The organism is Paenibacillus urinalis, assembly GCF_028747985.1.
Taxonomy (GTDB): Bacteria; Bacillota; Bacilli; order Paenibacillales; family Paenibacillaceae; genus Paenibacillus; species Paenibacillus urinalis.
In genome coordinates this window covers 918,187-975,857 of sequence record NZ_CP118108.1, presented here as the reverse complement: position 1 = coordinate 975,857, position 57,671 = coordinate 918,187, and the positions used below count along the sequence as shown (strand labels likewise).

45 protein-coding genes (2 of these 45 only partly in view) are annotated in these 57,671 nt (G+C 47.3%); 7 read left to right on the top strand and 38 right to left on the bottom strand.

Annotated features, from left to right (window positions below; all coding sequences use genetic code 11):
* The 6 genes from PUW25_RS04310 to PUW25_RS04285 form a co-directional block, all read right to left on the bottom strand.
* Positions 1-771, bottom strand: partial view of a nicotinate phosphoribosyltransferase gene (locus PUW25_RS04310; protein WP_274338149.1) — the 5' portion only. The gene continues 714 nt to the left of window position 1, outside the view; the window shows 771 of its 1,485 coding nt (coding positions 1-771); it begins with the start codon at positions 769-771; the stop codon falls past the left edge of the window.
* Positions 768-1,346, bottom strand: coding sequence for a cysteine hydrolase family protein (locus PUW25_RS04305; RefSeq protein WP_377783096.1), 579 nt, complete (start codon positions 1,344-1,346; stop codon positions 768-770). The genes PUW25_RS04310 and PUW25_RS04305 overlap by 4 nt, the downstream gene beginning before the upstream one ends.
* A gap of 171 nt (positions 1,347-1,517) precedes the next feature.
* The gene (locus PUW25_RS04300; RefSeq protein WP_205054055.1) at positions 1,518-2,294 is read right to left on the bottom strand and encodes an NUDIX hydrolase; all 777 of its coding nucleotides are present in this window, start codon (positions 2,292-2,294) and stop codon (positions 1,518-1,520) included.
* Between the two features lie 170 nt (positions 2,295-2,464).
* The gene (locus PUW25_RS04295; RefSeq protein WP_274338148.1) at positions 2,465-9,094 is read right to left on the bottom strand and encodes a phosphodiester glycosidase family protein; all 6,630 of its coding nucleotides are present in this window, start codon (positions 9,092-9,094) and stop codon (positions 2,465-2,467) included.
* Positions 9,095-9,254: 160 nt separating this feature from the next.
* On the bottom strand, positions 9,255-10,523 hold the full coding sequence (locus tag PUW25_RS04290) for an MFS transporter (RefSeq protein WP_274338147.1): 1,269 nt from the start codon (positions 10,521-10,523) through the stop codon (positions 9,255-9,257).
* Positions 10,520-11,044: an ArsR/SmtB family transcription factor gene (locus tag PUW25_RS04285; protein WP_076312268.1), complete on the bottom strand. Its 525-nt coding sequence runs from the start codon at positions 11,042-11,044 to the stop codon at positions 10,520-10,522. The genes PUW25_RS04290 and PUW25_RS04285 overlap by 4 nt, the downstream gene beginning before the upstream one ends.
* 237 nt (positions 11,045-11,281) lie before the next feature.
* Here PUW25_RS04285 and PUW25_RS04280 point away from each other — a divergent pair, with 237 nt between their 5' ends.
* Complete coding sequence (locus tag PUW25_RS04280) at positions 11,282-12,499, top strand: sensor histidine kinase (RefSeq protein ID WP_274338146.1); 1,218 nt, start codon at positions 11,282-11,284, stop codon at positions 12,497-12,499.
* Between the two features lie 61 nt (positions 12,500-12,560).
* On the opposite strand, the gene PUW25_RS04275 is transcribed toward PUW25_RS04280, so the two are convergent.
* From PUW25_RS04275 to PUW25_RS04255, 5 genes are all read right to left on the bottom strand, one after another.
* Positions 12,561-12,950, bottom strand: a complete 390-nt coding sequence (locus PUW25_RS04275; protein ID WP_274338145.1) for a MerR family transcriptional regulator — start codon at positions 12,948-12,950, stop codon at positions 12,561-12,563.
* 38 nt (positions 12,951-12,988) lie between these two features.
* Positions 12,989-13,975, bottom strand: a complete 987-nt coding sequence (locus PUW25_RS04270) for an aldo/keto reductase (protein ID WP_274338267.1) — start codon at positions 13,973-13,975, stop codon at positions 12,989-12,991.
* Between the two features lie 159 nt (positions 13,976-14,134).
* Entirely contained in the window at positions 14,135-15,016 is an 882-nt protein-coding gene (locus PUW25_RS04265) for a radical SAM/SPASM domain-containing protein (protein ID WP_274338144.1), read from the bottom strand.
* Between the two features lie 41 nt (positions 15,017-15,057).
* Positions 15,058-15,723, bottom strand: a complete 666-nt coding sequence (locus PUW25_RS04260; RefSeq protein WP_274338143.1) for a YkyA family protein — start codon at positions 15,721-15,723, stop codon at positions 15,058-15,060.
* 21 nt (positions 15,724-15,744) lie between these two features.
* Positions 15,745-16,614 (bottom strand): polysaccharide deacetylase family protein, encoded by an 870-nt coding sequence (locus PUW25_RS04255; RefSeq protein WP_274338142.1) that lies wholly within the window; start codon positions 16,612-16,614, stop codon positions 15,745-15,747.
* 163 nt (positions 16,615-16,777) lie between these two features.
* Between PUW25_RS04255 and PUW25_RS04250 the strand changes: the two genes are divergently transcribed.
* A complete protein-coding gene (locus tag PUW25_RS04250) occupies positions 16,778-17,803 on the top strand; it encodes a serine hydrolase domain-containing protein (RefSeq protein WP_274338141.1) in 1,026 nt (341 codons plus the stop codon).
* A gap of 151 nt (positions 17,804-17,954) precedes the next feature.
* Here PUW25_RS04250 and PUW25_RS04245 read toward each other — a convergent pair whose 3' ends face one another.
* The 8 genes from PUW25_RS04245 to PUW25_RS04210 form a co-directional block, all read right to left on the bottom strand.
* Positions 17,955-22,319, bottom strand: coding sequence for an S-layer homology domain-containing protein (locus PUW25_RS04245; protein ID WP_274338140.1), 4,365 nt, complete (start codon positions 22,317-22,319; stop codon positions 17,955-17,957).
* Positions 22,316-22,714 (bottom strand): lamin tail domain-containing protein, encoded by a 399-nt coding sequence (locus PUW25_RS04240; RefSeq protein ID WP_274338139.1) that lies wholly within the window; start codon positions 22,712-22,714, stop codon positions 22,316-22,318. The genes PUW25_RS04245 and PUW25_RS04240 overlap by 4 nt, the downstream gene beginning before the upstream one ends.
* Positions 22,715-22,909: 195 nt before the next feature.
* Positions 22,910-23,428 carry a hypothetical protein gene (locus tag PUW25_RS04235; RefSeq protein WP_274338138.1) on the bottom strand — a complete coding sequence of 173 codons (519 nt, stop codon included), beginning with the start codon at positions 23,426-23,428 and terminating at the stop codon, positions 22,910-22,912.
* Positions 23,429-23,443: 15 nt separating this feature from the next.
* Entirely contained in the window at positions 23,444-24,520 is a 1,077-nt protein-coding gene (locus PUW25_RS04230) for a hypothetical protein (RefSeq protein WP_274338527.1), read from the bottom strand.
* Positions 24,521-24,797: 277 nt separating this feature from the next.
* Positions 24,798-26,150, bottom strand: a complete 1,353-nt coding sequence (locus tag PUW25_RS04225) for a sodium-dependent transporter (RefSeq protein ID WP_274338136.1) — start codon at positions 26,148-26,150, stop codon at positions 24,798-24,800.
* A 276-nt stretch (positions 26,151-26,426) separates the two neighbouring features.
* Positions 26,427-27,083, bottom strand: a complete 657-nt coding sequence (locus tag PUW25_RS04220) for a deoxynucleoside kinase (RefSeq protein ID WP_274338135.1) — start codon at positions 27,081-27,083, stop codon at positions 26,427-26,429.
* Positions 27,080-27,703 (bottom strand): deoxynucleoside kinase, encoded by a 624-nt coding sequence (locus tag PUW25_RS04215; protein WP_047914393.1) that lies wholly within the window; start codon positions 27,701-27,703, stop codon positions 27,080-27,082. Before PUW25_RS04215 ends, PUW25_RS04220 begins: the two co-directional genes overlap by 4 nt.
* 935 nt (positions 27,704-28,638) lie before the next feature.
* The gene (locus PUW25_RS04210) at positions 28,639-29,403 is read right to left on the bottom strand and encodes a MerR family transcriptional regulator (protein ID WP_274338134.1); all 765 of its coding nucleotides are present in this window, start codon (positions 29,401-29,403) and stop codon (positions 28,639-28,641) included.
* Positions 29,404-30,126: 723 nt separating this feature from the next.
* Here PUW25_RS04210 and PUW25_RS04205 point away from each other — a divergent pair.
* A complete protein-coding gene (locus PUW25_RS04205) occupies positions 30,127-32,523 on the top strand; it encodes a glycoside hydrolase family 16 protein (protein WP_047912937.1) in 2,397 nt (798 codons plus the stop codon).
* A gap of 113 nt (positions 32,524-32,636) precedes the next feature.
* On the opposite strand, the gene PUW25_RS04200 is transcribed toward PUW25_RS04205, so the two are convergent.
* The 9 genes from PUW25_RS04200 to PUW25_RS04160 all read right to left on the bottom strand — a co-directional run bounded on the left by PUW25_RS04200 (position 32,637) and on the right by PUW25_RS04160 (position 41,729).
* Positions 32,637-33,170 (bottom strand): GNAT family N-acetyltransferase, encoded by a 534-nt coding sequence (locus PUW25_RS04200; protein WP_081872637.1) that lies wholly within the window; start codon positions 33,168-33,170, stop codon positions 32,637-32,639.
* A gap of 227 nt (positions 33,171-33,397) precedes the next feature.
* Positions 33,398-33,565 carry a hypothetical protein gene (locus PUW25_RS04195; protein ID WP_177178814.1) on the bottom strand — a complete coding sequence of 56 codons (168 nt, stop codon included), beginning with the start codon at positions 33,563-33,565 and terminating at the stop codon, positions 33,398-33,400.
* Between the two features lie 115 nt (positions 33,566-33,680).
* Entirely contained in the window at positions 33,681-34,175 is a 495-nt protein-coding gene (locus tag PUW25_RS04190) for a hypothetical protein (protein WP_047912936.1), read from the bottom strand.
* Between the two features lie 120 nt (positions 34,176-34,295).
* On the bottom strand, positions 34,296-34,529 hold the full coding sequence (locus tag PUW25_RS04185; protein WP_047912935.1) for a YvrJ family protein: 234 nt from the start codon (positions 34,527-34,529) through the stop codon (positions 34,296-34,298).
* 172 nt (positions 34,530-34,701) lie between these two features.
* A complete protein-coding gene (locus tag PUW25_RS04180; protein WP_076312289.1) occupies positions 34,702-34,857 on the bottom strand; it encodes a DUF3934 family protein in 156 nt (51 codons plus the stop codon).
* Positions 34,858-35,074: 217 nt separating this feature from the next.
* On the bottom strand, positions 35,075-36,466 hold the full coding sequence (gene hemG / locus PUW25_RS04175; protein WP_047912934.1) for a protoporphyrinogen oxidase: 1,392 nt from the start codon (positions 36,464-36,466) through the stop codon (positions 35,075-35,077).
* 14 nt (positions 36,467-36,480) lie between these two features.
* On the bottom strand, positions 36,481-37,350 hold the full coding sequence (locus PUW25_RS04170) for a putative RNA methyltransferase (RefSeq protein WP_337999942.1): 870 nt from the start codon (positions 37,348-37,350) through the stop codon (positions 36,481-36,483).
* 243 nt (positions 37,351-37,593) lie between these two features.
* Positions 37,594-39,480 (bottom strand): molecular chaperone HtpG, encoded by a 1,887-nt coding sequence (gene htpG / locus PUW25_RS04165; protein ID WP_047912932.1) that lies wholly within the window; start codon positions 39,478-39,480, stop codon positions 37,594-37,596.
* A 245-nt stretch (positions 39,481-39,725) separates the two neighbouring features.
* Complete coding sequence (locus tag PUW25_RS04160; protein ID WP_238546443.1) at positions 39,726-41,729, bottom strand: helix-turn-helix domain-containing protein; 2,004 nt, start codon at positions 41,727-41,729, stop codon at positions 39,726-39,728.
* Positions 41,730-41,939: 210 nt separating this feature from the next.
* On the opposite strand from PUW25_RS04160, the gene PUW25_RS04155 reads away from it, so the two are divergent.
* From PUW25_RS04155 to sdaAA, 4 genes are all read left to right on the top strand, one after another.
* The gene (locus PUW25_RS04155; protein ID WP_047912930.1) at positions 41,940-43,178 is read left to right on the top strand and encodes an MFS transporter; all 1,239 of its coding nucleotides are present in this window, start codon (positions 41,940-41,942) and stop codon (positions 43,176-43,178) included.
* An 85-nt stretch (positions 43,179-43,263) separates the two neighbouring features.
* Positions 43,264-44,694: an amidohydrolase gene (locus PUW25_RS04150; RefSeq protein ID WP_047912972.1), complete on the top strand. Its 1,431-nt coding sequence runs from the start codon at positions 43,264-43,266 to the stop codon at positions 44,692-44,694.
* A gap of 5 nt (positions 44,695-44,699) precedes the next feature.
* The gene (gene sdaAB / locus PUW25_RS04145; protein ID WP_047912929.1) at positions 44,700-45,368 is read left to right on the top strand and encodes an L-serine ammonia-lyase, iron-sulfur-dependent subunit beta; all 669 of its coding nucleotides are present in this window, start codon (positions 44,700-44,702) and stop codon (positions 45,366-45,368) included.
* A 47-nt stretch (positions 45,369-45,415) separates the two neighbouring features.
* A complete protein-coding gene (gene sdaAA / locus PUW25_RS04140; protein ID WP_047912928.1) occupies positions 45,416-46,297 on the top strand; it encodes an L-serine ammonia-lyase, iron-sulfur-dependent, subunit alpha in 882 nt (293 codons plus the stop codon).
* 148 nt (positions 46,298-46,445) lie between these two features.
* Here the strand turns inward: sdaAA and PUW25_RS04135 are convergent, their stop codons facing one another.
* The 10 genes from PUW25_RS04135 to PUW25_RS04090 form a co-directional block, all read right to left on the bottom strand.
* On the bottom strand, positions 46,446-48,047 hold the full coding sequence (locus PUW25_RS04135; RefSeq protein WP_238546442.1) for an ROK family protein: 1,602 nt from the start codon (positions 48,045-48,047) through the stop codon (positions 46,446-46,448).
* Positions 48,044-49,171 carry an S-methyl thiohydantoin desulfurase family protein gene (locus PUW25_RS04130; protein WP_193746076.1) on the bottom strand — a complete coding sequence of 376 codons (1,128 nt, stop codon included), beginning with the start codon at positions 49,169-49,171 and terminating at the stop codon, positions 48,044-48,046. Before PUW25_RS04130 ends, PUW25_RS04135 begins: the two co-directional genes overlap by 4 nt.
* Before the next feature lie 4 nt (positions 49,172-49,175).
* Positions 49,176-50,495, bottom strand: coding sequence for a cytosine permease (locus PUW25_RS04125; protein WP_047912927.1), 1,320 nt, complete (start codon positions 50,493-50,495; stop codon positions 49,176-49,178).
* A 29-nt stretch (positions 50,496-50,524) separates the two neighbouring features.
* Positions 50,525-51,121 (bottom strand): TetR/AcrR family transcriptional regulator, encoded by a 597-nt coding sequence (locus tag PUW25_RS04120; RefSeq protein ID WP_047912926.1) that lies wholly within the window; start codon positions 51,119-51,121, stop codon positions 50,525-50,527.
* A 143-nt stretch (positions 51,122-51,264) separates the two neighbouring features.
* A complete protein-coding gene (locus PUW25_RS04115) occupies positions 51,265-52,842 on the bottom strand; it encodes a response regulator transcription factor (protein WP_047912925.1) in 1,578 nt (525 codons plus the stop codon).
* Entirely contained in the window at positions 52,820-54,343 is a 1,524-nt protein-coding gene (locus PUW25_RS04110) for a sensor histidine kinase (protein WP_274338133.1), read from the bottom strand. Before PUW25_RS04110 ends, PUW25_RS04115 begins: the two co-directional genes overlap by 23 nt.
* Complete coding sequence (locus PUW25_RS04105; RefSeq protein ID WP_238546440.1) at positions 54,340-55,359, bottom strand: sugar-binding protein; 1,020 nt, start codon at positions 55,357-55,359, stop codon at positions 54,340-54,342. The genes PUW25_RS04110 and PUW25_RS04105 overlap by 4 nt, the downstream gene beginning before the upstream one ends.
* Before the next feature lie 142 nt (positions 55,360-55,501).
* A complete protein-coding gene (locus PUW25_RS04100; protein WP_047912924.1) occupies positions 55,502-56,323 on the bottom strand; it encodes a carbohydrate ABC transporter permease in 822 nt (273 codons plus the stop codon).
* A 3-nt stretch (positions 56,324-56,326) separates the two neighbouring features.
* Positions 56,327-57,262, bottom strand: coding sequence for a carbohydrate ABC transporter permease (locus tag PUW25_RS04095; protein ID WP_047912923.1), 936 nt, complete (start codon positions 57,260-57,262; stop codon positions 56,327-56,329).
* 182 nt (positions 57,263-57,444) lie between these two features.
* On the bottom strand, positions 57,445-57,671 hold the 3' portion of the coding sequence (locus PUW25_RS04090) for an ABC transporter substrate-binding protein (RefSeq protein WP_047912922.1). It continues 1,090 nt past the right edge of the window; the window shows 227 of its 1,317 coding nt (coding positions 1,091-1,317); its start codon lies beyond the right edge, outside the window; its stop codon occupies positions 57,445-57,447.

Below are 57,671 nucleotides of genomic sequence, written 5' to 3'. Positions count from 1 at the left end.
CAGTTCCTTTGCAACCTGAATCGCCGTAGGCACACCTGACCTCAGTGTGTCATAAGTATCAACCAAAAATACACAGTCTTGATGAGTCTCTCCATATTTTCGGAAGGCCATGTATTCGTCCCGGTACGCTTGAACCATCGAATGGGCATGTGTTCCTGCGACAGGAATGCCGAACAGCTTCCCTGCTCTCACATTGGAGGTGGCATCGAATCCTGCAAGATACGCGGCCCGGGTTCCCCATATGGCTGCATCCATCTCCTGTGCTCTTCGTGTCCCGAATTCAACACATGAATCGGTGCCAGCGGCCTGCTTGATGCGAGATGCCTTCGTTGCAATCAGGGTTTGGAAGTTAACAATGTTCAGAATGGCCGTCTCCACGAGCTGCGCTTCTGCCAGTGGTGCCTCAATGCGCATTAACGGTTCATTAGCAAATACGAGCTCCCCTTCCTGCATCGAATATACTGTCCCCGTGAATCTCAGCCCTTGCAAATATTGAAGATATGCCTCTTCGTATCCTTCCTCACGCAGATATGCCAGATCGCTCTCTGTAAAGGAAAAACCCTTCAAATAACGTATTACCCGTTCTAAGCCGGCAAAAACAGCATATCCGTTCTGAAAAGGCAGCTTGCGAAAATATACCTCAAAGACGGCTTTACGCTCATGCATGTTATCCCGCCAATAAGCCTCTGCCATGTTGATCTGATATTTATCCGTATGCAGTGCCATACTGTCATCCTGATGCTGCAACTGCGTAAGCTCGATTTTGTTCATCGTATAGTTCCTCCATTTCTATAGATCGCTGCGCCGAGAGTTCCTGCAAAATGTCCGATGGCCCAGTGATGCCCCTCTGTGTTGAAGCTGGCAACTGCATCCTCATGAACAACGATTTGATAACCTTTATTGTAAGCATCTACTGCCGTATGCAGAACGCATATATCGGTACAGACGCCTACAAGATGCAGCTCCTCTACTCTGCGTTCCCGGAGCCTCAGTTCCAGATCTGTTCCTTGAAATGCACTATATCTTGTCTTGTCGATCCAAAATACATTCTCGCTCTTCTTATTATGCTGATAGATCTTCTCCAGTTCACCATAGAGCATACGACCGCTTGTGCCCTTGATGTTGTGTTGCGGATAGAGCTTTGTTTCAGGATGATAAGGGTCAATTGCTTGATGCACATCTACTGTAAAAAAGACAGGCTCTCCTCGCTGAATGAACTCTTCGGTTAGCTCTGCAATTCTGCGTTCAATTCGCTGTCCGGGTTCACCACAGGTCAATGCACCATCACTAGCTACAAAGTCTTGCGTATAGTCGATATGGATCAATGCTTTCTTATTGTTCATCATTAACCAATAACAGCTCCTTTAATATTTAATTTAACTATTACATAATTGTTAATTAATAAGATAAATAAAAATGATACTTGTGTGAATCCTGCTGAGCACTGAGGTATCTTATTAGAGTTTTATTCTGACAGCATTTCACAATGTTATTGCAAAGTGCTGTCAGATTAAGGGTTACAGCTTCGCATGATAGATCGACTTATTCAAGGACACATCAACAAATCGGTATAGCTGCGTCGGCCTTTTTGACGTTCTCGTCGTCTTCTGCCCCGCTACTTCCTGAATAAAAGGCAGTGTCTTGATCTTTCTTGCGAAGGCAGCCTCTAACGTTATTGCTGAATCATCTGTGACGGTAAGCAGAACGGCCTGTAGCTCAGAGTACGTAAATTCTGCCGGTAGGAATTGTTTGGCAACGGTTGTTTCGAGCAGCTTCTGCTTAATGACCTGTATAGCGTCCTTGATAATGACTGCATGGTCAAACGCCAGATCAAGCTCAAGCACCTCGCTGACCGAGAACAGCTGCACATCCGCTGCATCGTCATTGGCTTCTCTTGCGGATAGCTCATGCTCTGGAACGATAGCAAAATGGGCATTCGTGATAATCCAGCCTCTCGGATCACGCCCCGGCTTATCATAAACGCCAAAGTGCTCCAAATGAATATTCTGTATCCCTGTTTCCTCATGCAGCTCGCGCTCCGCGCTCTGGAATGCTGTTTCCTTCGGATCTACAAACCCACCAGGAAGCGCCCATTTACCCGCCTCAATATTTGGCTTACCTTCACTATTCACCATGCTTCTCTGGATCAGCATAATTCTCAAATCCATCACGGGAGGTCTGAACTCCTCATTTCGAACAGGAACAATAGTGAACACAGCAATGTCTGAGGTATAACCATCCGGTGTTCTATATTTCTTGATATCGTAATGTTCCATTGCTTCTATGTTAGACATTACCATGATCTCCTCAAGTAACTTATTAACAATTATCAATTTGTTAATTGTATTATATGCAAGACAGCATTCTTTGTCAACCAAATATTTGAAATAAATATCAATCCCCCGGCTGGGATCCTAACAGCCGGGGGATTGACTAACACAACTTCCTTGTCACTGAGAACAACTTATGGATTCAAGACATTGGCCAGGTTGAACATTATTTGTGCGCTTTCGGCACGAGTACCGACGCCAAATGGTCTGAACTCATCTGCCGAGAATCCATTAACCACACCTAACTTATGGGCCGCCTTGATTGCTTGTACAGCCCATTGAGGGGAATCCTTCAGATCCGTATAGCCAGCATCCCCTGCTTCTGGCTTCTCACCTGTTTTGAACGTATACGCACGAACGATCATAGCAGCCATCTCCTGACGAGTGATTCTCTGTGCAGGAGCAAATGAACCATCTGTGTAGCCCTGTACGATTCCTGCATCTGCTGCTAAGCCCACTTCGTTTGCAAACCATTGATCTGAGGTGATGTCTGTAAATTCTGCTTGTGCTTCTCCTTCAAGTTCTAGCAGTCTTGCCAGCATGGTCGCGAATTCCGATCTCGTAACGGTACGATTCGGCTCGAAGCGTTCCATGGTCGTGCCTTCAACAATCTGCCTTGCCGCAAGCTGTTTCACAGCCGATTCTGCCCAATGACCCACAGACAAGTCAGCAAACGATTTATCATACTCCATCGCTGCATAGAAGCTAAAATGATTCAGCTCTGCTGTAACCCAGCCATTCCGAACCGTTCCGCCCATATAGGTTACAGAGCCATCACTTTCGCCGTAGTATATTCCAGTTAAAGCGGGATTAGCTCCTTCCGGAATAGGAAGTGAAATAACGATAGGTTCTTCAAATTCATTGAGTGTTATTACTTTACCGTTACTTGGCTCTAGAGACAGCGTGAGGTCATATGCTCCTCCCATTTGAAGATTTGCTCCGTACCGGTCTTCTGCCTGACTCAGCCAGGAGGAGACTTCCGCCTCATCAGCAGCCTTGGCTCTTAGTACAATCGTGCTGTCTGCCAGCTGCTCATCTGATGCCAGATCAGCAAACTTCCGCAATACTTCCGATGGAATTACAAGCCTAATATTATTGGCCTGAACCGTAATGCTCTTTCCTTTGGCAAGTTCGGCTGCCTTGCCTGGCATCACAAGCTCGGTGAATGAATTGCCCATCGAGAATTGAATCTGTTCCCCTGAGCCAAGTGCATTCAGGTCTTCCTCTGAAACAATCAGCTGACCCGGTGTATTACTTGCTTCTTCTTCACCATTGCTATTATTGCTTCCGTTATCTTCGTTGCTTCCATTGCCGCTCTCGCTGTTATCCTCATCAGGGTCTGTATTGTCGGAAGACGGTTCTACACGTAAAGCTTGAGACGCAGACTCTTCTCCATATACCGCTGTAATCACAGTCTCGCCCTTGCGATGTGTACGGATCAGACCATTCGCATCAATAGAAGCCACATTATCGTTGCTGCTGCTGAATCTCACACCTTCGGTGATCTCCGATACAGTAGCATCACTGTAATAACCATTGACGAGTGCCTTTGCTGTGTCATTCACTTCAAGCTTCGATGGAATGCCTGTGAGCCCAATTCGTTCTAATTCAACTGCAGGCTGTTCCTCGTCAAGCACCGTAAGGGTGAATGCATTGCTAAACTCCCCATACACAGCTGAAATAACGGTTACTCCTTCACGGAGTGCAGTAATGGTGCCTTCGGAATCGATGGCTGCCACCGTTTCCTCGCTGCTCGTATATTGCACGCCTTCAGTCAGAGGATGCAAGCTGTTATCCGTATACACTGCCTGCGTCACTGTCGCCGAAGCTTCGCCAACTTGGAGCTGTTCCGGTCCGGAGAACTGGATGTAGGCAAGCTCAGGCTCCAGATGCTCTTCTATGACCTGCAGATCATAATCATCAGTCAGCCCGCCATACTTAGCCGCAATCTTGACCTTGCCTTCGGCATGTGCTGTTACCACTCCGAGCTCGTCCACCTCCGCAATGGCTGGATCCGCACTTTCGTACTGAACGCCTTCCGTTATCGGCATGCGCTCACCCGAAGCGTAGACAGCTTCCACTACCGTCGTATCTGTTTCTCCGGGCTTCAGCCATAGTTTCCCTTTAAGATCGATAGCCACCGGCGCTTCCGGATCGGTAATATGAAGTTTAATATCACCGAATCGGTTCGGCGAGGACTTGCTTGTGGCACGAACGACAACATCCCCGCTCTTTATTGCTTTTACTACGCCGCTTTCGGAGACCTCGACTAATCCTTCCAAACCTTCTTCCGACTGTTCTTCAGATGGTTTTGTTACGGACCATTCCATATCTTCAGGCAGCATGCCACTGACACTGAGCTGTAATTCATCGCCTACTTGAATTTCGCTTGTTGGTGCTTCTACGGTATGCGTAGGATTCTCAAGTACGGCTACATCCACTAATTCGCCATCAACTGTTTTGGTCGTTACCGTCAGCGTATCTCCATCCACTTCGACGGAGGAGTACATTTGTATATCTTCATCTTCGACAACATCTTGGAAATACCGTTCGGTTCGCTCATAAAACTTCGGACCGGTAGAACCCGGAATAATATATGTCGTTCCCTCACGCTCTCCTACAATCTCATGGTTATAGAGCGGATAAGTACGCAAGTAAATATGATCATGGCCATTCATGACCAGGTCTACATTATATTCGTCAAACACCGGAGTCCATGCGGTACGCACATTCTCTGTATCGTAAATGCTCGCATACGGCCCGCGGTGGAAGAAGACCAGCTTCCATTGCTTATCCGTATTCTCCAGATCGGTCTCAAGCCATGCCTTCTGCTCTTCAATATCGTATTCACTGTTCAGAACAGAGATATGCATATTTTTATAGTCGAAGGAGTAGTTCGTTCCTTTCTGATTCTGGATACCATTCTGCGGATGGTTGAAATGTGCCAGGAAATACCCGTTCTCCTTCGTACCTTCCACCTCGTGATTACCTACCAACGTAACTGCGGTCAGATTCATCAGCTCTTCCTGGACTTCAGAGAACCACCAATTCCATTGCTGCTCCTTGAAGCCATTATCGACCATATCCCCTACATGAACCATAAATTCGGCATCCGGTTGCTCCGCAATTGCGGCATCCATCGTGCGTCCCCACAGCTCAAAGCCTGCAAGATCAGCAGCCTGGGAATCCCCGAATACAAGGAACTTTGTATAATCGCCTGTATCCGGCGCTGTTGTAAAGGAGCCTTGCTCGCTGTAATGCTCTGTACCATCGCCTACACGATATACGTAAGCCGTTCCCGGCTTAAGCACGTCCGCGCTTGCTTTATGAACACGAATGGTGCCAATGTCCAATGTATTGAACAGACTGCTATCACCGCTCAAGCGAATTACATCCGGTTGATTAAATCCTGCAAAACCCTCCTCTTCGGCAATTTCCACTACCGTTTCGTTTACACTTGGATGTGTGTGCCAGTTAAAGCTGCGCGAGATGGTCGGATCCTCACCCATCCCGACTGTAATATTGTATGGCGTTTCCGTACCTGCAAGCGAAGAGGTCGTAAATTCTGAAACCAGACTGTGCTGCCGATCTTTTATCGCCTGCACATCATAGCTCTTCATTGCTTCCGTGAGCTGACCTGTACGAAGCTGACCTGATGCATCCGTAACCAGCGTCCCGTCGCCAACTTCAGCTCCATCTGCAAACAGCTTAGCGCCTTCTACCGGTTCACCATTCTCATCGGTCACTGTAAAGGTGGTAACATAATTTTGAGCGATATTTTCGTCCCACTGAAGTAACAGCTCATGCTTGATCTCAGACTTCAGGGACGCTCCTCGATAAGACTTCGGTTCATTCGAACCTACCATATCAAGCTCCGATGAACGGAAAGAAATAGCATTCGATCCCGAAGCTATGCCATTCACTGTATACGAAATTTGAGCGATGATATCTTCATCAGTAAGAGACGCCGACTTCAAACCGCTGAACTGCATACGAGCAATGCCTGTCTCAGCGTCAACGGACCGCGTAATCTGTGATTCCGCCAGCTTATCGCCTTTTACTACAGAGATGTCTTTAACGAAGGCTGTATCGAATCCCAGCTCTAGATGACCGCCGGTAAGCAAATCCACCTGGTCAGCTGAAATGTCAACCGTATAAGTATGTCCCGCATATACATGCTCTGGCGTAGTATAACGGAACTTGGGAGCTCCTGTATCTACAGTGAAGTTCCATTCCTTGATCGTCTGATTGCCGGACAGATCGCGTACCGCAAGCTTCACCGTATGATATCCATCCTCCAGCGGAAGCCCAGGCGTGTAGCTGATACGACCTTCCGGCGGATACAGCGTATGCGCTACTTGCTCCCCGTCGATATACATCCGAATCTTGGAAGGATCAATAAGAGTCGTTCCTGGATGAACCTCTACGTCCCAGCCGGCGTCAGCCGCATGTGCGTGAATGACAGGTGTGCCTGTCGTTACTCCTGTATCTTCAGAAGGCGTCACATCCGTAATGACTGGAGGCTCGTGATCCTCGTCAAGAGGCCCGTAGACGGCCCTGATTTGGTCGATATAGATCGCACCTGCCGTCTTTTTGTTATTATTGGTTTCCATATAACGAACCGGCAAGTCCATGGTAAGCGGTGTTGTTTTCCCTGCCGGTATATTGGCCTCAACATACTTCCAGCCTGTCCAATCCACACCATAATCGGCACCTGTAAAATCGATCGCAAAGGCCGCATTGTTGCCGTCACGTACTTGTGCCCGAAGCCAGTGCTTTTGTCCGTCGCCGTATACCCACATTCCAATCTTCTGCGGATACCCAGGAATTCGAATATTTTCTGCTTTGCTATTTGCGGATACATAGGCTCCCGATGTACCTGTCATACCAACAAAATCATAGGAGAGCTTAATCGAACCGTCCCCCGAACGGACGTAATCCGGATCGGTATTCAAGTCAACCTTGACCGAATTGTATGCCGCTCCACTAGCTTTATAGCTATCGATGCTCTCAAACTCTTCCAGCACAACCGGCGGTACCCCTACATTAACCTCCATTGAGGTCTCGATGCCTTTGTAGCTGACAAAAATAGTACCCGATTGGCCGCCCTCATTCGTCGAATGAAACACACCATTATCATCAATTGTCCCGATATCACCCTCTACCCGCCATTCAAATACATCATTGCTCGATTGAATGACTTGACCGTCCCGCAATGCCTTCACCTTCAGGGTCACATTAATGCCGGTATTATAGGTCTTAATATCATCCGGGAACTCAAGCTCCGTAATTTGATCCACAACCTCAACTTCCGCCGTGCCTTCAAGACCTCCTGCAGATGCAGACACCTGACCGGCAGCGGCATTTTGTCCGGCGGTGAGTATCCCATCCTCTGAAATAGTTCCCAGGTCAGGAGATACCGACCAAGTCACAGCACCTTCGTGTTCAGCAGGATGACCTGCCTGATCCATCGCTGCTGCATGATATTGATAAGAAGAGCCTGCCAGGATACGCTCTTCGCCTGGTGTTACAGCAAGCCTGGATGCAGCCCCCTCCGGCGCCGTGTTCACAAGCAGCAGGCCGTTGCCCGTTGCGCGCTCACCACCGTCAGAACCCCGGTTCAGCATCTGCACATCCGATGTGCCCGGCATCCGGGCTACGAATGTGGAAGAACCGCCTCCGTCCAGATTCATGGCGTCCACAACGCCGATATCGGCCATAATTTTGGCAAGCTCCTCTGTTGTCACACCTTCGCTGAAGCCCGGTGCACGTCCGTCAATCTCAAACAGCACGATGGAGCCGTCAGCCTTTGTCCCAATGGCCGTACGCGGGTGCACGCCCTCTGGGCCCACACCAGTCTGTACTACACCGTCCTTCACGAGAGGCCCCTGTCCACTGATTACCATGCTTGCGTCCTGCCATTCACCATCCAGCTGGAAGCTGGCCGTCAGTTCATCCCCTGCTGCCAGGGAGCTGACAACCGGCAGCTTCGTTCCGGATGCAGACAAGACAACGGTGCCTTCGGCAAGCGGTGCGTCACCTTGATTCGCCCGAACCTCCAGCACCTTCAGCTTCATTGCTTCTCCGCTTTTCACATCACCTTCCAGCACTTGCAGCACAACCTCGGTGCCGGATGCGTTTGTCTTCGTGGATGCATAAAAGTCCGGCGTATATAACGTCAGATGATTGTTCTCTCTGTAACGATTTATGCTCGTCAGATTTGTCTGAGTGCCGTCAATGGTCACCGACATCGTCAGCTTGGGCTTACCATAAACCGACGTCCCGTCTTCCATGAGCCCAAAAGCAAAAGGGCTGGAACCGCTGTTCAAGATGCGGCCCTGATCAACAAATAGGCCATTCGGTACACCTGTTCCGTAGCCTGACAGGTCATAGAAGTCACCGTTAATGCCCGCGATTACGCGGTTTCCTGGAGCATCTGTATGCTCCGCCATTTCCGACACGCCTTCCATACCATATACGTATCCGCCTTTTGTGCCTGCACGCAGGTCCAAGTGAGGTGAATCCGGATTAAACTCGACGAAATGCATTTTTTCGAGCCCCCGCTCGATCTCCATGTCATACCAAGTATAATCTGCGCCTGGAGCGAGCTCTGTTTTTCTTACATCCAAAACACGGCCAAATGCCGTATCCGGTACTTCTGACATGGCCGCATAAACACTGCCCAGCGGCTGCAGCATGAAGAGTAATGCCAGCAGAAAGGCAAGGAAAGCTTGTCCTGATCTGCGATACCAACGAATCATCATTTCTTTCTCCTCTCCCGGGTGTTGTATATTATTTTTACGCTCTACCAAATTGTAGTAATGAATTGTTAACTTAACTAAAGGGTTTTGTAACCAAAGCCCCTTAGAAATATAAAAGGTATTCGGAAAGTCGCCTTAGACGACAATCAGAATACCTCTATCACTAAACAGATAACGAATGATTCTCGGCAATCAGTGAGCTCTCGTTGACATTCTTAGAATTGGGCAGCCCCCGGGTCGTTCTATCATAGAACCAATAGATCCCGACCAAGAGCACAATAATCCCGCTTAACATCATCACTTGTGCTGGACTGATGAATTGGCCCAGAATTCCTCCTGCCAATGACCCAAGCGGCATGGCTACTCCACTTAGACTATAAGAGGCAGAGAACACACGACCAAGCAGATGCTGCGGGATTCCTTTTTGAAGATACGTATTGATTAGAATATTCGTTATGCCCCCAGGAAACCATGCGAGTCCATAAATCGTGATGGCTATCCCTACATTAGAGGTCAGCATCGAAACCGACCACAGCACTCCACTTGTTACAAATGCAGCAGCATAAATTTTGCCCATACCGTATCGTTCAAGCTTCAGATAAGGAGCAAGAAGAGCACCAAGCATACTGCCGACAGCCTGCGCCATAAGCAGGAATCCATAAACCTCAGCTCCACCATGCATCCTGCCAAACTCCGGCAGTACAACGAACGTGGCTCCGCCGACACAATTGATCACGATCACGCCCATCAGCAGACGAGAAACGGATTTACTTAACAATATTCTGACACCTTCAACAAGCTCAACTTTGTAATTACTGAAGAACGTGCGCAGATGGAAAGTGTCTTCAGATTCCTTCTTAGGAATCTTCGGCAGGCGAATCATGGAGAAGATAATAGTTCCCATGACGAACATGACAGAATCCAGCAAGTAGATGGATACTGCACCGAAAGCGACAATGATAACACCAGAAACGGCGTTACATGCTGTATCAATACCTTGATTGGCAAAGGTGAATAAAGAGTTGGCTTTGGATAAGTCTTTGGATTCAACAAATTTGGGTAGTGCGGATACTTGTGCAGGATATACGAACATATTCAGGGAGGATAGAATTGGGAAGATAATCAAGACAAGGCCTACGGTCAGAAAGCCCATATAATCCGCCAATGGAATGAGCAGCAGGATCACTGCCTGTGAGAGCTGTGTCACTATTAATAATCTGCGAATCGATATCCGATCAATGATCGGTCCGGAGATGAATTGGATAAACCTTGGAAAGATAGATAGAAAGCCCGCGAGTCCGGTATACAAAGTAGATCCTCCGAGCTCCGATACAAGCCACATGGCTGCCACAGCGTACAGAGAGTCACCGATGTTCGTGATGACCCTTCCCAGAAACATAAACCAGAAGTTCCTATTCGTCCACAGACTCATTCCTTTGTCTCCTTCTCCACAGGCTGATCATCCTGTGACTCAACAGATTTGATCATCACACCGATACTGAACTCTTCATATTCGCCATTCTCTTGTTTACCCGATGTCTTCTGAACCCATTGCTCAAGAAAGACCTTGAATTCTTCTGTCAGCTCTGCTTCCTGCTCTTTAGTCAACATGAGCCGAAGATTGATCGTCGTTGATTTTTTGGATGAATAGCCTGCACTGATTACTGGATCGAGGGCCTCTGGAGATGATGAATTAAACCATTTTGATCTAGATTGGTAGTACTTCTCTGTAACACCGCCGATCTTCTTCTCCTCCACGAGGTCGAGTAATCCCCCTTCGTACAGCTTAGTGATGTGATAATGCACGTTCCCACCCGACTCACCCAACAGGTCTGCTACTTGCTTTGCCGTTCTGGGGGTCGTGGTCAATTGCCCTATAATCTTCACCCGAAGCGCATTGCCAAGCAGCTTGGATTGCTCAATAGAAACATTCAGCATGTTGTTATCACTCATTAGGTTTACCTCCTATTTATAACGATCTAATTATTTAGATCATCAATCTGTAAAGTTAGATTATCAGAACAGGAAAAGTTTGTAAATAGTCATTTTAGAAAAAATAGACTTATCCCCCATTAATCAGTTTATACCCCTCTTTTATTATAAGAGAATTCAAACTATTATAGAGGTTAGGGCTTAATAGAATATAGAGAATCTATGCAAAAGTACTCGATTAGGAGGAATCAGGCAGTCATGTTAAAAACAGAGTACATTGATGTTCTCTCAGTGATCTCACATAAGCTGTATGATTCTGCTGCGAATGTGATGAATACAGCCAGTAAGCTCATACCCGCTAACACGTTTTGTATAGCGAACCTGGATCACCTATCTACAAAAGTGCTCAAATCCTTTAATCGAGACAAGCTTATTCTTGAAGAAGGGCTGGTCGTCGATAATGCAGAGTCGTATTGTGCTCTCGTTACCGAGCATGCTCAGGGACCGCTCATCATTGATAATAATCTGACCCATCCTTTAACCAAGGATATGGATGCCACTCAATTCGTTGGGGGCTGCTCGTTCATCGGGGTGCCTATACGGAATGAGAAGGGGGAATTTTATGGGTCCCTCTGTTCCTTTGATCCTGGATTCTACCGCTATCAGCAGCGAGATGTTGATCTTCTCCTCTCCCTGTCTTCCTTCTATACCGATCTTCTTGAGCTTGAGACCACCCTTGACCGGTTACAGATCGCCGAGCAAGCTGCCGAGCAGGTTCTCGATAATAAAAAAAATCTGCTGGCCGTGCTCAGTCATGAAATCCGTACACCGATGAATGGGGTGCTGGGTATGGCCGACTTGCTCAAATCAACCGAATTGAATGAGGATCAAGCTCTATACGTCAATGTTATAGAAGAGAGCGGCAATCATCTGCTGAACATGATGGACCAGATATTGGAGTATTCTAAGATGGAAGCCGGCGCCATTTCAATCGAAAATCATCCTTTTCAACTAAGTGAAGTCATTGAGCATGTTATACAGCTGTTCACTCCCGAAGCACAGAAAAAGGGAATTCGATTATATGCTGAATACCATGTAAGTCAGGATTTAGTACTGCATGGAGACAGTCAGAAGACACGTCAAATCTTGATTAACCTACTTGGAAACGCCATCAAGTTCACCGAGCAGGGTGAAGTCGGTATCTCTGTCCGATTTGAGGATGGAGCAGAGAATGCCTCGAATATTTGTTTTGAAGTAAGAGATACAGGGGTTGGTATCCCTGCGGATCGAATCGATCTTCTCTTCAAATCCTTCTCCCAAATCCATACCAACCAAGGTAAATTCGGAGGAGCAGGACTTGGGCTGTCCATTTGCAAGCACCTGGCTGAATTAATGGGCGGATCGGTGTGGCTTGAAGAAACGAGCGAGCGCGGAAGCCGGTTTATATTTAAATTTTGCAGCTGCGCAGCCTCATAAGTTATTCAATAAATAAGGAGCAGACGTCTTAGCGAGCTGCTCCTTTAACATTCGTATGAAGTTAAATACCGCCGGATCGGTTCAACCCTTGTTCTTTCTTTAGAATGGTTTCCTCATATCTCAATATTTTAACATCCAAACGTTCCAGCAATCGTTTCATTTCTTCAAATTTCGTATGAAGCTGCATACGCTGTTCCATCAACAATCCTTTTCTGGATTCCAGTGTCTCATCTCCCTGCTGGAACAGACTTACATATTCAATCAGTGCTTCTACCGGTAGCCCTGAACCGCGCATACACTTAATAAACTCCACCCATTTACAGTCTTCTTCTGTATAATCTCTGATTCCGCTCTTGTTACGGTTGACGGGTGGAATAAGCCCGACTCTTTCATAGTAGCGAAGCGTATCTGGCGTTAATTTAAACTTCTCACTCACCTCTGCGATCAACACGCAGCCTCACCTCCCCTCATGCCAATCAAGCTCTAACCTTAGCGGGAGAGCGCACCGACCACCGGATGTGGAACATACGGCTCTTCCAGTGCAGTAATCTCTTCAGGAGTCAATTTAATCGACAATGCGGCAGCCGCATTCTCAAGGTGAGATATTTTCGTTGCACCAATGATAGGTGCGGTGACAGGCTCTTTTTGCAGCAGCCAGGCAAGTGCTATTTGCGCACGAGGAACCCCACGTTTCTCTGCGATCGCCGCAAGCTGGTCCACAATCAAGCGATCTTTATCTGCCATCGGATCATATTTGGACTTCGCAGTTTGATCCGTCTCGGAACGATGGGTTGTCTCCTCCCAATCTCGTGTCAATCTGCCACCGGCAAGCGGACTGTACGGGATTACACCGATCTTCTCTTCCCGGCACAGCGGCAGCATCTCACGCTCCTCTTCCCGATAGATCAGATTCAAATGATTCTGCATGGACACAAAGCGAGTCCAGCCATTACGCTCTGCTACATTCAGCGCTTTCAAGAACTGCCATGCATACATTGCGGAAGCACCAATGTACCTTGCTTTGCCGGCCTTCACCACATCATGCAGTGCCTCCATGGTTTCCTCGATTGGCGTTTCATAGTCCCAGCGGTGAATTTGGTACAGATCCACATAATCGGTCCCCAGCCTTTTTAAGCTTTTATCAATCTCACTCATAATCTCCTTGCGGGAAAGACCTGCGCCATTGGGACCCTGATGCATGCGAAAATGCACCTTCGTCGCTAGAACAATTTCGTCACGATGGGCATAATCCCTTAGCGCTCTGCCCACGATTTCCTCGCTTGTCCCATCCGAGTATACATTGGCTGTATCGAAGAAATTGATACCCAGCTCAAGCGCTTTTTTAATTACCGGACGGCTGTTCTCTTCATTAAGTACCCAGGGGTGAATCCAGCGGTCTGCTTCTCCAAAGCCCATGCAGCCAAGACAAAGCCGGGATACATCCAAACCCGTATTTCCAAGCTTTACGTATTCCATTTCCATTCTGTAAGCACCTCAGTTCCATTAATGTTATCAGCTCAGCTGATCCCCGTTATTATCACACCTGGAGTTAACTCCAAGTCAATACCTATTTAGAAGATTAGCTCATTAATGAAGTTACTCTTTGAGGGTACGTACTCTTATATAATCATGTGCTTATGCGCCTGTACCAAATCTTTTGCGATAACCGCATTTACGACACAGCTCCTCCACCGCTTCCCGCCGCGAGAAGCCATAGAACAGGTTATTAGCCCGCTCCCCCTCCACAATCTCGGAGAACGGAGTACTATTAATATTCCCCAGATTAATGACACCTTCTCCGTCCAGACAGCACGGAATGACAGTGCCATCCACCAATACCCCGGCTTGTGTTCTAAGCCCATGACAGAAGCCTTTGCCATCATCCTCCTGAGCTGCTAGAGACGGCCATTCAAACTCATGATCCTGATTCAAGTAAATGTTCTTCGCGATCTTAACTCCGCTGCCGGGTGTCACCTTCTCCTCAATCTTGAAGTCCAGTTGAAATTCTCTCTCCAGCACTTCAAGCGTTTCCCGATTACGCTGCTTCTCCAGATTGGTCATGTTGTCCTGCGTCAAATTCCATAATCGGAAGGATACAATAATATCTTGTTTGACCGCTTCACGGACAAACGAAATAATATTGGTAAGATATCCTTTCCGATTCGTCGAACCCTCATGGCCGTCAAAGCTGTGCAGCGAGAAATTCATCTGTCTTACTGCAGGCTTACCAAGAATCCGATGCTTCGCCTTCTCGATCAGCGTTCCGTTCGTCGTCATGTTCACTTTGAACCCCTTGGTATATGCAGCATCCAGCAGCTGATCCAGCTTCGGGTGCAGCAGCGGCTCGCCTTTGACATGCAAATAGATGTGGTTCGTATGCGGTTTGATCTGATCCAGAATATGGTCAAAAGTATCCAACTGCATAAATTTAGCCTGACGGCTGGTCTGCGGACAGAAGCTGCAGGCAAGATTACAGATGCTCGTAATTTCAACGTATACCTTCTTGAATGTCTTCAACTCGAACGTTCTCCATTCTTTGTAAGATCTGTTCTACCAGTTTACAACAATGCCTTGATCTCTGCTACAACAGCCTGGTGCTTATTATTGAATGCCTTCGTCGCCTCGTTAAATTCATTCTTTATCTCATTCACTTCCGCAAATATAAGATTACGTTCAGCCACCTTTGCTTTGAGCTCAGTGATCGAGAGAAGGCTGCCCTTCTCTTCCAGCAGAGCGTACAGCTCGGTTTCTATCTGAAGAGCCAATTCATATTGGGTATACAGCTGATCAAAAATACGCTGCCGCTCTTGATAGTCAGCCCACAGCTCCTCTGCCTGGTGGGATATTCCTTCGCTGACCTTGCTGTTTCTGAAGACAGACAGCTCTTCCTCCCAGCGCTCACTCTGGATTTCGGCAGCATCCATAATGGATTTCGAAGCATGGAGCAGCTCATTGCGCTCTTTTACATGAATCTGTGCTTGGTCCAATAGCTCTGCCTGCTCTTTATTCTCTTCTCTACCTTGATCCAAAATCGCTTCATAGAGGACCATATCCTCCTCTTCAAGCGCTGCAAGCTGATTCAGATTGGAATGCATCTGATTCTCGGTTTGTACTGTCGTCTCGATCGCATGCACCATACTCGTCGCTTCCCCCTTGCTGCAGGCGGTCAGCATGATGATACTCATGAAGAATAATGCGAGCTTTCTAAGTCTACCCCTTACCATACCGGTCTTCTTCCTCTCTATCTATAGCCTTGTATCGTGTGGAAAATTCATTACAAAGTGCTGCTCGGGATTGTAAGCCTCAACTTTATACCCCATTCTCTTCAAATATTGAATAATTGCTGGCAGTGCTGCGAGTGTTTGCTCCTTCTCATGAAACAGGATGACTTCTACATTCCGGTGCGCGTCCTTCTTGACGTTGCTTATAATCTGCTTCGGCTTGCCCGGCAAATCCCAGTCAAGTGAATCAATGGTCCAGTCCCACAGCTTGTAGCCTGAATCGGCAATATCCTCTCGAAACTCCTCGCCAATCTGTGGTGCGCTTCCAAAAGGCGCACGTACCAGCTCCGGCGCATAGCCTGTAATCTCCTGAATGATCGCTTGCTCTTCATTGACCTCATTCAGAAAATTTTGAGAACCGCCGCTCTTATATAAATGATGATAATTATGACTCATCGTGTGCATTGCCGGATAATGTCCTTCCTCCGTAAGTCGTTTCACCGCATCTGGATATTTATGTATTTCAGTACCGATCATAAAAAACGTCGCCTTTACATCGTGCTGCTGTAGAACATCGAGAATATCATCCGTATATTTACTCGGCCCATCATCAAATGTAATATAGGCTGTCTTCTCTACATTTCCTTTATAAATGACGGGCAGCTTCTTCTCCGTCTTCACTACGGCAAATCCGCCCAGCAGGCTCGGCTGTTCTATCTCCGTCTGGACTTCCTCATACTGCCCGAAGAGGCTTGTATCCATATTGCCAAAACTCCATATCAGTAAGATCACGCCGGCCACGACGAATGAAGCGATGAAGCTGCGATAAATTCTCTTTCTTATACGTTGGGCTCTGCGATTGGTGCGATGTGCTGTTCTTCGATCTCTTCTCAAACGGTGTCACTTCTTTCAAGATGTGGTTTATGAAATTGATTCGTCTTTCTATTATTTAGGTTAAAATAAATAGCCTCGACTTGAATGACAACCAGGTAACAATCGAATAAAATAATCTTAATAAAACAATATTCCTAATATATCCAAAGGAGCGATGCTCCACTTGAGTCCCTTTCTATCACTTACCATTCAGAATTTCATAGACTCTTGTCTGGAAAGCTACTATGCCAAGCACAAAGAGGCCGTGCTCGTGATCGGCACTGTCTATCGTAATGAAAGACGCGTATATGGAATCGGTGATTTAAGCCCCTATCCTACGTCCGAATATAGCAGACTGATCTACGAGATCGGCTCGATTACCAAGCTCTTCACAGTGTCTTTACTGGCCCAGTTGCATTATGACGGCTTCCTGACGATCGACGAATCACTTGGACAATATGTCCCCCTGCTCCCGCCCGACTCGCCGGTTACATTTAAGCATCTAGCGACCCACACCTCAGGACTGCCGTCACGAAGCATTTTGCGGGAAACCAGAAATTTATTCGATACCAGGAGCAGCCGTGATCCTTATTCTGCATTCAGCTTATCCGAAGCCGCGTTTTATTTGCGCAAAATTTCAGCTAAGGAGGCTGGGATTAAATATCAATATTCCAACGCAGGGATGGGACTGCTGGGACATGTTCTGGCAACAGAGCTGCAGACGACATATGAGCTGGCCGTACAGGATGGAATTGCAATTCCCCTGCAAATGCCGGACACCGCAATCCATCTCTCCTCCGAAGCACGTGAGAGACTTGTTCCCGGATATACCGGCCGACGGAGAGCTGCTGAGCTTGTACTTCAGGATTTTCCAGGCACCGGTGCGTTCCGGTCCAGCATCAGCGATCTGTTAACGTTTCTATCCGTACATATGGGCGTACACCCGGACAAGGAAATGACCAGCATCTATTCTATTACCCAGCAATTACACTTTCAAAAAAATGACACGTTTGGCGTCGGACTCGGCTGGTTTCACCAGCTTAAAGATAACCTCATTTGGCATAATGGCGGTACTCATGGCTATATGAGCTTTATGGGCTTCCTTCCTGAACAGGAGATCGGGGTTGTCGTGCTGTCTAACAAGCGCACCTCCTCCTTCGCAATGAATCCAACCCACATCGGAATGGAGCTGCTAAGGAGGGTAAAATAAACAAGCGGGATGCCTCTCTGCAAGAATGGAGAGAGGACACGTCTGAAACAATGATACACTACACATTTTTCCAGTATACTCTAATCCGTTCCATGATGAAGAGGACAGCACGAATCGCGCTGTCCTCTCATTTATTATATATGGATAGGTATTAATTTTGATTATAGATCAGAAGATCAAGCATCCGGTCAATTACAGCCGCACTTTCCGCTCTGGTTGCTGATCTGGATGGGTCCAAACGACCTGTTCGATCACCGTATAATACACCGAGTCTGCTCAGTTCATCAACGGCTTCCTTGGCCCAGTCACCAATTCTTGTGTCGTCCAAATAGGTTATTGTACGATTAGAGCTAGTCGGTTCATAGGCTGCGAGCTGCATTGCACGATAAGTCATTACGGCGATCTCTTCAGGGGTAATGTGCTTATTCGGCTGATAGCTGCCATCCGAGTAGCCAGTTATAAGCCCTGCACTCCCTGCTGCCTGTATGCTATGTGCATACCATGCACTGTTCGGTACATCCGTGTAGATCATCGCTTCCGGTGTAGCAGCTAACCCGAGTACCCGAACCAGCATTGCCGCGTATTCTGCTCGAGTAATGGCTGTATTCGGGTCGAAGATGCCTTCCGCTGTACCGGAAACAATCATCCTGCCGGCCAGCTCCTCCACATTCGAACGTGCCCAGTGACCGTTCATATCTCCGAAGGTCACCGGATGCTCCAGCAGCAGATAGGTACTATTCGAACGGCTGAATATTTCTACTTCATTGCCATTCAATTGGAACGGCACAGGCTGCAGCCGATCTGCATTGACTTCGTCCTCTGCACGTACAGCTGCCATATGCTGTAATCTATCAAGCTCATAAGGGGTTAGATTTATCGTTCTTTTTATATAGCGATCAAACTCGATCAATTCATAGACCTGCCCCTCTGCAGAGAATGCAGCTACCGAATAATTGACAGCAGCCAGTGGGGAATAGCCCTTCAAGCTTGCCAGCTGGATTGCAGCCCGATCCTTCGTTAAGGCGAACTTCAGCTCAAACTCACCGGCTCCGGCACCAAGCTCAGCTCTGATCTGTGACAGATCGGTCTCTTCCATCGGAAGCTCATAGCTTCCAAAGGAGACGCCGATCTGAATCGTCAGCTTCGCTTTGTGCTGCAGCAACAAGTCCATGGCTTCCGGTAATAACGAGATTTGTGCAGAATCATAGTCCATATCATCCATATCGAGCTTGATACGCAGCACTCCATCCTGCACACTGGATAGTGCTGCTGAAATTTGCTCTCCGGTAACTTCACTTTCAGCAATGTTCATCTCACTATTCGTATTCAGAACGCCTTCTACCGTTATCGTTCCTGTTTCTGTCTCAGGCGGATCGACGGGCTCAGGATTCCCAGCAGGCGGTTTCGTGCCAGTGCTAGGCGGAGTCACTGGATCCGTGTCTGGATTCGTACCCGGATTCGGATTTGGATTCTCCGGCGCTTCTTCACTTCCTGCTCCCACAATATCAATCTGAGCCAAGACAGGATCATGATCAGACACTCTTCCGCTTGCTTCTGTAAAATCAGCATTCAAATGAACCACATCGGTCTGTGTGTGCTCCGTTAAATTTTTGCTAACAAGTATATGATCAAGCACCTGTGAATTCCCATCATATGTGTAGGTGTAACGTTCTCCGGCGGGCAGGGTATCGATCAGATTATCCAGCTCATCTCCTCTAAGGATCTCTGCCGTCTCCGTGAACTGAAAATCATTTAAGTCCCCTAGCACAATGACGTTCGCTTCTTTATTTAATACTTCATTCCCCTGTATGATGTTCTTCACAAAACCGTTCACGACCGCTGCAATTTCGTGCCGCTGTGTTTCACTAGTCAGAACCGGGGGCTGAACATTACCGAAAGGACCGTTGTCACCTGATTTAGAATTGAAATGATTAGCAATCACGATGACCTTCTCCCCATGAAATTCAAACTGGGCCGCAAGCGGCTTCCGTGATTCCAGAAAAGCAGCATGCTGAGGCTCGATTCGGCCGGGATTTACACTAAGCTGATCCTGATTCGCATCATAAGTTACCGCCTCAGTGGAGCCTCCCTTGCGCTCTTCTATACTCTCTGCCAAGGTCACTCGCTCCGGATTATAGAGAAAGCCTACCCGAATATTTCCACCTGGAGCTCCACCGTCCTCATTGTTCACCGGGGCAATGTCGGTAAATGCATATTCCGGTCCACCATTTGCGATAATGGCGTCAATCAGTGCCCGATAGCTGTCGTCCGCTTCAACGATGCCGTTGTCTGTCTGACCGTTAGCATCCTGCACTTCTACCAGTCCAATAATATCTGGCTGCTTCATGTTCGAAGTGATGGATGCTGCAAGCTTCGTAATCTTGCTGCTGCCGACACCCGGATAGAAGTTCTCAATATTATAACTGGCTACGATCAGCTGCTCCTGATCAGGTTCAATATCCGTTATCTCTTGCTCATAAGTCGATGGCAGGAGCGCAGGTAATGCATCCTTCGCAGGAATCACCTTGAAGTTGCCTGCATTATATCCGATCACACCCGTTACATCTCCCGCAAACTGACTCCCCGTTCGGATATCTTGATTCGCAGCCATTGAAGCAATCAGAAGCCGCTGCGGATTCAGGTTACCCTCCTGCTTCAGAACAAGACCGCCAGCCGGCGTAAGCACTTCCTCTTCTCCATTATCAATACGAGTTGGAATGTTCATGATCTGGCTGCTTGTCCACGCTCGGCTGATAACCGTCGGGGACTCTAAGCGAACCCTCATGCCTTCCAGCGATTCGTAGAAGTCGATCGCATCCTCTTCTGGATCAAAGACAGTGAACCCGTCATTATCAATCACCTCGGAAGGTATGATCCGGCCATTCTTGCCGAGTAGGATTGGAGCTGGTAGTTCCTCAGCCTCTCCCATTTTTATAATGGAGGTCGGTACAATTTGTGTCGTTGTTAGATTACTACTGCTTCCTTCGTTGTACTCTGCGACTGTACCGCTGATCGTTACAATATCGTTAACCTCTGGCTTCAAGTCGAGATCAGTACTATAAACATAAATACTCTCAGAAGTATTCGGATCTTCATCCGGCTCCAAGTCCTGAATATAGAACCCTTGATAGCTTCCATCGCTGAATCGGTATCCTAATTGAGTGACAACGCCCTCAATATGACTTACCTGCTGATCAAGATAAGGAGAGATATGCCCTGCTCCCTGGATATCATGAATGCGCGGCTGTTCGGTAGCTTCATAGGAGAAGGTATACACTTCACTGGTGTCACTGTCTGATACAGCCATGGCTTTGATTACCGTATCGACATAGATCGTAATTGGCTCTTCATAGAGCGTGCTTAATGTCGTCGGATCACTGCCGTCAAGAGTGTAATATATATCTGCGCCCGCTGTAGGTGAAGACAGAGCAACCTGCTGACCTATCACAATCTTGCCCTCTGACGGACTGGCATTCACCGACAATAGCTCTTCAATCAAAGACTCATCATTCAGCGGAAGAAGCTGATAGACGTCTCTGTACTGCTCGATGACACCAATGATCTTATCAAAAGACTTGCCGGCAGCAATCCCTGGCAGATTCGAATAAATAGTGAATTCGTTTCCGCCCTGTTCAGCAATCCAGCTGCTGCCTGACTTCTCGCGTATATACACGTTATCCAAATATACAAGCTTCGCCTCATGCTGCTCACCTGAATCTGCAGCGAGATCTGCCCCTGTCACCTGAACCGGGGAAGGCACTCCTGCATTGGACTCTACCAAGGTATAAGGAAGTGCGTCTGAAGGTGCTATCTCCTGCAGATTGTTATAGATATCCATGACTCCGCTGACACGGACCCGATCTCCTGCTTGTGCAAAGCTAGGAAAGCCATACAAGACAATGGCAGCCGTCTCATCCTGCACGTACATCTTGCTGCCATTCACATGAGTAACCATTCCAGATACCATGACCTGCTCGCCTTGAGCAGCGAGTCTTGCCTCGGCAATGGTCATTTGGGGAAGCAGATCGTAAGTATAAATCGAAGTCTCACTACGCTCCAGTCCATCCTTCTCTGCGTAAGTATGGATCGTCAGAGGTTCATTGAGTACAATCGGACCATTGACCAGCTCGTAGCCGCCGCTGTCTCCACCCAGACCATATACATCGGCGTATACAGAAGCCCCTGCCGTCGGAGAGCTCAAGTGAATCTCCGTTCCCTGTGGATAAGCGCCCTGTTCGGGACTCAGGGTCACCGCTGCGGTCTTCGTTTCAGGCTGTCCATAGGAGGAGTTTCGTGGATCTGGGGATACAGCGGCAAAGTCCGTCGCATTGTTGTCCGTATCCAGTCCCCTGCTGCTAGAATCTGCTCCAGGTGCTGTTAGACGAACAGCTGCGGTTGAATTGCCCAAGCCTGGGGCAGCGGCACTTCCCTCATATTCATTGGCACTTCCATAACCGATGAGGTCTATGAGTTCTTCGCCATGAAACAGACCTGCCTTGCCATTTGTACCGCTCATGTTGATGCTTCCTGTCTGATCAGGTGTTGGAAGAGCAGCGTCCCGCCGCTTCCTTGGGCCTGCTGGATCAGATAATACGAGTTGGGAGGAATAGCTCCATTCAGCTCGGTCGTATTACTTGTCACAAAAACGCCTGTTGCACCGGCATACTTTACGGTATACCCTGTAAGATCTACAGCTTCTTCGGTCGGATTATAGAGTTCAATAAAGTCATGCATGTAGGTTGCACCAGAGTTCCCTCCCCCTCCATATACCTGACTGATGACGATCTGATCCCCTTCAGGGGATGCATACGCCGTACGGCTAGACATGGATGGAGTCCAAAGACCCGCTAAGATCGTTATAACGAGTACTAAGCTCCATCGTTGCAGTGGACGCCTTGTCCGTTTGCTCATTGGCAATCTCTCCTATCTTGTTAAAATATGTAGTATGTATGAATAGCTATGGATCAAGTGTCAGGAATCATTCTAAACGCAAAATGTGTGGAGAAATGCGGGGATATTGCGCAATCTTGTAAAATAGTGAAAAAAAAGGCAGGAACTCATACGTAACGTACGTTCCCACCTTGATGTGAATCGATCCTATTCGTTTTACTGCAGCTCCATGACCTCCCCAAGCCTCTTCGCTGCTTCCATCATATACCGCACCAATTCCGGAAGATCACGCATATGATTCTCATTAATTTTACGGTTGAAATTAATTTCGACGGTATTTGTCATCATTGCTTCCGAGCCATATACATAGCTGATCTGCTGCACGGTTTTTTGCTCAGGCCACATCTCTGCCATAATCCGTTCTACCTCACTGCACAAGACCGTATCCTTCATCTGCATAATATATCGAAGACACAGCACACAGCCAGGATTCTCACCGGACAACTCCAAAATTTCAGCAGCCAGCTCCTGCATAGATGCCGTAAGCTCAATCTCAGCAGATACCCGCTTCTCCCCTGTCAGCTCAAACCGAAGCATGAACACACGCGACATCGTCGACATCTCCAGCCGATCGATTCGATTCGTAATGTGAATGGCTTTATCCAGATTGTCCAGATCATACAGCTCATTCTCGAGCGCTACTTTTAAATTATCAAATATAGTGGGATCGAACATATCCTATTTACCCTTTCATTCGCCGGTCAGCGTTATATATCTTAGATTCTCTTCAGTAAAATACAAATTAAACTTAAGATCATCATTTATAGTATAACTCCACTTGTTACCCTGCGAAAGATGAGGGCTGCCCAGCATGCTGAGCACCTCCTTCTCACTCATCCCTATGCTGATGCCATCTGCGGACGAGACGTTATTCTTCGTAAAAAGAATCGTTGACGGGGTTGACAGGATACCATCTTCTTCATGAATACGAACGGTCTTCATTTGATTATCACCGACAGAATAGTACCGGTAAGCTTCTTTATAATCGGCGTTGCTGCTGATATAACGGCTCCATTCCGCGAAATTTTTCTCTTGGATCTTGAACCGTTCCGGGTCGTAGACCCGTGTCAAATCTTCCCGTGGCGCAGGCGCATCCTCTGCACTTACATCCATCCCCCTCATATCACCGAACATACCGAGCAGCGTACCCGGTCTGCAAAATAAATGAAGATAGCTCATCAGATTGCGAGAAGCATAGAAATGCTGACCATTCAGTTCTACTGTATTTGAATCCAGATTGTACTTAATAAAATACATCTCATTATCGAGATTGAAGCGAATATACACGTCAGAAGCGACAGCCGAGGAATCCATCTCTGTCTTCGCTGTCGATAAATTGAGGCTAGTCAGCCCCTGCACCAGAACGCGATAGCTCTGCGGCGAGACCGTGTATCCTCTAACCCCGTTATCCAAGCTGACCATAATACTGATTCTCTTCACTGACATCTTGTCCAGCGGGAATTGATCCCCGAGATAACCTTCTGTCTTCTCAATAGGAAAAGGCAGATCTTCAGGAAAATGAGGATTCATGGATTTAAGGTTACCTTCACTCTCAGAAGCATCAGCACTTTCCTCTTGCTTCGTCAATTCTTCTACTGGCTCCAAAACCATACCTGAGTCTTCTTCATTCTGTGCTGCAGGCAGGCTCTGATCTTCAGCAGCATTCTGCTGCTCCGAGCTCCATATATTAATCAGTATCATCATCAAGGCTATGATCAGCATCAGGATGATGGAGATGAACCATATTTCTTTTTTCTCCAAACGCATTAACGTTTGAGCCCCTCTCTTTTGAATCTTCTAGATACATATAGATATATACAAATGCACACAGATGCACATTTCTGCAAAAATTAACTTTCATACCAATATAACAGATGATTAGGCAAATGATTGTCGAAATTTGTTCTATCCTCCTGTATATTCACATTGTAATTTTTAACAGTTTAACCCTGTATCCTTATTCAAAATAAAAAAACCTCCTTCGCCATTACAGCGAAAGAGGTTCTACGTAAAGTATGATCTCCAGAATGTTGATACGTCCGTATTACAATTTAATAATCTGTGCTGAGTACAGGAAGACGAACAACACCAGAATAGGTGCGATATAGCGAAGCATGAACAGCCATATACGGAACCATTTCTGCGTAAGTCCTGCTTCTTCTGCAACGTTCTTCCAGAAGTATCCCGCGAACAGAGTTACAACAAGTCCACTCAGCGGCAGGAACCAGTTAGAGGCTACAAAATCAACAAAGTCAAACACTGGCATATTGTTTATCTTAAGATCTGGCATAAGGCCCATGGATAAAGCGGACGGAATACTTAACAGGAATACTAGACCAGCCATGATCCATACCGCTGTACTGCGGCGCAAGTTCCATTTCTCCATTGCATATGAAACGGGCACTTGAAGCAGAGATACGAGAGAAGTCAATGCTGCAATTCCGAGAAGGACGAAGAACAATCCCCCGAACAACCAGCCAAGCGGCATCGCGGAGAATGCCGCGGGTAGAGCAACAAAGACAAGACCTGGTCCTGAATCCGCAGGAATATTAAAGGCAAATGTCGTTGGGAAAATAATCAAACCGGCAATGAGTGCGTACAGCATATCCCCTGCCCCGACAGCCATAGTTGCTGATCCGAGCGACTGTTGACGGTTGACAAAGGCACCGTAGGTAATCATTGTTCCCATCCCGAGTGACAGGGAGAAGAAAGCATGCCCAAGCGCGACGAGCGCTGATTCCGGTGTCAGCTTCGAGAAATCCGGTGACAGGAAGAAGGACACTCCCTCCATACCGCCCGGCAGCGTAATGGATCGAATCATAAGGATGACGAGCAGTACCAGCATACCTGGAATGAGAACCTTGTTAAATTTCTCGATCCCGCCGGAGATTCCTTTGACGACAACGAAGCCCGTAATTACAGCCACGATAGCTCCCCATACGATCGGCATATAACCGCCCGTGAAGGAACTGAACTGTCCACCAAAATCGCTATTGTTAAACAGTTGTCCACTGAAGGACAGCACAGCATAGTGAAGCGTCCAGCCTGCGACGAGTGAATAGAATGTCATAATAACGAATGGCGCAATTACGGATAATAGCCCGAATACGCCCCAAATTTTTCCTCCGCCAGCTTTGACAAAGGAAGAAGATGCACTGCCGCGTCCTGCACGTCCAATCGCAAGCTCCGCGAGCAATACAGGCAAGCCTACAACGAGCAGACAAGCAATAAAGAGCAGGAAGAAGGCTCCACCGCCATACTGACCTGTAATATAAGGAAACTTCCACATATTACCCAGTCCTACTGCACTGCCGATTGCGGCCAAAATAAAGCCTGTTGAAGAAAATCGCTCTTTTGTACCCGGTGTATCCAACTGATTCGTCTGTTTTGGTACCATGATGTCCTCCATCTCTCTTGAAGAAAGCCTTACTATATTAAGACTCTTTTTTCTAAATTTTTTGATATTATACAAGATAGATGAACATCCGTATACATAAAAATGTTAGTAATAGCAAGTTATAAGTCCGTAGACCTATTTAAATATCTAGTGAAATTCACAAATATCCGTTAAAACCATGCTTTACTGACAAAGATACGACTAAATACGCCTTTTATTCATTTATATTTAATAGTGCACAAGTTCGCTTACCTATATTCAAGCATCCTAATCAATCTATTGCTGAACGCTCCTCGAAGTTTGAATAATCTGCTCTACTTCTTTCAGAATACTGTCCAAGGAAGCCGGATCATGCACATCGTACTCATCAATGTTCAGCCTAAGCACAGGGCAGGCGGTAAAGCCGCCAATCCATTTTGCATAGCGCTCATGCATCTCTTCCCAATATGCCGGATCAGTCTGAATTTCCATCTCCCGACCGCGCTCTTTAATTCGATTTAATATCGAAGGCAGACTGCCTTCCAGATAGATGAGAATGTCCGGATGAGGAAAATAGGGTGTCATGACCATTGCCTCAAACAGGCTGGAATACGTCTCAAAATCTGTCTCGCTCATTGTGCCTTTGTCTGCATGCATTTGTGCAAATATTCCGGTGTCCTCATATATGGAACGGTCCTGAACATATCCGCCACCAGCTTCAAATATACTTTTCTGCTCTTTAAAACGTTCAGCCAGAAAATAAATCTGAAGATGGAAGCTCCATCTTTCAAAGTCATGATAGAACTTCTCCAGATAAGGATTGTGATCGACCTTCTCCAAGGATGTCTTGAATCCGAGCCGCTCTGCAAGCGCAGCGGTAAGGGTCGATTTACCCACACCTACTGTTCCTGCAACCGTAATTAAGGCGTTAGCCGGAATTTGTATTTCACTCATTTAATATACTCCTTTACTTCGGACACAATCAGGTCAAATTGCTCGCGATGCGTTACAAAATCAATCTGATTCCCGTCGATCGTAATAATTTTGGTATCAGGCTCACTCTCAGCAAGGGATGCCATTGCATGATCATAGTCAATAATCAGCTGCTCTAAATAGGCGGTATCCATATTTTGCTCAAACGACCTTCCCCGCATTTGGATACGCTTCAAGAGTGTCTGAAGATCAGCCCTAATATATATAATCAAATCCGGTTTCGGAAGATCACCTGTAAGAATGTGATAAATTTGACGATACTTTTCCCATTTCACACCGGAGAGCGTACGCTGGGCAAAGATCAGATTTTTGTAGATATGGTAGTCGGATATGACCTGCTGACCATGCTGAATATATTTCGTTGTCGTATCTTCCAGCTGCTTATAACGATTGCATAAGAAGAACATTTCCAGCTGAAAGCTCCACTCTTCAATGTTGTCATAGAACTTGCCGAGAAACGGATTCTCCTCCACAATCTCCTTCAGCAGCGGAATATTCAGCTCCTGTGACAGCATTGTGGACAGCGTCGTTTTACCAGCCCCGATCGGGCCCTCAACAGCGATAAAGGAACCTGTGCTCATGTGAATCCTCCTGTAGTTATCATGCCGATTAATCATTTATAGACAGTTTATTGTATCACAAGTTGAGGTCCGCGTGAGAGCACTAAAATCAGGAACTATTAAACGTTCAATTTTTGGCTGTCTCTCTCCGGTTGCTCACGCAAAAGTCGTTCGTCATCCAAAAATTCCACTTGGGTGGTTTTGTGGGTATCTCGAGGGAGGATCAAAGCGGGCGTTCCATTTTTGGCTGTCTCTCTCCGGTTGCTCACGCAAAAGTCGTTCGTCATCCAAAAATTCCACTTGGGTGGTTTTGTGGGTATCTCGAGGATGCATCAAAGCGGGCGTTTCATTTTTGACTGCCTCTCTCCGGTTGCTCACGCAAAAGTCGTTCGTCATCCAAAAATTCCACTTGGGTGGTTTTGTGGGTATCTCGAGGGAGGATCAAAGCGGGCGTTCCATTTTTGGCTGTCTCTCTCCGGTTGCTCACGCAAAAGTCGTTCGTCATCCAAAAATTCCACTTAGATGGTTTTGTGGGTATCTCGAGGATGCATCAAAGCGGGCGTTTCATTTTTGGCTGTCTCTCTCCGGTTGCTCACGCAAAAGTCGTTCGTCATCCAAAAATTCCACTTAGGTGGTTTGGTAGGTATCTCGAGGATGCATCAAAGCGGGCGTTTCATTTTTGACTGCCTCTCTCCGGTTGCTCACGCAAAAGTCGTTCGTCATCCAAAAATTCCACTTAGGTGGTTTTGTGGGTATCTCGAGGATGCATCAAAGCGGGCGTTTCATTTTTGACTGCCTCTCTCCGGTTGCTCACGCAAAAGTCGTTCGTCATCCAAAAATTCCACTTAGGTGGTTTTGTAGGTATCTCGAGGATGCAAAAGAGCTGCTCTGATACCTACCAGAAGTATCAAAACAGCTCTTTAGTCATATTTTTTTAATTTCTTAGTTCTCTTCCCTTACTTTAAGCTATCACAGTAAATGATCATCGCTTCTCTAAGGAATGCAGCGTATCCTGGAGTTCTCCCTTTTTCAATATTTTTCGTAAATCTTGAATCCTCCACATACAGGTCGGCCAGGCCACGAAAAATCTCGGGTGTACAGTCGTAGTAGTTGTTTGTAATCTCCTGACGAAGCTCAGCAACCCCCTCCTGTACTTGAGCATTTGCCGGCCCCAGATCCATCGCGCCTTCAATCTTGTCGTTAATCTCTTTATTTCTGGCGTGAATTCTCGCCCAGTCCTGCTCCGTGTAGGCATCTGTTCTGCGCTCAGTCTGCGTGACCATCTCAGCTCCGTACTTCTCCTTCGCTTCCTGTGAATACTTCGCCTTGTGCTCTTCAATAGGTTTCATATCAAAGCCGTTAAACATCTCTTCCTTTGACATTGTCATTCCCCCATTCTCCTCTTCTAACGTTCGATCGACGGTATCGATCAATTCCTCAAGCCGTCTCTTTTGTTCCAAGAGCAGCTCTTTATGCGCGGCAAGCGCTCCCCTTCGGTCGAAATCCGGCCTATCCAGAATCGGTCCGATCTCCTGCAGCGAGAACCCGATCTCGCGAAAAAACAGCACCTGCTGCAGACGTTTCAAATTGTCGTCTGAATACAGCCGGTGACCGGACTCGGTGACTTCATCCGGCTTAACCAGTCCAATCTCGTCGTAGTGATGCAGCGTTCTTATCGTGACTCCCGTGAATTTTGCCACTTCTTTCACTTTGTACAGCATTTCTTCACCTCCCTGAACTGATCATAATCCATCACGTTGCGTTAGGTTCAAGCGTTTCAGTCGTTCCATTTTTGGCTGCCTCTCTCCGGTTGCTATCGCAAAAGTCATTCGTCATCCAAAAATTCCACTTGGGTGGTTTTGTAGGTATCTCGGAGATGCATCAAAGCGGACGTTCCATTTTTGGCTGCCTCTCTCCGGTTGCTATCGCAAAAGTCGTTCGTCTTCCAAAAATTCCACTTGGGTGGTTTTGTAGGTATCTCGGAGATGCATCAAAGCGGACGTTCCATTTTTGGCTGCCTCTCTCCGGTTGCTATCGCAAAAGTCATTCGTCATCCAAAAATTCCACTTGGGTGGTTTTGTAGGTATCTCGAAGATGCTTCAAAGCGCACGTTCCATTTTTGGCTGCCTCTCTCGGTTGCTATCGCAAAAGTCGTTCGTCTTCCAAAAATTCCACTTGGGTGGTTTTGTAGGTATCTCGAGGATGCATCAAAGCGCACGTTCCATTTTTGGCTGCCTCTCTCCGGTTACTATCACAAAAGTCGTTCGTCTTCCAAAAATTCCACTGATAGACTTGAAAAACCGAAATAATGTGACGAAATCCAAAAAATGCGACCTGTTCATCCCCAAATGTTATTGGATAAAATAAAGTCGCCCCCATTTGGAAGCGTTTACCAAACAGGTTTTTCCACTGGGGAGCATCTACTTTTTTGAGGGAGGTTATTTATGAAGCATCGTCGTCATGCTACGGAGAAAAGTATTTTGCACGCCGTATTCAGTTTATTCTTAACCACAATTCTAATCACTACCTTCACCCTGCTGCCCGCCTCGAATGTTCACGCGGCTGAAGAAGCAGATCCTGCAATTACCTCTATGACCTACTTCTCTGCGGCCGACGGGCCTGTCATTACTAACTCGGGCGTTGGGCAGGCCAGCTATGGTTTTGTCATGCCGGTATTTAACGGAGGCGCTGTTACATGGAATGAAGTTGCTCAAGATTTGGGAGTTAAGGTAAAGGTCAATGGCAGCTGGGTTGATATTGATAGTATCGACAGCTTTACTTACAACCAAAACTGGGGGCACTGGAGCGATGGCGGCTTCAATGGCTTTTGGTTTACCCTTTCCTCTACAACAGAGCTTCAGCTGTACTCCAAGACAACAGGAGCTACGCTGGAATATACGCTCGTGTTCAATAACATCAACAAAACAACTATCACTGCAATGACCCCGACTCAAGGACCGCAGATCACGGCAGGATATACTGGCGGTGCAGGCTTTACCTATCCTACTTTTAATAATGATCCCGCTGTAACCTATCAAGCCGTAGCAGACGATCTGAAGGTCTACGTCAAGCCTGTCAATGACACAGAGTGGATTGATATTGACAACAATGCAGCCAGCGGCTGGATCTACGATCAGAACTTTGGTCAATTTACCGATGGCGGCGGCGGATTCTGGTTCAATGTAACCGAGTCAATCCACGTCAAGCTAGAATCTAAAACGTCGGGTGCTAACGTTGTTTACACGATTACTTTTAATGAGCCGGTAAGAAACTCATATGTACTCACACCTTATGAAGGAACAACCTTTACAGCAGATGAGAGCGGCGCCATTGGTATTCCTCTTCCCAAAATCGATGGGGGCGCTGCTGTAGGAACCGAGCTCGGTAATTTTGTATACCAGATCAACGTTGGCGGAGTATGGATAAACCTGGATCAATCTAGTCAGAGCGGGTTTACTTACGCTTCGAGCGGATATAACAACATGTCAGACGCCAATCAGTGGGGCTATTGGGCAGATCACATCTACGGCCTATGGTTTCAGCCCATCCAGGAGGACATGCAGATTCGAATCGGCTACCCGCTGAACGGTCAGAAAGGCGGCAATATCGGCAATAATTACGTGGTTTATACCTTTATTGGCAATCCCGATGCACCGCGTCCAGATGTAACAGATCAAGAAGATATCGCAATTGGCTCGCCAAGCAATCCCGACATTCAAGGCATGAATCTCATCTGGCGAGATGAATTTAATGGATCCGCACTCGATACCAGCAAGTGGAGCTATGAAACAGGATATTATCTTAATGATGACCCGAACACCTGGGGCTGGGGTAACTCCGAGCTGCAGCATTACACGAATAGTACACAGAATGTCTTTGTTCAAGATGGAAATCTTAACATCAAAGCCTTGAACGAGCCAAAATCCTTCCCACAAGACCCAAGTCGGTATGCACAATACTCATCCGGTAAGATAAATACAAAGAATAAGTTCTCTCTCGAATATGGCAGAGTGGATTTCCGTGCGAAGCTGCCGACAGGCAACGGAATCTGGCCAGCCTTGTGGATGCTCCCAGAGAACAGTCCTTATGGGGTATGGGCATCATCCGGTGAGATCGATGTTATGGAAGCCAGAGGACGCTTGCCAGGCTCAACCAGCGGCGCTGTGCATTTTGGCGGACAATGGCCAGCCAACCGGCATCTCTCAGGAGAGTATCACTTCCCGGAAGGCCAGACCTTCGCAAATGATTATCACGTGTATTCTGTCGTATGGGAAGAAGACAACATTAAATGGTATGTGGACGGCAAGTTCTTCTTCAAAGTGACCAGAGAGCAGTGGTACTCCACTGCTGCACCGGACAATCCGAATGCACCATTCGATGAGCCTTTCTATCTCATTATGAATCTTGCGGTTGGCGGAAGCTTTGACGGTGGACAGACACCGAATCCCGGCGATATTCCTGCCTCCATGCAGGTAGATTATGTCCGAGTCTACAAGGAAGGCAGCTCGAATCCGGACCCTACGGACCCAACAGACCCTACTGAACCCGAACCGATCTCTGTCGTTGGAGATGAGGTTAAGGGGCTGAAAATCCTAGGAGATGATTTGCAGTTCTATGTGAATGGTGCAACATTTGCGGATTTACACTATAAGGTGAACAACGGTGGTCAATTGAACGTCGCTATGAGCTCCACAGGGAATGGGAATTACACCTACACCGTAAATAACCTCCAGCAAGGTGATACGGTTGAGTACTTCTTCACCTATAATCCCGGTGGAGGGGCGTTAGATACGCCTTGGCTCACTTACACCCATGGGGTTACCCAAGGTGTGCCTGAGTAATACATTGATTATAGGCAAGTTACAGTATCTCTATAGCTCAAGAGAAAGAAGCAGGTACAGCATCACCTGCTTCTTTCACTGTATTTTATCGGATTAACCAACTGTAGCTTCTGTTAACTAAATGAAGTCGGCTCATCTATTGTAACGCCGTATACTTCCTTGTACAGCTGTTCCTTATACGAATGAAACTCTGTTTCTGTCAGTCGCTGAGGATAGCTCATGATGTATAGCGGCAGTTCCGGCTGGTCTTCACGCAGCGGCGGCTGTACATAGTTGTAATCTCCTAGTTGAAAACCGAGCCGTTCATAGAAGCCAATTCTTCTTCGCTTCAGCTCATCTTCGGGAGGCTCGACTTCCAGAATGACGGGCAGAGATGATTCCTTCATGAACTGTTCCATTAACTGTCTGCCTCTGCCTCCTCCTCGAATAACCGGAGAAACCGCGATATGCTCGACAAACCGAAAGCTCTCGAATTCCCAGCTGGCGAGAAAAGCAATGGCCTCCCCCTGCTCATCCTCTTGTGTCAGCAGACGATAATACGGATTAGACAGCAGCTTCTTCTGCCCTTCATAACTGCGGAATTCGATAATCGGAAAAGAATCCTCCATAATGCGATATATCTGATCAAATGTTTCGATTTGTATCAATTCTCTCACTTCCTTATGTCACAATCTGCTAAAATGATGCTGCAAAAGCGATGCTGCTTTTTTCAGTCTAGCATTGAACCTCAAGCTAATTCAAACTGGACACAAAAAAGGAAAAGCCCGGGCCTGCTGGCCTGGACTTTTCCCTTCATGTGATGTGACGATCAAATGAAAACTGAGTGGCTGTCTAGCAGGCATCCCTGCTGATAAGTGACTGGGTATGCTCTAAACTATTTCAAGTCTACGCGCGGTACTTTTTTGCCTCCATGTGATGATCGCGAGCTTCTCATCATACTGGAGACGGATGTAAACAGCTTATCTCTCGCTTTTTTATTCCTCATCAAGTAAGTGACACCAGCGCCAATCGCGGTCATAATAATTCCTCTTTTTTTAGACATGTGTAACTTCCTCCTTATAGGATCAATTTCATCGTGTCTTGCTTGAAATTTACCCTCTGCGGGGAAAACGAAACGCTATATCTGACGATTAACGTGATTTGCATCATAAACAGTGTTAATATACGTCTGCCGAGGAAATCGAAGTTTGTGATTTTAAAATGATAAATTTCTGATCATCCTTGGACTGTTCCCAGGCCGTATCATACACCACTTCCACATCAGGATGCGCTGCGAAATAATCTTCTTTCACTTCGAATCTCACTTCATAAGTGCTTGTCTCTTCATTACTGCTGGCCAAGCTGACCTCAGGTTCAGTGAAGACCTCATCTGCCTCATTAGACATGACAAACTGAACTTGATAACTTGGCTTATTTGTAATCTCGGCAGTGATCTGAACCTCGCGTCCCACATCATTATAGTGAGAATATTCCATATGCATCTGATCTCTTTCTGGTATCTCTTCAGATATGGAAGAATCTGCGTCATCCAAGAGATAATAGACTTTGTTTAATTTCGGTGCAGCTTCTTTGACTACGGCTGGTTCTGAGCAGCCTGCAGTCAGCAAGCCTGCTAAAACGGTAAACAGCATAAGTTTAGTTAGACGATTCATAGTTGTAAATACTCCATTTCTTGAATGAAATTTGTTTGTTATGCGAAGGAATTCCATATCGATTCAGCAATAGTTACTGCTCTTAACTACCCGTATCAAGAGGAAAATAGTTGAGCGAAATTATCCACCCTCTTTGTCCCGATCTGACTTCATTGCTTGACTGGCCGTCGCTGCTCTGGCTTCGGCATCCAGATCCCGAACCGTCTTTGTCAGCCGGGTTATGGAATTGTCCAGCTTATCTAAACGCGTCCCAATCGTGCTCAGAATATACCGAAGCAAAATGACACAAACCGCCATAGGAAAGCCGATATTCGTCACCAGATAAATGATTTCTTCCAGATTGATTAACTCCATTGTAAATCCCTCCCTTATATATGGAAAGGTAATGGAATCAGCCATTTTACAACCACGATCCGTATTTTCGTAAAAAACCGTTCTTAGCTGAGCTCAACACAAAGAACCGCCCGGAATTTCTGCCGGACGGTCTGATTGGATCTCTCTATATCCTGTAATTCTTAAGCTTGCTTTATTTCTGACCTTCGGAAGCTGTATCCGAAGATTTCTTAGTACCTTTGCTCTTATAAGGCTTGGGTGCACTCTTGGCGCGTCGCTCACTGGCTTGCCAGCGATTCCAGCCTTTCTTGCCTGTCCCTCTGCCTGTTCCGCCTTTACCTTTTGCCATGCTGTCCTTCACCACTTTATATTCATTTCCATACTTATGGGTTAGCCTAACACTATACAGGAATGAGAGCTCGATGTACAGTATCCATAGAAATTGCAATCCGTGTAAATTGCCAGCGAATGACGAGCTGATCTCCTGTTCTTGCAACGGATATACCCAGCATAATGATCTCTCCTTAAATATAGTGGCACACACCGATATTAAATCAGTAACTTGCTTAAGAGAGCAACTGTTCCATGACTTGTGCAGCTGTCTTCTCGCCGTTCAGCATACAATCTGGAATCCCTACTCCATAGTAGGAACAGCCCGCAAGCCAAATTCCCGGGAAATAAAGTGCCATATTATGCTCCAGCGACTGAACCAGCTCATGATGCTTCATATGGTAATTCGGCATTTGCTCATGCCATTTGCGGACGTGATGTGTGATCGGCTTCGCCGAAATTCCCATTGCCTCGCGAATGTCCGTCAGCGCAACTTCGATGAGCTCCTCCTCGGATAACGGAAGAAGAGAGTCATATACCGGCTTCGTGCTTTTATAAAAAAGTCTGACCAGCAGACGGCTGTGATCCGAGGTATGCTTCCACTTTCGGCTTGTCCATGTACAAGCATTGCACTTCAGGTCACTCGCATCCGTCGTGATGAACCCCGTCCCGTTAGCCGGCAGCTCACTGTCCGGCACATCAAAGCCCAAATAGACGCTGATCAAGGAGCTGCTCTTCAGCTGGTCAAAATCCTCCGTAAGCTCAGGCTTAGCCAGCATGCTTCCCGCTGCGGTATGAGGAACGCTGAGCACGACATAATCGGCTTCTAATACATCATCGATCGACAGACTCAGCGTATACTTTCCATTCACAGGCTCAATGCGGGTAACGGATGTAGCTGTGCGAATATCCACCTCCGAGAGCTCCCTCTCAAACGCCTCAATGAGATCCGACATTCCTCCGGCAAAGGAGAGAAACTTCTTCTCTCCAGAGGACTTCAGCTTGCCTCGCTGCTCGGACAATCCACGAATTAGACTTCCATATTCGTTCTTGTAGTCCAGGAGATAGGACAGTGTCGAAGCCAGCGTAAGGTCATATATATTGCCCGAATATACCCCGGATATAACAGGTGCAATCTGCTTCTCTACAAATTCCTTGCCGAGAAAAGCTTCAAGAAATTCACCAAGGGAATCATTTTTCGTAAACCGGTCATTCGGCGTGTAAAAATCCTTGAGAGCTTCGACCTTTCCTTCGGCTGACACTAGCGTCGTGCTGGCCAGAGATTCGATACTCATCGGTATCCCGAACATGGAGTCATCCGGAATCTGCTTCAGCTCCCCATCACTGTGGACAAAAGAAGTCCCTGTCTCGTTATAAACGATTCGATCGGTCAGCCCAAGCTGCTCAACGTATTGGAACGTATTCTTCTTGCGCGTTACAATGGAATCGGCTCCCGTCTCCATCGTAAACTCTCCATCGTGCACGGTGCTGATCTTCCCGCCCAGCGCAGATTCTGCCTCTAACAAGACAATCCGCACCTCTTGACCGCTTGTTCTTATTTCTTTTTGCAAATGATAGGCACAGGACAGACCTGTAATGCCTCCGCCGACGATAGCCACCGTCTTCAATGGAATCACACCTTCTATATCTTTAAGTTGTTATTCTTCTTTGTTCCATACAAAATATGATACTCAAAAGTAATGCTCTGCTCCTTGAGAGCTTCCTTCAGCTTATGTTCTGCAATTCCCCAGGTCAGCGGTGTCATATGCACCAAGTGAGCCATTTCCTCTGTGTTAAGCTGAAGCGTATAGCTTACCTTCTCCTCATGAATCATGTGATAATGATAGGAAAAATGCTCGATTGTACGTATATTATCGTACGCCTGCTGCGCCGTATGCTCATAGAATCGGCTTCTCAGCTCCTGCAAATACCCGCTGCCCGGAATAACCTTAATGATGATGCCATCATCTGTAAGCAGTCTGTGAAACTCTTCATAGTTTGACGGTGACAGAATATTCAGAACACAAGGAAAGCTGCTGCTCCTAAACGGCATTCTGGCCAAATCAGCGACGCACCAGAGGTTATCCGCGTCTTCCTTGGCTGCGAGCAAGATTCCTTCCTTAGAAATATCGAGCCCAACGCCACACCATTCATGTCTCGTCAGGGAGACAAGCTGCTGCTGAAGCTGGATTAATAATGACCCTTCGCCACATCCGGCATCCAGCAGCATATTCGGTTCGGAAGCCTTATTGTACAGAAAGTGATCCGGTAAGTGATTTATCATGCCTACCGTGATCGCCTTAATGAGCGGTTCAAGCTTGCCAGCGGAGATCAGCTGCTTGCGTGCACGGAATAACGTGCGATCATATTTGGTTTTAACTGCACGCAGCAGCAGATTAATGTAACCAAATTTCGATATATCAAAAGTATGTCCTTGTGGACAAAACAAGCTTTTTCCAGACTTTAAATCCATTACTCCGTGACACACGGGACAACGAAGCAAATGAATCATATGAGAATTCAACACGTAGTACACCCCGTTCATTCATTTATCGTAGGAATGAAAAAGGCACAGAAAAATAAACCCCTGGCTTGTTATTTTTAAAAACGCCTGGGCTTACTTATAATCTGTACCTCTCATTAACGATAGCGAATGAATTGAATTAGCATACGTCGTTCTCCTTAAAATAGAAAAATGAGAACAGAAACCTCTGTTCTCATTTTATTTTAACGTGGCATGAAGCTGTAGTAAACCTTACGCCATGATTTTGCAAATATCATTCGTGAACGCGACGGGATCTTCTACCTGAAGACCTTCAATCAGCAGCGCCTGGTTGTACAGAACGCTGGTGTACACCGCGAATTTATCTTGATCATTCTCAAACGCCTGCTTCAATGCACTGAACACGTCATGATTCGCATTAATCTCCAGCACTTTGTCGGCTCTGACCTGCTGGCCGTCGGCATTCGGCATCGCATTCAGCACTTTCTCCATCTCGATGGTGATTTCACCGTCGGCGGATAGGCAGACCGGATGGGATTTGAGACGCTTGGAAGCCTTGACACTCTTCACTTTACCGCTCAAGAGCTCCTGCATTTTCTCAAACAATTCCTTGTTCTCGGATTCCTTCGCTTCTGCTTCCTCTTCGCTGCTATCTGCTTCAAATCCAAGATCGCCGCTTGATACGGAACGGAATTCTTTCTCCTGATAGTTCATCAGCATCTTAATGGCGAACTCATCCACATCGTCGGTGAAATAGAGAATTTCATAGCCTTTATCCGCCACGAGCTCGGTTTGCGGCAGACGTTCGATACGCTGTACGGACTCACCTGTTGCATAGTAAATATATTTCTGATCCTCCGGCATACGGGAGACGTATTCAGCCAGACTGACCAGCTTCTGCTCCTTGGATGAATAGAACAGCAGGAGATCCTGAAGATCGCCCTTGTTCATGCCATAATCGTTGTATACACCAAATTTAAGCTGTCTGCCAAACGATTCGTAGAATTTCTCATAATTCTCACGCTCATCCTTCATCATGGATTGCAGCGCAGATTTGATCTTGTTCTTGATGTTCTTCGCGATCAGCTTTAATTGACGATCATGTTGCAGCAGTTCGCGGGAAATGTTCAAGGACAGATCCTCGGAGTCGACCATCCCTTTGACAAAGCTGAAGTAATCCGGCAGCAAATCTCCGCATTTATCCATGATCAATACACCGTTGGAGTAGAGCTCAAGGCCTTTCTCATATTCCTTGGTGTAATAGTCGAACGGCGTTTTCTCTGGAATAAACAGAATGGCGTTGTACACAACAGCACCGTCAGCACTGATATGTACGTGCTTCAGCGGCTTGTCGAAGCCGTAGCGTTTCTCGAAATAGAAGTTCTCATAGTCTTCATCTGTCAGCTCACTCTTGTTCTTCCGCCAGATCGGAACCATGCTGTTTACGGTTTGCTCTTCGGTAACTTCCTCGAACTCGTTCTCCGCATCTTCCTTCGGCTTCTGCGTCTTCACGTCCATCTTGATCGGATAACGAATGAAGTCGGAATATTTCTTGATGATCGTTCTAAGACGATACTCCTCCAGGAATTCATCATAAGAATCCTCTTCCGTATTCTCTCTGATGTGAAGAATGATATCGGTGCCCACACTCTCCTTGTCAGCAGGATCGATCGTGTATCCATCTGCGCCCTGAGACTGCCATTTATAGGCCTGATCGCTGCCCCAAGCCTTCGTAATCACTGTAATCTCATCCGCAACCATGAACGCGGAATAGAAGCCGACCCCGAATTGACCGATAATGTTGTGGCCGTCCTTCAGTTCATTCTCGCTCTTGAACGCAAAAGATCCGCTGTTCGCGATGATCCCGAGGTTATTCTCCAGCTCCTCCTGCGTCATCCCGATTCCTGTATCAGAAATCGTAAGCGTGCGGTTTTCTTTATCTGCGATAATCTTAATGAAGTAATCCTCGTTATTGAATGTCAGCTGATCCTCGACCAATGCCTTATAGTACATCTTGTCGATCGCATCACTGGCGTTGGAGATAAGCTCTCTTAGAAAAATCTCTTTTTGCGTGTAAATAGAATTAACCATCATCTCCAGCAAGCGCTTGGATTCGGCCTTAAACTGCTTTGTTGCCATGATTAGTCTCCCTTCTATTCTATGAGCGTCCTTGCTCAAATTTTTAGCACTCTAAACCTTAGAGTGCTAACTCTTCTACTTATATATCATATTGGAAAAATTGATGTCAAGTTTGGATTTGAAATCAACCCAATCAGCTATAACTTCGATTAAAATAGGCTCGATCCTTCATGTAGGAGGTAAATTCATGTGAGCAATATTGAACTTGTCCTCATATATATTTTAGAAGGTGGAAACTTCATGACCTATAAACGAGTCGACTGCCGAAGGTAACAAGCCAGCTGCAAGTGAAGAAGATGCTCCTGATTATTAAAGGACATGCCTAATATCTCTTCAATCTTATGGATGCGCTGATACAGTGTGTTGATATGAATATGAAGCTCGCTCGCAGCTTGTGCCGCAGATCCACCACAGGCCATATAGGTAATCAGCGTTTCCTCAAGACCCCCGGCTTGCCCTTTGGCTGTTCTGAGCGGCTCAAACACCTCTGCTATAAAATCATTCAGATCCTCAGCAGGCTGCCGGATAAACAATCGATTTACTCCGATATCCATGTAACGTATCGTCCCCTGTGCACCACGAGTCTTCTGATAGGACAGCGCCTTATCCGCTTCCTGATAGCTCGTATTAATTGCATCCAATCCTGACCGCATTGAACCTAAGCCCCCGAACAGCTTTGTATTATTTTTGCTCTCCCATTTCGGCAAGGAGGTAATAAACTTCTCTTCAATTTCTCCAGGCCTATGGGCTTCCGATGGGACAAGCATGACGGTGATACGTCTTTCACTGCCAAATGCGATGGGCATGTTCCCCGAGGGCAGCTTCTCCCGCAAATAGGACACAAGCTGAAGTGAAAGAGTGCTGAGCATAACCGGACTTACCAGCTCCGTGAATTCAAGTAGACCAACGATAATTTGTGTACTGGGAGTAATACCGATCTCTGCAGATCTCACCCAGTATTCCTCCGAATCTTTGCTGAGCCTGAGGTCATTAAAGAATTGCTGTGTTCTTTTGAAATAAAATTCAGCGAGAGACTGCTTTCTCATCAGCTCAAGCGCGAGTACAGAGCTACCCTGCTCAAGTGCAACCAGCTGCAGCGGTGAGAGTCTTTCGTTCATACGGATAATGAGGTAGCCGAGGCATTGATTTGCGGAAGCAATGGGATATAGATACTGATTCATCTCCCCTTCTACTCCTGCAACAAAGGTCAAGTAATCAGAATGATTCAATGATCGATATAGTTCTCTCAGACTCTCAATGCTCCATTTACTTATCGCCTTTCCCCGCTTAGGAAACCATTCATTATCAATAAAGTCCACAAAGGTCAGCGGTATGCCGATAATACGCGTCAGCTCACTGACGATGGACACCACACCTTTATTTTGCAGCGATAGACGCATCAAAGAAGAATGGATCTCATCCCGTCTGACAAGTGTTTCGTTCTGTCTGCTTAAGTTGTCATACAGCCTCGCATTCGTCAGTGCAATAGATACCTGATCCGCGAAGCTCTGTAGAAGCCTCACATCCGATTCCGTAAACAGCGGTACATTTCCCCTTTGATATACAATGAGCACACATTCCGTTTGACCTTCAACCTTGATGGGAACGGAAATAATACCGCAAATATCTTCAAAATCATAAGCTGTATTCAAATGACGCCTATTTTCGAGCGTCATATTTCCGAAATCATCCTCCAGCATCAGCATATTGTTATACAATTTAGGTGTGCCTCTGCTGAATGTATGCCCAATGATTCCTTCTCCTGGCTTCAGCTTCATTTGAAGCATCCCCTCTCCAAGCCCCCCTGCTCTCGCTTTAACCGTCAAGGCATCGATTTCAGGATCATATTGCCACAGAACACCAATGCATTCATAAGGAATAACAGACAGCGCACTTACAAGAATCCGGCTGAGTAGTTCATTTAGATCGAGCAGCTGAGTCACATCCCGAATGCTGTTCATGACCTCATTGAGCGCCCGCTCATGCTTCGCAGCTACCGCTTCTGCATAATACGGATACAAGAGAGATGAAATCTCCACCAGTTGTTCTGCAGAAAAATCACATTTTGAAAACAGTCGGACAGCTATACACACGTTGTTGTTATATGGAAGAAAAGCTAACGTGACATTTTCTTTTTCCAGCCGATACTCCGGATGATGAAGGGGGGAATTGCGTCGGAATTCAGGAGCAGCTGTCTTCTTATCCCCAATCGAAGTAATCAACCGCCAATCCGACCAATTCCCACTCATCCAAACCTCATAATCCCAATTACCTAAACGTTGATGTAAGATTTCATGCAGCACTCCGTTCAATAGCTCCGCCCCCATGTCAATGTAGGTTTTCACATAATAATAGAGCTAATTATACAAAGATATACATTGTATTAAAACCCCTTCCTCCTGTAACTTTAATATAACAAACGCATACATATAACAATTGATGAGAAGGAAGGTAACACAATGTCGAAGGTCGTACAAAGCAAAAACTTTAAGTACATTGTTCTCACTCTTTTATTTCTCGGCTGGTGTCTAGGCAATCTCGATCGGTTTGTGATGAACTATGCCATTGTAGGGATCACACAAGATCTGGGTCTCAGCGCGTCCGCCCAAGGAATCATTCTGAGCAGTTTTTTCCTCGGCTACGCTATTATGCAAATACCGGGCGGGGCACTCGCTGACCGTTTTGGCTATCGGAAAGTCATTCTCGTCTCAGTCTTCGCCTGGTCCATCTTCACCATCTTGACCGGCTCAGCCTGGTCTCTGTTCTCTCTCATCTTCGTCCGTTTCCTGTTCGGGATTGGAGAAGGCAGCTTTTTTCCCTCTGGATCAAAGGCCATTGCAACTACATTCCCGATAAATCAAAGAAGCAGTGCAATGTCAATTATGCTCGCCTCCGGTGCAATTATGGGTGTTGTAACTCCGATCCTTACGAGTCAGGCGCTTGAAACAATCGGCTGGCGGACCCTGTTCTATATCATCGGTGCCGTAGGAATTCTCGTTACAATCCTTATGTTCTTCCTATTAAAAGAGCCGGCTCAGCCTCTGCAATCAGCGGCAGTTCCTGCGCCTAAAGAAAAGGTGCCATTTAAGATTGTTCTTAAAACCCCTATGATCTGGAACCTGTTTATCGGTTACTTCAGCATTTACGCCGTGAACTGGGGGCTGCAATCCTGGATGCCTACTTATATGGTCAATGTCAGAGGGCTTGATATGACGCAAATGGGTCTACTTTCTGCTATTCCGGCTGTCATCAGCATTTTCACCATGCTGCTCAGCGGCTATATACTTGACCGCATTCCCGCAGGTAAAGACCGGATTATTGCTTCCGTATTCGGCATTTTCGTGGCCCTTTTCCTGTACTTGATGAGTACTGCCGGCAGTATCGCCATGTTCATTACCCATCAAACTATCGTTACAGCACTCGCTGGTTTCATTTCAACACTCATTATTTCAAAGTCCCTTAAAACGATGCCGGAAACGGTTGTAGCAACTGCAAATGGATTCATCAATACCGGTGCTCAGCTTGCCGGCTTCCTTACGCCAATGCTTATAGGCTTCCTGGTTGAAGCTTCAGGCGGATCTTATACTGCAGCCTTCGTGATGCTGATCGCATTTGCTGTAATCTGCTCCGCTTCACTTATGCTGTCTCGCCGTTCAGACAAGATCAAACCAACCGATATTCAGCCCACCACTGTGTAAGTTGAATCATGCGGTTATGCTTCAATAACCAGCTTACAATAATCAATTACTGCCAATAGAGAGGTGTGTTCCTATGACAACAACGATCGATTTAAGCAAGTATGTATCTGACGCCATCGAAGGAAAAAGTGAGCTGTTCACTAATGCAAGCGACCAGGTATGGTCTTTTGCAGAAACCAGATTCGATGAATTCCAATCAGCCAAGCTTCTCATCGATGTTCTAGAAGCTGAAGATTTCTCTGTGGAGAAAGAAGTCGCTGGACTTGAAACCGGATTTATCGCCTCCTATGGGACAGGCAGCCCGGTCATCGCCTTGTTAGGTGAATATGATGCACTGGCTGATTTGAGCCAAAAGGCAGGGACTGCTGCGTATAGTCCTGTCACTGCTCGCGGAAATGGTCATGGATGCGGGCACAATCTGCTTGGCGTCGGGGCACTTGCAGCAGCTGTCGCTGTGAAAGATTACCTTAAGGATCATCCCGGTACAAGCGGAACGATCCGCTTCTACGGCTGTCCCGCCGAGGAAAGCGGCTATGGCAAAACCTATCTTGCCCGTGAAGGTTACTTCAAGGATGTGGATGCCGCACTCTCCTGGCATCCCCACTCCATGAACGCGGTTATGCATGGCAGCTCGAATGCTGTTATTCATGGCACTTTTACTTTCAAGGGGATCAGTGCCCATGCAGCTTCAGCCCCTCATCAAGGACGAAGCGCATTAGATGCTGTTGAGCTCATGAACATCGGGGCGAACTATATGCGCGAGCATATGATTGATCAGGCGAGATTGCACTACGCAATAACAAACTCAGGCGGGTTTGCACCGAATGTGGTACAGGCAGAGGCCGAAGTGACTTACCTGGTCCGTGCTCCTAAGACACATCAAGTACGCAGCCTGTTCGAACGGCTGATCAAAATTGCTGAGGGGGCTTCCCTCATGACCGAAACACAAATGGAATTTAAATATGAAGGTGCCTGTGCCAACCTCATTCCGAACAGTACGCTCGAAAAAGTGCTGCATAAGAATTTGACTCAATTGGGAGTCCCTGAATATGAAGAGGAAGAATATGCCTACGCCAAGGCTATTTATGAAACTTTGCCCCTTCAAAATAAACAGGAAGCAGAAGCTATGGTTGGTCCCCAGCTTGCAGGTGTGCTTACCGAGCGGCCGCTCCCTGGCTTTATCGCACCGTTCTCTGAAGATAAAGAAACGTTTATGAGCGGGTCAACTGATGTGGCTGATGTCAGCTGGAACGTACCGACCGCACAGTGTGTAACAACAACAATGGCGTTCGGAACCCCCCTTCATGCATGGCAGACAGTAGCGCAGGGTAAGAGCACTTATGCTCACAAAGGAATGCTGCTCGCGGCTAAAGCGATGGCGGCAACAGCGATTGAATCCATACTTGATCCAAGTATCGTCGCCGAAGCAAATAAGGAATTTAAAGAAAGATTGGGCGGCGAAGTGTACGACTGTCTTGTTCCACAAGATGTGCAGCCCCCAAAACGAGGAGCTTGATCGAATTGAGATTTAAAGACGTTTTTTCCATCATAGGTCCGGCCATGGTCGGACCGTCCAGCTCCCATACTGCGGGTGCGGCACGTATCGGACGTACAGCAAGACTACTGTTCGGAGAATGCCCGGCACATGCTGAGATCAAGATGTTCGGCTCGTTTGCGGCAACATACCGCGGGCACGGGACGGATACAGCTATCGTTGGAGGACTACTTGACATGAATACGGATGATCCAAGACTTCCTGATGCCTTTGTTCATGCAGAAGCGGCTGGAATGTACACTACCATTGGCCCCGGAACCGGACTCTATCCTCATCCCAATACAGCTGAGATTATCCTGACAAATAAAGGGGGAGACCGCCTGCTTAACTTGGTGGGCACTTCGATCGGAGGCGGGAATATCGAAATTGTTCGGATCAACGGCTATCACCTAAAGATGACGGGGCTGTATCCAACACTGATCCTTCGCCATATTGACGAGCCAGGCGTTATCGCCGTAGTTACCAGAATGCTGGTTGATGCCGGCATTAATATTGGTCATATGTCTGTCGATCGAAAAAACCGCCGCGGTGAAGCCATGATGGTCATGGAATGCGACGGTAAGATCAATTCACCCTTGGTTGAACGAATAAAGGCTTTACCTGAGATTCAGGAAGTCAATCTTCTCATCTTGTAAGCAAGTCCTATTTTTCTGTATCTCATGTATAAAGGAGTCTTACGCTTATGAACTTTCGAACATTAAAACAACTGGCAGAGCTCGCCGAATCCAGAGAGCTCTCCCTTGGCAGACTCATGCTGGAGGAACAATGTCTGGAATCAGGCGAGGACCAGGATGTCGTATTTGCTCAAATGAAGGAATACTACGAAATTATGAAAAAAGCGGTCCATCAGGGACTGCATACCGATACGACCTCTAAGAGCGGGCTAACGGGCGGAGATGCAAGAAAGATGCGAAGCTATCGCGACAACGGACAATCCATGCTCGGAGATCATGCCAGCTTGTCAATGACGTATGCCCTCGCGGTATCCGAGGTCAACGCTTCCATGGGACGGATCATTGCGACACCGACAGCCGGCTCCTGCGGCATTATTCCCGGTGTATTCATCAGCAGCCAGGAAAGGTTCGGGTGGACAGATGAGCAGATGGTTTATGGCCTGTTCGCTTCCGGCGCCATTGGTTATGTGATCGCAAATAACTCCTTTATCTCTGGAGCAGAAGGCGGTTGCCAGGCGGAAGTGGGATCCGCCATCGGTATGGCGGCAGGTGCCCTCGTCGATATTCAGGGTGGATCACCTGCTCAGGCCATTCATGCTGTAGGACTTGCCTTGAAAAATACGCTTGGCCTGATCTGCGATCCAGTGGCAGGCCTGGTCGAGATCCCATGTATCGTTCGCAACGGATTCGGCGCCATTACGGCACTCGGAGCAGCCGACATGGCACTGGCCGGGGTTCGAAGTGTCATCCCTTCGGACGAAGTGGTTCAGGTCATGCTCGAAGTAGGATCGGCCATGCCTGAATCGCTGCGGGAAACGGCTGGCGGCGGCTTGGCTCAGACCCCGACAGGTCGTAAGATAACAAGAGATTTGCAGCATAACCCATCTTAATTCTCACAGCTCAAGTATTAGTTTCTTGAATAATGAAGTGGATAATCAACAACCAAATGAATTTCCTTTGCAAAAAAGGCATCCTTCCAAGGTCCATAGACCCGAGAAGGATGCCTTTTGTTAATGATCTTTTACTAATGATATTCTCTTATAATCTTCCTGCTGCCTTCACCTTAACAAGCAGTGCATTCCCTGGCAGGTACGCCAGTGGAATATCCTCGGTAAAGACGATTTGGACGGTATCTCGGTCCGCTCCTGCCCGAACAGCCTGCTCTACCGCATGGCTGCGGGCATCCTCCATTACTTCATCATAGGTCAGTTCCTCGAGTGAATAGATGCGTTCGGTTTCTCCGCTCACTTCACCTAGTGCTGCACCAATTGCATTAGCCGCACCATAATAGGCTGGACGTATAATGCGGGCTACACCCTCAAGCTCCTCTGGCACCAATATACTTCCACCGCCGACCAGAATGACATCGACAGGCGCACTGCTCGATTTCATCCGATCAATAGCATCTTCTATATCGGTCTTTATGATTTCATCTGCTTGGAGACAAATTTCCTCGTCAATCCTCTCGATTTGAGCACCTTCCCAATGTGTCCTACCAAGCTTCACCACAACATCCGTCGCCGTCAACGTATCCCCTCCAAAGATGGTCCCTCGTTTAGTCAGCTCATAACCGACACTGTCAGGACCTACGGTAACAACGCCCCTACTCTCGCCATCACTCGAAGCCTGCGTACGAATAATTGTACCGCCCCCTATGCCGATGGATAGAATATCCGGCATACGGAAGTTGGTTCTTACACCACCCAGCGTTACAGCAGCAGAGGACTGCCGGGGAAAACCCTGGCTAAGAACACCGATGTCCGTTGTTGTGCCCCCAATATCCACGACAAGTGCGTCACTCAGTCCGGATAGATGTGCAGCTCCACGAATCGAGTTGGTTGGTCCGCACGCAATTGTCAAGATTGGATAACGCAGCGCATAATCACTGCGCATCAGAGTCCCGTCATTTTGACAGATATAAACGCCGGCTTGAATGCCGAAGCTCTCAAGCGCTGCTTCAAATCCCTGGACTACACCCGAAATGACGCCAAGAAGAGCGCCGTTCAATATTGAGGCATTCTCCCGTTCCAGGAGACCGATGCTGCCAATTTCATGGGAGAGGGTAACTACCATGTCCTCACCGAGCACTTCTCGAACAATCTCCGCAGCCCGTCTCTCCTGTGAAGTATTCACCGGAGAGAAGATACCACAAACGGCAACGGATGCTACCTCACCCTTCATTCGCTCACATAAATTTCGAATTTCCTCTTCATCCATATCAACGATGGTGCGTCCGTCATATTCATAACCCCCCTTGGCCATATAGGCATGATCGCCGATGACGGAAGCAAGTGTTTGATCCCATCCTGTCAGCGGAGGAATGGTCGTTGCCGCAGGTGCTCCAATCCGAATAAGTCCCACTTTGCCCAAATTTTTTCTTTCCACGATTGCATTCGTACAATGGGTCGTTCCCAGCATGGCAAACTTGATTAGTGCAGGGTTCACCGTGCTTTCTTCCAGCAGCTTACGCACGGCTTCAACTATACCCTCATTCACATCCTTCGTGGTATGCACCTTCACCGTATGAATCGTATTCAGCTTGGAATCAAGTAGTGCCGCATCTGTATTCGTACCCCCTACATCAATACCGATGCGATATGATTCCATACTGCTTAATTGGGATTCTCTATTCACAGTCATGCCTGATTCGCTCCTTTCTTCGCTGCCAGCTCTTCAATTGGCACAAAAGGAACGTCATAGCCAAAATACTTCGGTCCAACGGTATCAAGCCCCTTCGGTGTTCGCCACTTCGGATCACAAGGGAAGCCGACAGCTGTAATCCGGGCACCGTATTTCAGGTTCTCTGTAGTAATCGGCATGCCTGTGTCCTGATCCAATAGGGATATTAAATCGGGTGTCACCGCAAGAGAACGCTCTCCCTCCTTCGCCAGCAGGAACTCATTTTGGAAAAACAGCTTCATTGTCCGGCCTTTATGCTCGCCTGTACCTTCAAAGGTCGCTTCACCACGTGTGAAGCCGCCCTCCATCCGGCGGCGGATATCCGACGCCTTGCCATGGAACAAGGCATATCCATTCAGCTGCTTAAGCAGCGCTTCAATAGGGTGCTGCTTCTGCTCCTTCGATTCAAACAACGTTTTACCGATCTCGTATGCGAGGGATAACGTATGTGGAATGACACTTTTCTTCATCTGCGCACCGGTAGCTGGATAATCACAGATGGAGGCAGACCCGCCCATTTGAATCGTTACTGCACGCGCCATTCGTTCCTCCCATATACCATCAATCGCATGCATAAGCACGGCATTTCCCCGTTCATCCGCCATCGTAATCGGACTCGGGTCCATGCCATCGAGATAGAAGGTTACCATTTGCGATTCAGGAAAAGCCCGCCCCATCGCATCCGCATCAAGCACAGGGATGCCCCGCTCTGCTGCGGCAATGACGGGAATAAGTGAATTGCCTCCTCCAACCTCAATCGGCATAATAGCGGAAATCTTTCTGCCGAGCTCTTTTTCGATCAGATCTAATGGCTTACTCATCTGCTCCTGCGCCGGAATTTTCTCATTCATGACCGTTGGTGCACCTATCATGGAGAACGGTACTACAAGATCGTCGTCCCCGAGCTCATCGGGAGAGATTACTTTTACCGGCCCATATTTCTTTATGGCTCCTATAGCCATCAGTTTGCCGATATGCGGATCGCCACCGCCCCCTGTACCGAGGACCGCCGCACCTACCGCAATATATTCAATCGCTTCTTCTGTAAGCTCTGTTAGTCGATTCATTTCGTTTATGCTTGTCATGTTGTCATCCTTTCTTGCTGAATACCTTGGCAACCAGCCACTGCACTACAAAAGCGAACAGAAAGCCGTCTAGCGCAGGAACCTGCGTAAGCTGGAACAAACCGAGCCCGTCCGGCGCTGCCGTTGTCATGTATGCGAATAAGCTGGATACGGCCCATACAACGAGTGAACGTACTATCCAATTTTTGTTCTTATCCAGACCCTCAAACGTAAACTTCGATCTGTCCACGAGTAAATACTCCGCTGTGTAAATACCGCCGATCGGGGCAATCAGCATCGTAATAAAGGTCAGGAATGAGAGGAAGCTGTCATATATTCCAAATACCCCAAGCAAGGTTGCAACGAGACCTGCCACAATAGTGATGACTGATTTCGGCACCTTGGAGAATACGACCGAGAACCCAAGCGAAGCGGAATACAGATTGTTCGTGTTCGTTGTCCACTGTGCCAGTGTCAGTACAATGATGGCAGGAAGTCCAAGACCAATCGTAAGGAATATGCCTGTTAGATCGCTCGAATCCATAACTCTGGAGAGGAAGATAGCAATAATCGTCATAAAGCTGTTCCCTACAAAAAAACCGACAAATGCAGCCATAATGGCATGCTTCGGCGTTCTTGCCCAGCGGGCAATATCCGGTGAAAGCACGGTTCCCAGCATGAAAATACCGATAACGAGCGAGATCGCTGTGCCCATGGGTATCGGCTGTGTGCTGATTGGCTCCCAGATGGCAGCTGTTCCGTTTAAATGAAAAGCCATATACAAAGCAATAAATATAAAAATCACCAGCAGCGGCACAGACCATACGCTGAGCTTCTCAATCGCACGGTAACCCCAGATCGCCGTAGACATCATCAGCATGCCGCCGATAAAGGATAATAGGCCAAGCGACAGATCCACTCCCCACAGTTCACGAAAGGCAGTCTGCATGTTGCTGGCGAAGAACCCGGTCTGAACACCAAACCAGCCGAGTGAGGATATCCCCAAGGCTACGGATATGATCCGAGCTCCCCTGTTTCCAAAAAGAAACCGGCTTATCATTGCTGTTGAGAGTCCTGTTTTTGCTCCTACATAAGCACATAACGCGCCGATAAGACCAAGAATCAAGGAACCAATAAAGGTTGCAGTCAGTGAGCTGGACAAATTCATTCCTGCCCCTAGCTCAGCACCAAGAAACATTGCAGACAGGTCGATTCCGATGGCAATCCATACGAAGGCCATGGTCAGCCATTTCTTGCGCAGATGCTGCGGTACGGGCTCCCGTTCAAAGTCTTCAATTACTTTCGCTTCGTTGCTGTTCTCAATTACGCTGTTCGCCTCATTCATGTCAAGATCCCCCTTGGTTGAACCGGCTCTTAAGTTGTCGTCACGTACTCTGCACTTCTCCAGAACACGTCAAAGGCATGTTCCAGTTTACGTTCAAAAACTTCTTTGGAGCCGTAATAGAAATACTGCATAGCAAGTCCGTCCATTAAAGTTAAGAAAGCATCCACCAGCGGCTGTATCTTCTGATCCGGAATGAGGTTCTCCTCCATACCCTGTACCATAATGCTCTCCAGTACCTGAGCTAGCAGCTGATCTGAGTCCGCAAATGCCTCTTCCACTTCCTGTTTGAGAAATAAAGGAGGAAATAGGAGTGTCCGAATCACGAATAGATTGGTTTCCGTGCTCTCTACGTAAAATTCATACTGTCTAGCAAGTACGTTACGAAGGGTGGTCTTGGCGTCCGCCCGTACCTTCGAAGTATGCAGTTCCTGAATAAACTGGTTATAAGCCTGCATAGCCTCCTTAAAGGCAGTGATGAACAGATCCTCTTTATTGGCATAAAAAGCATAGATGGCCGGTGTTTTCACTCCGACTGCCTTTGCAATCTCGGATAGTGCTGTTCCGTCGTAGCCCTTCTCTCCGAACAGCCTGATGGCGGTATCTCTTAACTTATTTCTGGTCGTCAACAATGTCACATCCTAGTTTTAATTAACGTTAATTAAGTGGATTATACGTCCTTATGTATAAAAATACAATCCATTTTTTGTTGGTATACAACAAAAAAGGACACGGGGATGTCGTGTCCTTGGTTCATCTTCTGCTCTTAAGCTTAGTATTCCTTAAGCGCAGCACTTCGATATTCGGATGGTGACATGCCGACCATCTTCTTGAAGACACGGCTGAAGTAATTCGGGTCCCTGTACCCGATCCTCTGGCTAATGTCCTTCAAGATATGGCGGGGATCACCAAGCAGCTCCCGAGCTTTGGCGATTCGGATTCCGGTCAAATAATCAATAAAGGTAATGCCGCATCTCTCATGAAAAATTTTACTGAAATAATGAGGATTCAGCCCCGCATAATCAGCAACTTCCTCAAGGGACAGCTCCGTGCTGTAGTGGTCAGCTATATATGACTTCGCTTTCTCGATACCGCATCTGTGTTCATCCGTATACCATGTGTCCACCGCATCCAGCACAAGATCCAATTGAAATAGAGCATACCGGCGTAAATCCTCGATGTCATTCATATCATGAAAACCACCAAGCTTAGGAAGAGATATCCCCTTCTCCTTCGCCTGGCTCCGCATTTGAGCAAATAGCTTGTTCAGATCATACTGAACCCTTGCCGTCTGATATCTTGTCAACTCAAGCAGCTCATTCATGTACTGGGAAAACATGCCCCTTGCTTCCTCCACCTTACCGCGATCCACCATAAGCAGCAGCTGCTGCTCACAAGCAAGTGGATAAGGGTTGGATTCTTCCGTCCCAGCGGGCAGATCCTCATAGAAACAGCTGCAAAAGGCACGGGGTTCACCAGAAGCGAGCACCGCCTCTTGATAAGATCTCATCCAGCCTTCTCTGCTGTGCTTCAGCGTCCCAATTCCAGCGGTCATCCCGCTGGAAGGAAACATACGCTGCGCTTCCTGCAGCAGGCTTCTCATGAGATGAACAGCTCTTGAGCGCACAGATAAACTGCTTCCCTTACTCATCCGTTCCGGAAATAGCAGCAGCGGAAGATACTGTCCAATGAAAGGTCCTGCATGACAGAATTCATATATCGATGTACGGTTACGTACCCATTGATGGATTGGAATACGCTCTGCCTGGCTCCTCTCCTGATCAACAGCGATCTTCAATACACACGCGTATCCAGCTGATTCCGAAAGTATGCCTGCTGCTTGCTGCCAACCGATCAGCTCGGCTCCAAGCGTGCGTGATTGACAGATGGAGGACACCCAGTCTGTTTCAAGCAGCGCCTGGGTCTGTTCCGCCTGATGCCTCAGCGCATTCATCTGTGAAAGCTTACGTCTCTCAGCCTCAATATCCTTCACCACCGCTTGAATCGAGCTTACAATTTGATCCTTCTTGCAGGGCTTCAGCAGATACTCCTTTACTCCATATTTCATCACACAACGTGCATACTCGAACTCATCAAAGGCCGAGACCATAATCACCTTCGTGTCAGGCAGAAGGTTATACAGTACCGATACAGCTTCGATTCCGTCAGTACCCGGCATTTTAATATCCATCGTCACCAGATCTGGCAGAAGCCTTTGTGCCATTTCGATGGCCGCTCTTCCGTTCTCCGCTTCGCCCACGACCTCGACATCGGGCAGATTCCTGTCCACGATCATTCTGAGAGCACTGCGTTCTATCTGTTCATCATCAACAATAAGCATTTTGAACATAGACGGACTTCTCCTCCTTCGCGCAAGGCAGCTTTAACCGTATAACCGTCCCCTGTCCCGGGGAGGATTCAATCTCCATGATGTCTTCCCGCTGATAATATAGCCGCAGACGTTTCAGCACATTCGTAAGACCAATACCACTAGATGACGGCGGTGAGGGCGGGCTCTCGGATCCATACAGCTCTTTCTTTCCTGCGCTATGCCCTGCTGCTGCTTCATCCGGAGGTGGCTCCGATGAGCCGAGCAGCTTCGATATCTGTTCTTCTCTCATACCGGCTCCGTTATCCCGAATCTCGACCATGATCAAGCCGCCGTGTCTATAAATATGCAGCGACAGCTCTCCTCCTTCCTCACAAGACTCTATTCCATGTACAAAGCTGTTTTCGATCAGCGGCTGGATGGTCAAGGAGGGCACCACATAGCTTAGGCAGGACTCATCAATCGTCTCCGAGAAGCGAATTCGCCCGCCGAATCTCATTTGTTGGATGTAAAAGTACTCCCTCACAATCGCAATCTCATCCCTCAGCACCACATCGTGATGCATTTTCTTCAGGTTATACCTCAGCAGTGTCGAAATAGAGTCCACCAAATCGCTGGTCTTCTCCGCCCCTTCCACGTACGCCATTTTGGACACCATATTGAGTGTATTGAACAAAAAATGCGGATTGATCTGATTTTGGAGGCTTCGGATCTCCATTTTTTTGACGAGCGCATCAAGCTCTGATTGCTGCTTCATTTCTGCCACAAGCTGACGAATATTCGCGCACATTCCATTAAACGTCTCCGCCAGAAACTGCAGTTCATCCCGGCTGTTCACCTTGATATCGCCGACCGCCAGATTCCCGCGTGAGATTTGCTTCGCAGCCGCAGACAATCGGCGTATGGGGTTCGTTATCCCTTCCGAGAACCAGAATGTAAACAGGGTGCATAATAGGGCGGCAGCCAAAAAAGCATACACGGCCATTTTTTGCAGATGCTCATTCTTCGCATTCATCATGTCATAGAAAGTCTGGTAATTAGACAGCTCGCTGTTGATCAGCTTCAGCGTCGTGTCCTGGATGAACCCGGCAGTCCGGTCCGTTTGTGTCATCCGTTCATAGTAAGCTGCCAGATCCGACCCTTGAGCCTGATCGATGGTCTGTCTGCCTTGCTCCAAGAAGCTCGTTATCATATTGCTGTAATTCTTCAAGAGCACATAATTCATGTCGTTCTCCATCTCCGCCAGCAGTGTTTCATTTAAGTATCCAAGCTCATATGCCTGTCTTTCATAACTCTCGAGCAGCTTGGGGTCAGAGGCTGAGCTTTGCACAAAAGTTTGGATTGAACCGTTAACCTGCACCGTACGCTGATTGATCTCGTTAAGCAGAAAGAATCGTTTAAGTATTTGATCATATTGTGTAAGAGAATTGCTGTTATTCTGATATAAATACAAGGCGAGAGCAGATAAGAGGACGATCAGTACGGTGAAGAACAGCATCAGCTTTGTTTTGATGTGGATCATAAGCCTCCGTTCCCTCCCTTGTACATCAGCAGATCGTCCTTTCGAATAATGCGGGCATCCGTGTTATATACACTGACAATTCGCTTGCCGCCAAGATAGTCCAGCATCAGCTCCACGCCCTCCGCTCCCATTTGATACGGCTTCTGTACAATGGATGCCGTAACAATGCCCTGATCAATGAGCTCTAACGTTTCCGGAAGGTCATCAAATCCGAATACTCGAATATTCTTTTGCTCGCTGGCTTGGGAATCCGGACTTCTGTCACTAAGCATCTGAGCGATCCCCATCGCATCCAGGGCACTGGTACCGAAAAAAGTATCGAGCGCTTCATGCTCTCTGGACATCGTATAAGCTGCGGACGCGGAACCGATTCGGTCAATATTCGACTCCTTCATATCAAGAATGCGAATGCCCTCCTCACGTTTCACTGCATCCAGAAAGCCGCGCACACGCTCCTTCAGATTAGCCGCATGGAAGCTGCCGGTTACAATACCTACGTTTGCATTGCCAGCAGTATCCTGGATCAGCGCTTTTCCCGCCATAAACCCTGCCGCGTAATTGTCGGTTCCCACATACGCAAGACGTCGGCTATCGGGGGCATCGGAATCAATGGTGATGACAGGAATCCCCATCTCAATGGCTTGATCCACAATTGCAGCGAACTGCTCATCATCAAGTCCTTGCGTCAGAATACCATCGATCTTTGCGGCTACCGCCATTTCAATCAGCCGAATCTGCTCACTGACACTGGCTTCCACCGGACCGATATATTCGAGCGTGGCATGGTTTTGCTCCGCTGCGCTTCTTGCGCCATGCTCAATCAGGCGCCAATAGGGATTATCAAGCTCCTGTGATATGAGGACCAGATGAATCTCAGGGTTACGGGAATGCGGAATGGAAGACATGCCGGATTCATAATGAAGCGCTTTCATAAAATGAGTCAACGATATGGACACCGTCAGTAGAAGCAGCATGGCAATCAAAATATAATGCGGCCGCAGCCAAGGCTTGAACAAGCGGGAGCCCCCCTTAGCTTGATATGGGATCATAAATCTGAAAAAGCTCATATAGAGAGCCGTTTTCTTGCTTAATGCGGCTCCTTATGCTGAGCTTAATCATTTCCATCACAAATCGCAATCCTTGATTTATATGAATCAGCTATCCTTTAACAGAACCTGCGAGCAGTCCTCTAATAAAATATCTTCCAAGCAGTATATATACAATCAGTGTAGGTAATGCAGCAAGGACCGCTCCTGCCATCTGCACATTCCAATGGACAACCTGACTGCCGGACAAATTCTGCAGCGCCACCATGATCGGCTGCTGGCTCTGCGTCGTCAGTGTGACCGCAAACAGGAACTCATTCCAGATGTTCGTGAACTGCCAGATGCCAACGACGACAAAGCTCGTCACCGACAGAGGAAGAATAATATACCTGTAAATACCGAGGAACCCCGTCCCGTCGATCTGTGCCGATTCCATAATTTCATTCGGGATGCTCACATAGAAGTTGCGGAAGATGAGCGTTGATATAGGCAGACCATATATGACATGCACCAAAATGAGCCCCGGCAGTGTATTGTACAGCTGAATCTGCTGCATGAATTGAATGAGCGGAATCAGTATGCTCTGGTAAGGAATAAACATGCCGAACAGAATCAGCGTAAAGATCGTTTCCGAGCCTTTGAACCGCCATTTGGCGAATACATAACCGTTCAGCGACCCAAGAAGAGCGGACAATATCGTTGCCGGAATGACGAGCAGCATGCTGTTCCACAAATGCGGAGCCAGTCTTGCAAAAGCTTGGCTGTAGCCGGACAAGTCGACTCTTTTGGGAAGGGACCACATTTGATTCAGTGTAATGGCATCAATGGATTTGAAGCTGGTGACAAGTACGACATAGACCGGAACCAGAAACAGAACTGCAAACACAGCGAGCAGCGCATATACGAAAAAGCGGGAAAGTCTTCTCTGTGCCACGCTCTAATCCCCCTTTCGGCTGGAGATGAGGTAAGGTACGATGAGGAACGAGACGAACAGCAGCAGCAGAATGGCAATCGCAGACCCATTTCCGTAGAAGTTGCCACGGAATGTCGTTTCAAACATATACACGCCTGGCATATCGGTGACAAACATCGCTCCAGGGCCCGTCATCGAATAGACAAGGTCAAAGATCTTCAAGGAAATATGTCCAAGAATAATAACAGCACTAACGATAACAGGCTTCAACAGCGGCAATATAATGGAGGTAAAAATCTTGCGCTCTGTAGCTCCATCCACGCGTGCAGCTTCGAATAAATCCTCCCCGATAGCCCGAAGACCGGCGAGGAGCATCGCCATGGTATAACCCGCCATCTGCCAAACAGCCGCAATAATGACGGCAACCAATGCCACAGGGAAACCGAATTCAATCTGCCCCATTTTGAAAAAAGATATAATCTCTGTACTGACATACCATTTGGGAGGACTGGATACACCAAGATTTTGCAGCAAAATATTGATTCCCGAGGAAGGATTCAGCAGCCATTGCCAGACCACTCCGGTTACGATAAAGGAAACGGCCATCGGAAAAATGAAAATGTTGCGAAAAAAGCCTTCGCCTTTAATTTTCGAATTCACCAGCATCGCGAGCAGCAGCCCGATCGCCAAGCACGCGAAGATGAAGAACACAGTAAACATGATCGTATTGCGGATATCGGATTGAAACCGGAAATCCTGGAATAGAAAAGCGAAGTTCTTGAGTCCGGCAAAGGATAAATCCTTCACAAGACTGTTCCAGTTACTAAGTGATACATATCCCGTCCAGCTGATGAAACCGTATACAAAGATGCCGATTGCAATCAGAGAGGGCATGAGCAGCAAGATCGCCCATACGGTATCAGGTATTCTTTTTTTGCGAAGAGTCGATGGTGTTCCCATTGTTTTCGCTCCTTTCTATCCTGATTATAGAATCAGGGAGCTGACTGCAAAGCTGGACTATCTTCAGATGATCTGGACATTTATGAGCTTACGCAATTGGCCAGATCATACAGGTGGGTAACTCCATTTGAAAAAAACAGCCTCCCCGGATCATATGGCCCGGGAGGCTGCCTGGTGGTCAATTACAATCCTTGGGAGGCTGCCGACTTAAGCCCTTGTACTGCCTGCTCTACATCTCCACCGGTAACGAAAATATTGATGACCTGATTCGCCTGTGTCAGGAATCCTTCAGAAGCGGCAGATCCGTGCGCAAGACTTGGTGTAAGCGCACTGTTCTTGAAATCCTCTATCGTTTCCTTGCCGTACACGTCGTACTTCTCCACATCCGCATCAATGCGGGCAGGAATGG

What these genes read in the sequence shown, in the direction of transcription:
- PUW25_RS04305 (WP_377783096.1), bottom strand. Translation starts at nt 1,346, where the DNA reads ATGATGAACAATAAGAAAGCATTGATCCATATCGACTATACGCAAGAC.
- PUW25_RS04300 (WP_205054055.1), bottom strand. Translation starts at nt 2,294, where the DNA reads ATGTCTAACATAGAAGCAATGGAACATTACGATATCAAGAAATATAGA.
- PUW25_RS04295 (WP_274338148.1), bottom strand. Translation starts at nt 9,094, where the DNA reads ATGATGATTCGTTGGTATCGCAGATCAGGACAAGCTTTCCTTGCCTTT.
- PUW25_RS04290 (WP_274338147.1), bottom strand. Translation starts at nt 10,523, where the DNA reads ATGAGTCTGTGGACGAATAGGAACTTCTGGTTTATGTTTCTGGGAAGG.
- PUW25_RS04285 (WP_076312268.1), bottom strand. Translation starts at nt 11,044, where the DNA reads ATGAGTGATAACAACATGCTGAATGTTTCTATTGAGCAATCCAAGCTG.
- PUW25_RS04280 (WP_274338146.1), top strand. Translation starts at nt 11,282, where the DNA reads ATGTTAAAAACAGAGTACATTGATGTTCTCTCAGTGATCTCACATAAG.
- PUW25_RS04270 (WP_274338267.1), bottom strand. Translation starts at nt 13,975, where the DNA reads ATGGAATACGTAAAGCTTGGAAATACGGGTTTGGATGTATCCCGGCTT.
- PUW25_RS04260 (WP_274338143.1), bottom strand. Translation starts at nt 15,723, where the DNA reads ATGGTAAGGGGTAGACTTAGAAAGCTCGCATTATTCTTCATGAGTATC.
- PUW25_RS04245 (WP_274338140.1), bottom strand. Translation starts at nt 22,319, where the DNA reads ATGAGCGGTACAAATGGCAAGGCAGGTCTGTTTCATGGCGAAGAACTC.
- PUW25_RS04240 (WP_274338139.1), bottom strand. Translation starts at nt 22,714, where the DNA reads ATGAGCAAACGGACAAGGCGTCCACTGCAACGATGGAGCTTAGTACTC.
- PUW25_RS04235 (WP_274338138.1), bottom strand. Translation starts at nt 23,428, where the DNA reads ATGTTCGATCCCACTATATTTGATAATTTAAAAGTAGCGCTCGAGAAT.
- PUW25_RS04230 (WP_274338527.1), bottom strand. Translation starts at nt 24,520, where the DNA reads ATGCGTTTGGAGAAAAAAGAAATATGGTTCATCTCCATCATCCTGATG.
- PUW25_RS04225 (WP_274338136.1), bottom strand. Translation starts at nt 26,150, where the DNA reads ATGGTACCAAAACAGACGAATCAGTTGGATACACCGGGTACAAAAGAG.
- PUW25_RS04220 (WP_274338135.1), bottom strand. Translation starts at nt 27,083, where the DNA reads ATGAGTGAAATACAAATTCCGGCTAACGCCTTAATTACGGTTGCAGGA.
- PUW25_RS04215 (WP_047914393.1), bottom strand. Translation starts at nt 27,703, where the DNA reads ATGAGCACAGGTTCCTTTATCGCTGTTGAGGGCCCGATCGGGGCTGGT.
- PUW25_RS04210 (WP_274338134.1), bottom strand. Translation starts at nt 29,403, where the DNA reads ATGCTGTACAAAGTGAAAGAAGTGGCAAAATTCACGGGAGTCACGATA.
- PUW25_RS04205 (WP_047912937.1), top strand. Translation starts at nt 30,127, where the DNA reads ATGAAGCATCGTCGTCATGCTACGGAGAAAAGTATTTTGCACGCCGTA.
- PUW25_RS04195 (WP_177178814.1), bottom strand. Translation starts at nt 33,565, where the DNA reads ATGTCTAAAAAAAGAGGAATTATTATGACCGCGATTGGCGCTGGTGTC.
- PUW25_RS04190 (WP_047912936.1), bottom strand. Translation starts at nt 34,175, where the DNA reads ATGAATCGTCTAACTAAACTTATGCTGTTTACCGTTTTAGCAGGCTTG.
- PUW25_RS04185 (WP_047912935.1), bottom strand. Translation starts at nt 34,529, where the DNA reads ATGGAGTTAATCAATCTGGAAGAAATCATTTATCTGGTGACGAATATC.
- PUW25_RS04180 (WP_076312289.1), bottom strand. Translation starts at nt 34,857, where the DNA reads ATGGCAAAAGGTAAAGGCGGAACAGGCAGAGGGACAGGCAAGAAAGGC.
- PUW25_RS04170 (WP_337999942.1), bottom strand. Translation starts at nt 37,350, where the DNA reads ATGATTCATTTGCTTCGTTGTCCCGTGTGTCACGGAGTAATGGATTTA.
- htpG (WP_047912932.1), bottom strand. Translation starts at nt 39,480, where the DNA reads ATGGCAACAAAGCAGTTTAAGGCCGAATCCAAGCGCTTGCTGGAGATG.
- PUW25_RS04160 (WP_238546443.1), bottom strand. Translation starts at nt 41,729, where the DNA reads ATGAGTGGGAATTGGTCGGATTGGCGGTTGATTACTTCGATTGGGGAT.
- PUW25_RS04155 (WP_047912930.1), top strand. Translation starts at nt 41,940, where the DNA reads ATGTCGAAGGTCGTACAAAGCAAAAACTTTAAGTACATTGTTCTCACT.
- sdaAA (WP_047912928.1), top strand. Translation starts at nt 45,416, where the DNA reads ATGAACTTTCGAACATTAAAACAACTGGCAGAGCTCGCCGAATCCAGA.
- PUW25_RS04135 (WP_238546442.1), bottom strand. Translation starts at nt 48,047, where the DNA reads ATGACTGTGAATAGAGAATCCCAATTAAGCAGTATGGAATCATATCGC.
- PUW25_RS04130 (WP_193746076.1), bottom strand. Translation starts at nt 49,171, where the DNA reads ATGACAAGCATAAACGAAATGAATCGACTAACAGAGCTTACAGAAGAA.
- PUW25_RS04125 (WP_047912927.1), bottom strand. Translation starts at nt 50,495, where the DNA reads ATGAATGAGGCGAACAGCGTAATTGAGAACAGCAACGAAGCGAAAGTA.
- PUW25_RS04115 (WP_047912925.1), bottom strand. Translation starts at nt 52,842, where the DNA reads ATGTTCAAAATGCTTATTGTTGATGATGAACAGATAGAACGCAGTGCT.
- PUW25_RS04110 (WP_274338133.1), bottom strand. Translation starts at nt 54,343, where the DNA reads ATGATCCACATCAAAACAAAGCTGATGCTGTTCTTCACCGTACTGATC.
- PUW25_RS04095 (WP_047912923.1), bottom strand. Translation starts at nt 57,262, where the DNA reads ATGGGAACACCATCGACTCTTCGCAAAAAAAGAATACCTGATACCGTA.